The sequence below is a fragment of the Stenotrophomonas sp. SKA14 genome, from assembly GCF_000158575.1.
Lineage (GTDB): Bacteria > Pseudomonadota > Gammaproteobacteria > Xanthomonadales > Xanthomonadaceae > Stenotrophomonas > Stenotrophomonas forensis.
On sequence record NZ_DS999412.1, the window covers coordinates 803,290 to 851,805 of the forward strand.

Annotated in this window: 46 protein-coding genes and 2 tRNA genes; 23 read left to right on the forward strand and 25 right to left on the reverse strand. The window is 67.3% G+C overall.

Annotated elements, in window-relative coordinates; translation table 11 throughout:
* Positions 1–43 precede the first annotated feature (43 nt).
* The 8 genes from SSKA14_RS03640 to SSKA14_RS03675 form a co-directional block, all read right to left on the reverse strand.
* On the reverse strand, positions 44–433 hold the full coding sequence (locus tag SSKA14_RS03640) for a Na+/H+ antiporter subunit G (protein WP_008266226.1): 390 nt from the start codon (positions 431–433) through the stop codon (positions 44–46).
* Positions 430–714, reverse strand: coding sequence for a K+/H+ antiporter subunit F (locus SSKA14_RS03645; protein WP_006399171.1), 285 nt, complete (start codon positions 712–714; stop codon positions 430–432). The genes SSKA14_RS03640 and SSKA14_RS03645 overlap by 4 nt, the downstream gene beginning before the upstream one ends.
* Positions 711–1,217, reverse strand: coding sequence for a Na+/H+ antiporter subunit E (locus SSKA14_RS03650; protein WP_008268238.1), 507 nt, complete (start codon positions 1,215–1,217; stop codon positions 711–713). The genes SSKA14_RS03645 and SSKA14_RS03650 overlap by 4 nt, the downstream gene beginning before the upstream one ends.
* Positions 1,214–2,749, reverse strand: a complete 1,536-nt coding sequence (locus tag SSKA14_RS03655) for a monovalent cation/H+ antiporter subunit D (protein WP_008266484.1) — start codon at positions 2,747–2,749, stop codon at positions 1,214–1,216. The genes SSKA14_RS03650 and SSKA14_RS03655 overlap by 4 nt, the downstream gene beginning before the upstream one ends.
* Positions 2,746–3,138, reverse strand: coding sequence for a Na+/H+ antiporter subunit C (locus SSKA14_RS03660; protein ID WP_008266861.1), 393 nt, complete (start codon positions 3,136–3,138; stop codon positions 2,746–2,748). Before SSKA14_RS03660 ends, SSKA14_RS03655 begins: the two co-directional genes overlap by 4 nt.
* On the reverse strand, positions 3,138–5,966 hold the full coding sequence (locus SSKA14_RS03665) for a monovalent cation/H+ antiporter subunit A (protein ID WP_008264592.1): 2,829 nt from the start codon (positions 5,964–5,966) through the stop codon (positions 3,138–3,140). Before SSKA14_RS03665 ends, SSKA14_RS03660 begins: the two co-directional genes overlap by 1 nt.
* A gap of 333 nt (positions 5,967–6,299) precedes the next feature.
* Positions 6,300–6,785, reverse strand: a complete 486-nt coding sequence (locus tag SSKA14_RS03670) for an Mpo1-like protein (protein WP_008265608.1) — start codon at positions 6,783–6,785, stop codon at positions 6,300–6,302.
* A 219-nt stretch (positions 6,786–7,004) separates the two neighbouring features.
* Entirely contained in the window at positions 7,005–7,931 is a 927-nt protein-coding gene (locus SSKA14_RS03675; protein ID WP_008266180.1) for a phosphoribosylaminoimidazolesuccinocarboxamide synthase, read from the reverse strand.
* 141 nt (positions 7,932–8,072) lie between these two features.
* Between SSKA14_RS03675 and SSKA14_RS03680 the strand changes: the two genes are divergently transcribed.
* The 10 genes from SSKA14_RS03680 (at position 8,073) to SSKA14_RS03725 (ending at position 16,594) form a co-directional block, all read left to right on the forward strand.
* Positions 8,073–8,402, forward strand: a complete 330-nt coding sequence (locus tag SSKA14_RS03680; protein WP_008265098.1) for a DnaJ domain-containing protein — start codon at positions 8,073–8,075, stop codon at positions 8,400–8,402.
* Positions 8,403–8,432: 30 nt separating this feature from the next.
* Positions 8,433–9,107: a ribulose-phosphate 3-epimerase gene (gene rpe / locus SSKA14_RS03685; RefSeq protein WP_040006972.1), complete on the forward strand. Its 675-nt coding sequence runs from the start codon at positions 8,433–8,435 to the stop codon at positions 9,105–9,107.
* 60 nt (positions 9,108–9,167) lie between these two features.
* Positions 9,168–9,650, forward strand: coding sequence for a GNAT family N-acetyltransferase (locus SSKA14_RS03690; RefSeq protein WP_008267507.1), 483 nt, complete (start codon positions 9,168–9,170; stop codon positions 9,648–9,650).
* Between the two features lie 248 nt (positions 9,651–9,898).
* A complete protein-coding gene (yegS, locus tag SSKA14_RS03695; RefSeq protein ID WP_008266759.1) occupies positions 9,899–10,852 on the forward strand; it encodes a lipid kinase YegS in 954 nt (317 codons plus the stop codon).
* Between the two features lie 197 nt (positions 10,853–11,049).
* Entirely contained in the window at positions 11,050–12,525 is a 1,476-nt protein-coding gene (trpE, locus tag SSKA14_RS03700) for an anthranilate synthase component I (RefSeq protein WP_008267401.1), read from the forward strand.
* 66 nt (positions 12,526–12,591) lie between these two features.
* Positions 12,592–13,371 (forward strand): SIMPL domain-containing protein, encoded by a 780-nt coding sequence (locus SSKA14_RS03705; protein WP_008265469.1) that lies wholly within the window; start codon positions 12,592–12,594, stop codon positions 13,369–13,371.
* A gap of 2 nt (positions 13,372–13,373) precedes the next feature.
* Positions 13,374–13,961: an aminodeoxychorismate/anthranilate synthase component II gene (locus tag SSKA14_RS03710; protein ID WP_008267909.1), complete on the forward strand. Its 588-nt coding sequence runs from the start codon at positions 13,374–13,376 to the stop codon at positions 13,959–13,961.
* Between the two features lie 16 nt (positions 13,962–13,977).
* Positions 13,978–15,009, forward strand: coding sequence for an anthranilate phosphoribosyltransferase (trpD, locus tag SSKA14_RS03715; protein ID WP_006474036.1), 1,032 nt, complete (start codon positions 13,978–13,980; stop codon positions 15,007–15,009).
* A gap of 77 nt (positions 15,010–15,086) precedes the next feature.
* On the forward strand, positions 15,087–15,881 hold the full coding sequence (trpC, locus tag SSKA14_RS03720) for an indole-3-glycerol phosphate synthase TrpC (protein WP_008264665.1): 795 nt from the start codon (positions 15,087–15,089) through the stop codon (positions 15,879–15,881).
* Positions 15,878–16,594, forward strand: a complete 717-nt coding sequence (locus SSKA14_RS03725) for a haloacid dehalogenase-like hydrolase (protein ID WP_008267607.1) — start codon at positions 15,878–15,880, stop codon at positions 16,592–16,594. Before trpC ends, SSKA14_RS03725 begins: the two co-directional genes overlap by 4 nt.
* Before the next feature lie 41 nt (positions 16,595–16,635).
* Here SSKA14_RS03725 and SSKA14_RS03730 read toward each other — a convergent pair whose 3' ends face one another.
* The gene (locus tag SSKA14_RS03730; RefSeq protein WP_006473912.1) at positions 16,636–17,397 is read right to left on the reverse strand and encodes a sulfite exporter TauE/SafE family protein; all 762 of its coding nucleotides are present in this window, start codon (positions 17,395–17,397) and stop codon (positions 16,636–16,638) included.
* A 62-nt stretch (positions 17,398–17,459) separates the two neighbouring features.
* Positions 17,460–18,149 carry a cAMP-activated global transcriptional regulator CRP gene (gene crp / locus SSKA14_RS03735; protein WP_010482649.1) on the reverse strand — a complete coding sequence of 230 codons (690 nt, stop codon included), beginning with the start codon at positions 18,147–18,149 and terminating at the stop codon, positions 17,460–17,462.
* A gap of 149 nt (positions 18,150–18,298) precedes the next feature.
* Here crp and speD point away from each other — a divergent pair, with 149 nt between their 5' ends.
* Positions 18,299–19,093, forward strand: coding sequence for an adenosylmethionine decarboxylase (gene speD, locus SSKA14_RS03740; RefSeq protein ID WP_006473908.1), 795 nt, complete (start codon positions 18,299–18,301; stop codon positions 19,091–19,093).
* A 167-nt stretch (positions 19,094–19,260) separates the two neighbouring features.
* Positions 19,261–19,581, forward strand: coding sequence for a quaternary ammonium compound efflux SMR transporter SugE (gene sugE, locus SSKA14_RS03745; RefSeq protein WP_005411314.1), 321 nt, complete (start codon positions 19,261–19,263; stop codon positions 19,579–19,581).
* 87 nt (positions 19,582–19,668) lie between these two features.
* On the opposite strand, the gene coq7 is transcribed toward sugE, so the two are convergent.
* On the reverse strand, positions 19,669–20,313 hold the full coding sequence (coq7, locus tag SSKA14_RS03750) for a 2-polyprenyl-3-methyl-6-methoxy-1,4-benzoquinone monooxygenase (RefSeq protein ID WP_008264892.1): 645 nt from the start codon (positions 20,311–20,313) through the stop codon (positions 19,669–19,671).
* Between the two features lie 196 nt (positions 20,314–20,509).
* On the opposite strand from coq7, the gene rplM reads away from it, so the two are divergent.
* Both rplM and rpsI read left to right on the forward strand, forming a co-directional pair.
* Positions 20,510–20,938 (forward strand): 50S ribosomal protein L13, encoded by a 429-nt coding sequence (gene rplM, locus SSKA14_RS03755; protein ID WP_005414692.1) that lies wholly within the window; start codon positions 20,510–20,512, stop codon positions 20,936–20,938.
* A gap of 2 nt (positions 20,939–20,940) precedes the next feature.
* Positions 20,941–21,333 (forward strand): 30S ribosomal protein S9, encoded by a 393-nt coding sequence (gene rpsI, locus SSKA14_RS03760; protein ID WP_005411311.1) that lies wholly within the window; start codon positions 20,941–20,943, stop codon positions 21,331–21,333.
* A gap of 282 nt (positions 21,334–21,615) precedes the next feature.
* Here rpsI and SSKA14_RS03765 read toward each other — a convergent pair.
* Both SSKA14_RS03765 and SSKA14_RS03770 read right to left on the reverse strand, forming a co-directional pair.
* Positions 21,616–21,690 (reverse strand) — tRNA-Gln (locus SSKA14_RS03765).
* 55 nt (positions 21,691–21,745) lie between these two features.
* Positions 21,746–21,822, reverse strand: a tRNA-Met gene (locus SSKA14_RS03770).
* Between the two features lie 121 nt (positions 21,823–21,943).
* Between SSKA14_RS03770 and SSKA14_RS03775 the strand changes: the two genes are divergently transcribed.
* The 3 genes from SSKA14_RS03775 to bfr all read left to right on the forward strand — a co-directional run bounded on the left by SSKA14_RS03775 (position 21,944) and on the right by bfr (position 23,496).
* Positions 21,944–22,564, forward strand: a complete 621-nt coding sequence (locus SSKA14_RS03775) for an RNA pyrophosphohydrolase (RefSeq protein ID WP_008265361.1) — start codon at positions 21,944–21,946, stop codon at positions 22,562–22,564.
* 108 nt (positions 22,565–22,672) lie between these two features.
* On the forward strand, positions 22,673–22,882 hold the full coding sequence (locus SSKA14_RS03780) for a bacterioferritin-associated ferredoxin (RefSeq protein WP_006473776.1): 210 nt from the start codon (positions 22,673–22,675) through the stop codon (positions 22,880–22,882).
* A gap of 143 nt (positions 22,883–23,025) precedes the next feature.
* Positions 23,026–23,496, forward strand: coding sequence for a bacterioferritin (gene bfr / locus SSKA14_RS03785; protein ID WP_005419804.1), 471 nt, complete (start codon positions 23,026–23,028; stop codon positions 23,494–23,496).
* Positions 23,497–23,519: 23 nt separating this feature from the next.
* On the opposite strand, the gene SSKA14_RS03790 is transcribed toward bfr, so the two are convergent.
* Genes SSKA14_RS03790 through SSKA14_RS03800 form a run of 3 tightly spaced genes read right to left on the reverse strand, consistent with a single transcriptional unit; the run spans position 23,520 to position 28,271 of the window.
* Complete coding sequence (locus SSKA14_RS03790) at positions 23,520–25,721, reverse strand: ATP-binding protein (RefSeq protein WP_008265462.1); 2,202 nt, start codon at positions 25,719–25,721, stop codon at positions 23,520–23,522.
* 1 nt (position 25,722) lies between these two features.
* Positions 25,723–27,609 (reverse strand): EAL domain-containing protein, encoded by a 1,887-nt coding sequence (locus SSKA14_RS03795; protein ID WP_008266833.1) that lies wholly within the window; start codon positions 27,607–27,609, stop codon positions 25,723–25,725.
* 44 nt (positions 27,610–27,653) lie between these two features.
* A complete protein-coding gene (locus tag SSKA14_RS03800) occupies positions 27,654–28,271 on the reverse strand; it encodes a DUF4126 domain-containing protein (RefSeq protein ID WP_008268141.1) in 618 nt (205 codons plus the stop codon).
* A gap of 179 nt (positions 28,272–28,450) precedes the next feature.
* Between SSKA14_RS03800 and SSKA14_RS03805 the strand changes: the two genes are divergently transcribed.
* From SSKA14_RS03805 to ampE, 5 genes are all read left to right on the forward strand, one after another.
* On the forward strand, positions 28,451–29,194 hold the full coding sequence (locus tag SSKA14_RS03805) for a DUF6776 family protein (protein ID WP_040006973.1): 744 nt from the start codon (positions 28,451–28,453) through the stop codon (positions 29,192–29,194).
* Positions 29,195–29,198: 4 nt separating this feature from the next.
* The gene (locus SSKA14_RS03810) at positions 29,199–29,663 is read left to right on the forward strand and encodes a polymer-forming cytoskeletal protein (RefSeq protein ID WP_008268410.1); all 465 of its coding nucleotides are present in this window, start codon (positions 29,199–29,201) and stop codon (positions 29,661–29,663) included.
* 31 nt (positions 29,664–29,694) lie between these two features.
* The gene (gene erpA, locus SSKA14_RS03815) at positions 29,695–30,087 is read left to right on the forward strand and encodes an iron-sulfur cluster insertion protein ErpA (RefSeq protein WP_005411302.1); all 393 of its coding nucleotides are present in this window, start codon (positions 29,695–29,697) and stop codon (positions 30,085–30,087) included.
* 137 nt (positions 30,088–30,224) lie between these two features.
* Positions 30,225–31,130, forward strand: a complete 906-nt coding sequence (gene nudC, locus SSKA14_RS03820) for an NAD(+) diphosphatase (RefSeq protein WP_008267882.1) — start codon at positions 30,225–30,227, stop codon at positions 31,128–31,130.
* 133 nt (positions 31,131–31,263) lie between these two features.
* Positions 31,264–32,151 (forward strand): regulatory signaling modulator protein AmpE, encoded by an 888-nt coding sequence (gene ampE / locus SSKA14_RS03825; RefSeq protein ID WP_006473684.1) that lies wholly within the window; start codon positions 31,264–31,266, stop codon positions 32,149–32,151.
* Between the two features lie 591 nt (positions 32,152–32,742).
* Here ampE and SSKA14_RS03830 read toward each other — a convergent pair.
* The 9 genes from SSKA14_RS03830 to SSKA14_RS03870 all read right to left on the reverse strand — a co-directional run bounded on the left by SSKA14_RS03830 (position 32,743) and on the right by SSKA14_RS03870 (position 46,998).
* Complete coding sequence (locus SSKA14_RS03830; protein ID WP_006473646.1) at positions 32,743–33,168, reverse strand: DUF2752 domain-containing protein; 426 nt, start codon at positions 33,166–33,168, stop codon at positions 32,743–32,745.
* A 43-nt stretch (positions 33,169–33,211) separates the two neighbouring features.
* Positions 33,212–33,490 (reverse strand): CD225/dispanin family protein, encoded by a 279-nt coding sequence (locus SSKA14_RS03835; protein WP_006473644.1) that lies wholly within the window; start codon positions 33,488–33,490, stop codon positions 33,212–33,214.
* A 34-nt stretch (positions 33,491–33,524) separates the two neighbouring features.
* On the reverse strand, positions 33,525–33,812 hold the full coding sequence (locus tag SSKA14_RS03840) for a CD225/dispanin family protein (protein ID WP_008265497.1): 288 nt from the start codon (positions 33,810–33,812) through the stop codon (positions 33,525–33,527).
* A gap of 181 nt (positions 33,813–33,993) precedes the next feature.
* A complete protein-coding gene (locus SSKA14_RS03845) occupies positions 33,994–35,883 on the reverse strand; it encodes an MFS transporter (protein ID WP_008266884.1) in 1,890 nt (629 codons plus the stop codon).
* A 153-nt stretch (positions 35,884–36,036) separates the two neighbouring features.
* Entirely contained in the window at positions 36,037–36,831 is a 795-nt protein-coding gene (locus SSKA14_RS03850; protein WP_008265849.1) for an SDR family oxidoreductase, read from the reverse strand.
* Positions 36,832–36,974: 143 nt separating this feature from the next.
* Positions 36,975–39,152, reverse strand: a complete 2,178-nt coding sequence (yccS, locus tag SSKA14_RS03855) for a YccS family putative transporter (RefSeq protein ID WP_008266926.1) — start codon at positions 39,150–39,152, stop codon at positions 36,975–36,977.
* Positions 39,153–39,291: 139 nt separating this feature from the next.
* Positions 39,292–42,414 (reverse strand): efflux RND transporter permease subunit, encoded by a 3,123-nt coding sequence (locus SSKA14_RS03860; RefSeq protein ID WP_008268331.1) that lies wholly within the window; start codon positions 42,412–42,414, stop codon positions 39,292–39,294.
* Between the two features lie 31 nt (positions 42,415–42,445).
* Positions 42,446–45,679, reverse strand: coding sequence for an efflux RND transporter permease subunit (locus SSKA14_RS03865; protein WP_008266749.1), 3,234 nt, complete (start codon positions 45,677–45,679; stop codon positions 42,446–42,448).
* 74 nt (positions 45,680–45,753) lie between these two features.
* On the reverse strand, positions 45,754–46,998 hold the full coding sequence (locus SSKA14_RS03870) for an efflux RND transporter periplasmic adaptor subunit (RefSeq protein ID WP_008268529.1): 1,245 nt from the start codon (positions 46,996–46,998) through the stop codon (positions 45,754–45,756).
* A gap of 186 nt (positions 46,999–47,184) precedes the next feature.
* Here SSKA14_RS03870 and SSKA14_RS03875 point away from each other — a divergent pair, with 186 nt between their 5' ends.
* A complete protein-coding gene (locus SSKA14_RS03875; protein WP_040009323.1) occupies positions 47,185–48,504 on the forward strand; it encodes a M20 family metallopeptidase in 1,320 nt (439 codons plus the stop codon).
* The last annotated feature ends 12 nt before the right edge of the window (positions 48,505–48,516 follow it).

A 48,516-nucleotide genomic window follows, 5' to 3' on the forward strand; every position in this document is an offset into this window, starting at 1 on the left:
CGTTGCCTTACGGAACCTTGCGGTTGCCGGTCAGCGGCCGGCACTACCGTTTCTGTGTGGTTTCTTCTTCCCGCACCGGTTCCGGCGGCGGCAGCTGCTCCTCGGCGGCCGGTTCGTTGCCCGGCAGGCTGGGACGCTTCTCCATCAGCAGCGACAGCGCGGCCTTGGCCATCATGTGTGCGCTGATCGGCGCGGTGATGAACAGGAACACGGTGATCAGCAGCTCACGTGGCTGCGGGTCCTGGCCGAGGAAGATGTGGTAGCACACCGAACACACCAGCACGCAGCCCACGCCCAGCGTGCTGGCCTTGGTGGGGGCATGCAGGCGCTTGAAGAACGTGGACAGCTTCACCAGGCCCAGTGCCCCGACCAGGATGAAGAAGCAGCCGAACAGCAGCAGGATCGACAGGCCGATCTGGATCGCGGTGATCATTCGACGATGTCCCGGCGCAGCACGAACTTGCTCAGCACCACGGTGCTGCCGAAGCCGAGCATGGCGATGACCAGCGCGGCTTCGAAGTAGATCGCGGAGTTCAGGTACATGCCGAACAGCATCAGCTCGGCGATGGCGGTCACCGACAGGGTGTCCAGCGCCAGGATGCGGTCGGGCACGGTCGGGCCGCGCAGCAGGCGCCAGGTGGCCAGCAGCATGGCCAGGCCGACCACGTGCATGCACACCACCAGCGTGGTCTGGATGATCTGGAATCCAGTCATGGGAAGATCTCCATCAACGGGGCTTCGTAACGTCGCTTGATCGTGTCTATCAGGTCCTGCGGGTCCTCCAGGTGCAGCACATGCACCATCAGGAACCTGCGGTCGTCGCTGAGCACGGCCGAGACCGTGCCGGGGGTCAGCGTGATCATGCTGGTCAGTGCGGCGATACCGTGGATGTTGGCGATGTCCAGCGGCAGCCAGATGAAGCCTGGGCGGATGTTCTTCTCCGGGCCCAGCACCTGGATGGCCACGCGGATGTTGGACATCAGGATGTCCCACAGGGTCACGCACAGCAGTTTCGGCAGCGGTCGCAACGTGCCGATGCGGGCGAACTCGCGGTCCAGGCGTGCGGCGAACAGGGGCACCACCACGCCCAGCACCAGCCCCAGCACGATCTGGCCGAGGGTGAAGCTGTCGGACATCAGCAGCCAGAACGCCACCACCATGATGCTGAGCATCGGCGAGGGAATGATGCGGCGGAACAGGGAGCGCTGGGCGGTCATGGCTGGCGGATCTCCGGCGTGGTCGCGCGCAGCTGCTGCACGTACTCGCTGGGGTGCAGCAGCTGTGCGGCGGTGGCGTCGGTGTAGCGCATCAACGGCGCGGCGGCCAGGGTCATGCCGATGCCGTAGGCCAGCAGGATGCAGGCGGCATACAGCTCGACCCGGCGCAGCCGTGCCTTGCGTGGCGGCGGCGCCTCCGGATCGACCGGCGGCACGCGCCAGAACAGGCGGATGCCGCCACGGGTCAGGCCCATGATCACCAGCAGGCTGCTGACCAGCACCGCGGTCCACACCGGACCGGTGTACTGCGCCGGCATGCCGGCCAGCAGGGCGGCCTTGGCCAGGAAGCCGGACAGCGGCGGCAGGCCGGCCACCGACACCGCGCCGATCAGGAACAGCACCGCCGGCGTTTCCTTGCCCGGCATCGGCGCGACCACTTCCTTGCGGTCGCTGGCGCCACCGCGGCGACGGCGGATCAGGTCGGCAATCAGGAACAGCGCGGCGGCCACGAAGCTGCTGTGCGGCAGGTAGTACAGGCCGGCGGAGAGCACCTGTGGCGTACCCACGGCGAAGGCGATGAACAGCGTGGCCGCCGAGACGATCACCAGGTACGAGATCAGCACGCGCAGGCGGGTCGCGGCCAATGCACCGAGGCCACCGAGCACCAGCGTCGCCACGCCGGCCCACAGCAGCCAGTCGCGGCCGTAGCCGGCCATCGCACCGGCGTCGTCGCCGAACCACAGCATCTGGATGCGCAGCACCGCGTAGAGGCCGACCTTGGTCATGATCGCGAACAGCGCGGCCACCGCCGCTGGTGCACGTGAATAGGCTTCCGGCAGCCACAGGTAGAGCGGCATCAGCGCGGCCTTGGCGCAGAACACCAGCAGCAACAAGCCCATCGTCGCCTTGACCAGGGTCAGCTGCGCCGGCGGCACCTCGGCGATGCGCTGCGACAGCTCGGCCATGTTCAACGAGCCCAGCGAGGCATACAGCAGGCCCAGCGCGATCAGGAACAGGGTCGAGGCGGTGACGTTGAACACCACGTAGTGCAGGCCGATGCGCATGCGCAGGCCACGGCCGCCGCTGAGCAGCAGGCCGTAGGAGGCGATCAGCATCACCTCGAAGAACACGAACAGGTTGAAGATGTCGCCGGTCAGGAAGGCGCCGTTGAGGCCGACCAGCTGGAACTGGAACAGCGCATGGAAGTGCGGCGCGCGGCGGTCCCAGCCCGAGCAGGCATGCAGCAGGCAGGGGATGGCCAGCAGCAGGGTGGTCAGCAGCATCCACGCCGACAGCCGGTCGGCCACCAGTGCGATGCCCAGCCGTGACGGCCAGTCGCCCAGCAGGTAGACGTTGATCTCACCGCTGGCGGTGGTGGCGAACAGCAGGCCCACCGCCAGGGCCAGCGCCGACAGCGAGGTCCAGGCCACCGCGCGCTGCACCCTGGGGCCATAGCGGCGGTGTTCGACGAACAGCGACAGCGCAGCACCCAACAGCGGAATCAGGATCGGCAGGATCACCAGATGGTTCATGCGCGGTCCTCACCCTGGCGCGGCGAAATGCCCTCATCCTGCAGATCGTCATCCGGCTCGTAGGCGTCCACGTGGTCGCTGTGGTTGTCGCTGCGGCTGCGCATGGCCAGCACGATGCTCACCGCGGTCATCGCAAACGCGATGACGATGGCAGTGAGCACCAGTGCCTGCGGCAGCGGGTCGGTGTAGTTGCCGAGGTGGCTGTCCACGCCCTCCTGCAGTACCGGCGCCTTGCCCAGCACCACGCGGCCACCGGCGAAGATCAGCAGGTTGGTCGCGTAGGACAGGAAGGTCATGCCGAGAATCACATCGAAGCTGCGCGCACGCAGCAGCAGGTAGATGCCGATCGCGGTCAGCACGCCGATCGCGGTAGCCAGGGCCAGTTCCATCAGTGCATCTCCCCGGTGCGTGCCGAACGGCGTTGCAGGTCGATCTCGCCCTTGCGGGCGGTACGGGTGCGCGATGGCTTGATCGTGCCCATCATCGACAGCATCAGCATGGCGCCGCCGAACACCACCAGGTAGACGCCGATGTCGAAGCCGATCGCGCTGGCCAGCGGTACGTCGCCGATCAGCGGCAGGTGCAGATCGAGGTGGCCGCTGGTCAGGAACGGCACGCCGAACAGCATCGAGGCGCTGCCGCTGAGCAGGGCGATCAGCAGGCCCATGCCGATGCAGCGGATGTAATCGAAGCCGAAGCGCGATTCCACCGACGCGGTGCCCTGGATCACGTACTGGATCAGCAGCGGCACCGCCAGCACCAGGCCGGCGATGAAGCCACCACCCGGCGCGTTGTGGCCGCGCAGGAACAGGAAGATCGACACGGTCAGGGTCAGCGGGAACATGATCTGCGCCAGGTCGGCCGGCACCGGCAGCTTGATCGGCGGGCCGGGCATGATCTGCTCCGGTGCCATCCGCGTGCGCCGCAGCAGCGCATGCACCACCAGTGCGGCGATGCCGAACACGGTGATCTCGCCGAAGGTATCGAAGCCGCGGAAGTCGACCAGGATCACGTTGACCACGTTCTGGCCATACGCCTCGGGCAGCGCCCGGCCCAGCAGTTCGCCGGCCATGGTGTTCGGCGGCAGGGTCATCGCCGAATAGGCCAGCGCGCCGAGGCCGCCACCGGCGAGGATGGCGATCACCGCATCGCGGCGCTTGCGCCAGCGCGGTCGCTCCGGCCCGGATTGCGCAGGCAGGTAGTTCATGCCCAGCAGCATCAGCACCAGGGTGACCATCTCCACCAGCAGCTGGGTCAGGGCCAGGTCGGGCGCGGACAGGAACACGAAGGTCAGCGCCACCATCAGGCCGACGCCGCCGACCAGCAGCACCGCCAGCAGGCGTTGCTTGTAGACGCGCAGGGTGGCCACCGCACAGGCCATCATCACCAGCCACAGCGCCCAGCCCAGCAGCGGGATCGGCTGCGGTGCGGTCCAGTTCGGCGAGGCCGGGTTGGCCACGAACGGCGCCGCAGCGACCACGATCGCCACCAGCACCAGGCCCAGCAGCATGCGCTGCAGGCTGCCGTTGGCGATGCCGTTGGTCAGGCGCATGGCCAGCGCGGACACCGCATCCAGCTGTGCATGGAACACGTTGCGACCGGTGCTGACGTTGGTCACGCCGTGCAGGTTGATCAGTTTGCGCAGGCCGAAGTACAGCGCCACGCCACCAACCACGCCGATCGCGCTCATCGCCAGCGGCAGGTTGAAGCCGTGCCACACCGCCAGGCTGTACTCGGGCATCGCCGGGCCGAGGATCGACGCGGCGGCGGCATGCAGTACCGGTGCCACGGTCAGCGCCGGGGCCACGCCTACCGCGATGCAGATCACCACCAGCAGTTCCACCGGCACCTTCATCCAGCGCGGCGGCTCGTGCGGCACCCGGTCCAGGTCGTGCGGGCCGGGGCCGAAGAAGGTGTCGTGCACGAAGCGCAGGCTGTAGGCCACGCCGAACACACCGGCCAGCAGCGCGGCGATCGACACCGCCGTACGCATGGTGCCCGGGCCGCCCGCAGTGATCGCTTCGGCGAACAGCATTTCCTTGGACAGGAAGCCGTTGAGCAGCGGAATGCCGGCCATCGCCAGCGAAGCGATGATCGCCAGCGCACTGGTGAACGGCATCAGCCTGCGCAGCCCGCCCAGCTTGCGCATGTCACGGGTGCCGGTCTCGTGGTCGATGATGCCGGCGGCCATGAACAGCGAGGCCTTGAAGGTGGCGTGGTTGAGGATGTGGAACACGCCGGCCACCACCGCCATCGGCGTGGACAGGCCGAACAGCAGGGTGATCAGGCCCAGGTGCGAGATCGTCGAATAGGCCAGCAGGCCCTTCAGGTCGTGCTGGAAGATCGCGTTCCAGGCGCCGATCAGCAGGGTCAGCGCGCCGATGCCGCTGACCGTGTAGAAGAACAGATCGCTGCCGGCCAGCGCCGGGTGCAGGCGCGCCAGCAGGAACACGCCGGCCTTCACCATGGTGGCCGAGTGCAGGTAGGCCGAGACCGGGGTCGGCGCCGCCATCGCGTGCGGCAGCCAGAAGTGGAACGGGAACTGCGCACTCTTGGTGAAGATGCCGGCCAGCACCAGGAACAGCGCGTAGGGGTACAGCGCGCTGGCGCGGATCTGCTCGCCGGCAGCCAGCACTACGTCCAGGTCGAAGCTGCCGACGATGCGGCCGATCAGCAGCACGCCACCGAGCAGGGCAAGGCCGCCGCCGCCGGTGATCACCAGCGCCATGCGCGCGCCTTCGCGGGCATCCTGGCGGTGCGACCAGAAACCGATCAGCAGGAACGAGCTGATGCTGGTCATTTCCCAGAAGATCATCAGCAACAGCAGGTTGCCCGACAGCACCATGCCCAGCATGGCGCCCATGAACAGCAGCAGGTAGCAGTAGAAGCGGTGCGCGCTGTCCTGCTGGCTCAGGTAGTAGCGCGCATACAGCACCACCAGCGCGCCGATGCCCAGCACCAGCCCGGCGAACATCCAGGCCAGCCCGTCCAGGCGCAGGGTGAAGTCCAGCCCGATCTGCGGCAGCCAGGGCACCATCGTGCGCACCACCTGGCCATCGAGTACGGACGGGGTCAGCCAGCCGAGGATGGCCAGCCCGCCCAACGGTGCCAGCGCCGCCAGCCAGGCAGCAGTCGAGCGCGAACTACGGGGGAAGGCCGCAACGGCCGCTGCCATCAGGAAGGGCAGGGCCAGCAGCAGGGGCAGGCTGGGGAGCATGCAGGGAATCCATGATTCACGAGCAGGTCAGGGAGGATAACAGGCTGCGAAATGTCGCCGAAACCCATCGAACAGCGATCAATTGCATGTAACGTTCGCTGATTCATTTTTTCTGCGGCGCAACATTGCGTTCCTGCCTCTCCTCCCGGGCTGCCCTCGGGGGACACCCTACGCCCACGCAGGGAGACCGCAGGCCCTGTCGCACAGGGGCTGCCGTCGACGGGCGGGAAGTGGGGAGCGGGTCACCGGCGCAGGCTGGCAGGGCCGCCGTCGAGTGCGGGTGACGGGATCTGCCCGTTCAGGAAACGACGGCCGCCGCCGGCCACCGGCACCTCAGTAGCGCCAGTCGAGCTTGCGGTAGAACTTGGCCATCACCCAGGCCGGGCCGATCAGCAGGTAGGTCAGGTCGGTCAGGAAGCTGGGCTTGCGGCCCTCGAACTTGTGACCGATGAACTGCGCGACCCACGCCACCACGAACACGCCCACGGCCAGCCAGAACAGGTTGTGCAGGCCGATCTCGGCCTCCAGCAGGCGGCACAGGCAGCCGAACACGAAGAACTGGATGAGCATGCCGATACCCAGCGGGCGCGACAGCTTGTTGTAGAAGCACCAGGCGCTGAACATCGCGAACGCCGACCAGATGCCGTACTGGAACCAGGTGATCAGTGGCGGCAGGCACCACAGCAGGGCCACCACCGACCAGAGGATGGCCGGTACTGCCACTACGTGGATGCGCTGGTTGATCACATTGCGGTGGTCGTCGGAGTAGCTGGCGAAGTAGCGGTCGATCGGCCGCGCAAGCTGGGTGGTGGTCTGCATGCTGCGTTGCTTCCTCGGACAACGGTAGTGCCGGCCGCTGGCCGGCAATCCAGAGCATAGCCGAGTTCGCGAGGTTGCCGGCCAGCGGCCGGCACTACCCCAGGCAACCGGCAGTAGAGCCAGGCCATGCCTGGCTGCAGGCTCGCGAGGTTGCCGCCCAGCGGCCGGCACTACCGCATTCAGAACGCCCCCGGCCTTTCCGGCCGGGGCGCAGGGGGATCAGTCGACGCTGATCCCGGCCAGGCGCTGCAGCGCCTCGGCGTACTTGGCGCGGGTGCGCTCGATGATTTCGGCCGGGATGCTAGGGCCCGGGGCGGTCTTGCCCCAGTCCAGCGTCTCCAGGTAATCGCGCACGAACTGCTTGTCGTAGCTCGGCGGGCTGGTGCCCACTTCGTACTCGTCGGCCGGCCAGTAACGCGAGGAATCCGGCGTCAGCATCTCGTCCATGATGTACAGGCGGCCATCGGCGTCGGTACCGAACTCGAACTTGGTGTCGGCCAGGATGATGCCGCGCTCGCGGGCGTAATCGGCGGCGAACTTGTAGATGCGCAGGGTGGCGTCGCGCACGCGCTCGGCCAGGTCCGCACCCACCTGCTTCACCATCGCATCGAAATCGATGTTCTCGTCATGGTCGCCGACGGCGGCCTTGGTCGAGGGGGTGAAGATCGGCTCGGGCAGCTGCTCGGCCTGGCGCAGGCCATCGGGCAGGTCGATGCCGCTGACCTTGCCGGTGCGCTGGTAGTCCTTCCAGCCGCTGCCGATCAGGTAGCCGCGGGCGATCGCTTCCACCGGCACCGGCTTCAGCTTGCGGGTGACCACCGCGCGCTTGGCGTACAGGGCCGGGTCCACGCCCTCGGGCAGCACGCTGGCCACGTCGATGCCGGTCAGGTGGTTGGGCATCAGGTGCGCGGTCTTGGCGAACCAGAAGTTGGAGACCTGGCAGAGCATCTCGCCCTTGCCCGGGATCGGATCGGGCAGCACCACATCGAACGCCGAGAGGCGATCGGTGGCGACCATCAACAAGTAGTCGCCCGGCGGGGTCCCGGCAGGCAGCCGCTCGCGCGGGATATCGAACACATCACGCACCTTGCCGCGATGGCGCAAGGGCAGGCCGGGGAGATCGGATTGCAACAGCGTGGTTGGCACGGGCACTCCTGGGGCGTTGTCGATACGGCTGCCCAGCGGACCCGGCGGGCCCGCTGGCCAGCGGGCGGCCTAGTGTAAAGCCGTCCGGGCCCGCTGTGACGTAAAATGAGCGTCCATTTCGTCGGTCGACCCCGGAGCGCCATGCGCTGGTACGGAAAACTGCTCGGATTCATCGCCGGCGCCCTGCTGTTCCGGCCCAATCCGCTGTTCGGCGCGGTGGTCGGCCTGTTGATCGGCCACGCCTTCGATTCGGACTGGTTCCGCCTGAACAAGGAGAACCCGTACCGGGAGCTGGGGCTGACCTCCGAGGCCACCGATGCCGAGATCGAGCGTGCCTACCGCAAGCTGATCTCCCAGTACCACCCCGACAAGCTTGGCGGCGCCGCCCCCGAGCTGCAGCAGCAGGCCGAACAGAAGTCGCGGCGGATCAATGCCGCCTACGACCGCATCAAGACCCTGCGCAAGCGCTGACCCTCTTTCCCCTCGTTGCAAGGCCCGGCCATGTCCAACTGCCTCATCGCCCCCTCCATCCTGTCCGCCAACTTCGCCCGCCTCGGCGAGGAAGTCGACAACGTCCTTGCCGCGGGCGCTGACTGGGTCCACTTCGACGTGATGGACAACCATTACGTGCCGAACCTGACGATCGGCCCGATGGTCTGCCAGGCCCTGCGCAAGCATGGCGTGACCGCGCCGATCGACGTGCACCTGATGGTCGAGCCGGTGGACCGCATCATTCCGGATTTCGCCGAGGCCGGTGCCACCTACATCAGCTTCCATCCGGAGGCCAGCCGCCACGTGCATCGCACCATCCAGCTGATCCGCTCGCTGGGCTGCAAGCCGGGCATCGTGCTCAATCCGGCCACCCCGGTGGACATCCTCGACTGGGTGCTGGATGACCTGGACCTGGTGCTGCTGATGTCGGTCAACCCGGGCTTTGGCGGCCAGGCCTTCATCCCCTCGGCGCTGGACAAGCTGCGCGTGGTGCGCAAGATGATCGATGCCAGCGGCAAGGACATCCGCCTGGAGATCGACGGTGGCGTGAAGGCCGACAACATCGGCGAGATCGCCGCCGCCGGCGCCGACACCTTCGTGGCCGGCTCGGCCATCTTCAACGCCAGGACCAGCTACCAGGACGTGATCGCGCAGATGCGCGCGAATGTCGCTGCAGCGCGCTGACAAAAAGGGGACGGAGGGGATTAAGCTCGCTTAATTCCCTCCGTCCCCTTTTTTCCGCTCATGGCACTGTTGAACATCCGCCCGGCCACCGTCGCCGATGCGGGCCTGATCCTGCATTTCATCCGCGAGCTGGCCATCTACGAGAAGGCCGAGCATTCGGTGCAGACCGATGAGATCGGCATCGCCGAGAGCCTGTTCGGTGCTGATGCGACGGCCCGCGCGCTGATCTGCGAAGCCGACGGCGAAGCGATCGGCTACGCGGTGTATTTCTACAACTATTCCACCTGGCTGGGCCGCAAGGGCATCTACCTGGAAGACCTGTACGTCAGCCAGGAAAAGCGCGGCGCCGGCGCCGGCAAGGCGCTGCTGAAGTACATCGCACGCCAGGCCGTGGCCGAAGGTTGCGGTCGTTTCGAATGGTCAGTGCTGGACTGGAATACCCCGGCCATCGAGTTCTACACCGCCGCTGGCGCCACGCCGCAGGACGAGTGGACCGTGTACCGGTTGCAGGGCGAGGCGCTGCACGATTTCGCCAACGGCTGAGGCTCGTGGGGGCAAACCCCAGTTGGGTGGGTGCGAACCTTGGTTCGCACTCCCTGAGAACTCCAAAAAAAAGACCACGCCAATCACTGGCGTGGCCCTGCTGCATGCGTGGGAGGCTGATCCTGCCTCCATCCGTCGTCCCTGCTATGGCCTTCCATTCTCCGGTAGCTGAATGACATCTGCGTGACATTCACTGCGGACAAACAGCGCATTGCTAGCCTGTGCCACCCCCGCACCGGAAGCACTGCATGACCATCCCGCGCTGGCGCCTGATCCTCAACGGAAAATCCGCAGGCAACGACGAGCTGCGCGATGCGGTCGGGCATTGGCGTGGGCAGGGCGTGCAGCTGGACGTGCGGGTGACCTGGGAGGACGGTGACGCCGAACGCTACGTGGCCGAAGCGATCGACCACGGCGTGGACGTGATCGTTGCCGCCGGTGGCGACGGCACGCTCAGCGCGGTGGCGGAAACGCTGGCGCATCGCGAGGAACCTGCCGATGCGCTGCCCTCGCTGGCGCTGATCCCGATGGGAACCGCCAACGATTTCGCCACATCGGCCGGTATCCCGACCGAACCGAAGGATGCCTTCGCGTTGATCGGGCAGGCGCCGCCGCACGCCATCGATCTGCTGCGCGTGGACGCCGATGGCACGCCCTGGTGGTGCGCCAATCTCGCCAGCGGGGGCTTCGGTACGCAGGTCACCGTGGAAACCGATGCTGGCCTGAAGAAGATGCTGGGTGGGCTGGCCTATGTGATCACCGGCATCGCCAAGCTCGGGCGGATCGAGCCGATCAGGGCGCGCCTGTCGGGCCCCGATTTCGCCTGGGAAGGCGATTTCATCGCACTGGGCATCGGCAACGGTCGGCAGGCCGGTGGCGGCCAGCAGCTGTGCCCGCAGGCTCTGATCGATGACGGGTTGCTGGATGTGACGGTGCTGCCGGAGCTGGAAGGCGAGGTGACCACCACGTTGGGCCAGATGCTGAAGTCGGGCACCCAGGCCGCGCTGGAACAGCTGGCCACGCGCGCGCGATTGCCGTGGCTGCAGATCGCATCCGAGCGTCCGTTGACGCTCAACCTGGACGGTGAACCGGTGCAGGCCCGCCAGTTCCGCATCGAGTGCGTGCCGGGCAGGGTACGGATGCATCTGCCGGCCGGCTGCCCGTTGCTGGGCGGAGTCTCCGGCCTCGACGTCGGGCCGTAGCGCCGGTCTCCCTGGCCGACCCGGGCATCGCGTGGTTCAGTTTCGCAGGGTTCCCCTCCCGCCCTTGCTGCGATACAGTCAAGGGGTGTCCAGCCTGACGACCCCGCATACCCTTTCTTCCGCACGCCGTTGGTGGCGATGGTGGCCCGTTGCCGTCGTCCGCCCCCATAACGCTGTGTCCCGGAAGGAAAGTCGTCTTGAACTCGCACGCTCAGTTTCAGCTGCAGGCCGCTGAAGGCCACACCCACATCCCCGTTGTCCGCGAAGTGCTGTCCGACCTGGACACGCCGCTTTCGGTCTATCTGAAGCTCGCCGACGGCCCCAATACCTACCTGTTTGAATCCGTCGAAGGCGGCGAGCGCTTTGGTCGTTACTCGATCATCGGCCTGCCGGCGCGCCGCGTGTACGCCTTCCACGGCCACACGCTGACCGTGCGCGAGGACGGCCAGGTGGTTGAAACCCGCGAAGTGGCCGACCCATTCGCCGAGGTCGAGGCGCTGCGCAGCGCCCACTCGGTGCCCAAGCTGGACGGCCTGCCGGGCTTCACCGGTGGCCTGGTCGGCTGGTTTGGCTTCGAGTGCATCGGCTACATCGAACCGCGCCTGGCACCGCCGGCCGGCCGCGATGAGCTGGGCACCCCGGACATCCTGCTGCTCGATTCCAACGAACTGGCGGTGTTCGACAACCTCAAGGGCCGCCTGTACCTGATCGTGCATGCCGACCCGCGCGTCGACGGCGCCTTCGAGCAGGCACAGGCGCGCCTGGATGCACTGACCGCGAAGCTGCGCGCGCCGGGCGCGGGCTATCCGGCACCGCTCAACAGCGACGTGCTGGACGAATCCGATTTCGTTTCCGGTTTCACCCGCGAGGGCTTCGTCGATGCGGTCCAGCGCAGCAAGGAATACATCCGTGCCGGCGACATCTTCCAGGTGGTGCTCAGCCAGCGCCTGAGCGTGCCGTTCAAGGCGCGCCCGGTGGATGTGTACCGCGCGCTGCGTGCACTGAATCCTTCGCCGTACATGTATTTCCTCGATGTCGGCGACCTGCAGGTGGTCGGTTCTTCGCCGGAAATCCTGGTACGCCTGCAGGACGGCGAAGTCACCGTGCGTCCGATCGCCGGTACCCGTCCGCGCGGTGCCACCGTCGAGCAGGACCTGGCGCTGGAAGCCGAGCTGCTGGCAGATCCGAAGGAGCGCGCCGAGCACCTGATGCTGATCGACCTCGGCCGCAACGACGCCGGTCGCGTATCGAAGGCCGGCACCGTGGAAGTGGGCGAGCAGTTCGTGATCGAACGCTACAGCCACGTCATGCACATCGTCAGCGAAGTGACCGGGCAGCTGCAGCCGGGCCTGAGCTATGCCGACGTGCTGCGTGCCACCTTCCCGGCCGGTACGGTCAGCGGCGCGCCGAAGATCCGTGCGCTGGAAGTGATCCGCGAGCTGGAACCGATCAAGCGCAATGTCTATGCCGGCAGCATCGGCTACATCGGCTGGCATGGCGATGCCGATACCGCGATTGCGATCCGCACCGCGGTGATCAAGGACGGCCGCCTGTACGTGCAGGCCGGCGCCGGCATCGTCTACGACTCGGACCCGGACAAGGAATGGGACGAGACGATGAACAAGGGCCGCGCACTGTTCCGCGCCGTCGCCCAGGCCGCCAAGGGCCTGTGAGCCTTCCCGTGCCGTGGCCTGCGCCGCGGCACTCTCGCTGTTCCCCGTCAAGACAAGGAGTACCGCATGAAGCTGCTGAGCGCATTGCTGTGGTCGTCACTGCTGGCCACGATGGCCCCGTCTGCGTGGGCGCAGGCCAACACCCTTCCCTCGCAGCCGCACCTGCTGGTGAAGGGCGAGGCGCGCCGTGTGGTGATGCCGGACCGGTTCGGCCTGCAGTTGAACATTGAAGAGACCGACATGGACGCCGATGCGGCGCGGCGCCGCGTGCAGGACAACGTCGCCCGCGTGCTGGGGCTGTTCAAGCAGTACAAGGCGGTGGACGGCAGCGTGCGTGCGGACAACCTGCGCATTGGTCCTGCGACGCGCTATGAACAGAGCCGGCAGGTGTTCATGGGCACTCGCGTGTCGCGCCAGCTGCGTGCCAGCTTCGCCAGCGTGAAGGCGATGCAGGACGTGCTGGGCGCGCTGAAGGCCAACGAGAACGTGCAGGTCAGCAGCGTGGCCCCGACCTACTCGGGCGAAGTAGCGCTGCGACGCGAGCTCAAGGGCGAGGCCGCAGCGCAGACGCGCGAGTCCGCGCAGGGCCTGGCCAAGGCCTACGGCACCAAGCTGCGCGGCCTGTACAGCATCTCCGATGTGGCGCCGAACTTTGCCTATGGCATCCAGGCCGGGCAATGGCCACAGCCGGGCGAGGATGGCGAGTATCTCGACCGTGTCGCGGTGACCGGCAGCTACGCACCGGCCTCGGCACCTGCGCCCGGTGCGCCGGAATCCATTGAAGCCGGCCCCATCACCTACACCGAAAACGTGTACGCCATTTTCCTGATAAGCGACGGAACCTGACCATGTTGTGGATGATCGACAACTACGACAGCTTCACCTACAACCTCGTGCAGTACCTGCAGACGCTGGGCGCCGAAGTGAAGGTGGTGCGCAACGATGCGATGAGCGTGGATGAGATTGCCGCGCAGAAACCCGAGCGCATCGTCATCTCGCCCGGCCCGTGCACGCCCAACGAAGCGGGCGTGTCGCTGGAACTGATCGAGCGCCTGGGCCCGACCACGCCGATCCTCGGCGTGTGCCTGGGCCACCAGGGCATCGGCCAGGTCTACGGCGGTACGGTCATCCGCGCCGGCAACATCATGCACGGCAAGACCTCGCCGATCCGCCACCAGGGCAAGGGCGTGTTCGCCGGCCTGCCGGACCGCTACCAGGCCACCCGCTACCACTCGCTGGTGGTGGACAAGAACCGCCTGCCGGATTGCCTGGAAGTGACCGCCTGGACCGAGAACGACGACGGCTCGATTGAAGAGATCATGGGCCTGCGCCACCGCCAGTTCCCGGTGGAAGGCGTGCAGTTCCATCCCGAATCCATCCTCACCGAACACGGCCACGCCCTGCTGCGCAATTTCCTGCAGCGCCCGGCGGCCTGATCCAAGGAGCATTCCCATGAGCTTCTCCCCCCAGGAAGCCCTGCAACGCACCATCGAACACCGCGAAATCTTCTTCGACGAAATGGTCGACCTGATGCGGCAGATCATGCGCGGCGATGTCTCGCCGATGATGACGGCCGCCATCCTCACCGGCCTGCGGGTTAAGAAGGAAACCATCGACGAGATCGCCGCAGCGGCCACCGTGATGCGCGAGTTCGCGCTGGCGGTGCCGGTGGCCGATCCCACCCACCTGGTCGACATCGTCGGCACCGGTGGCGATGGCTCGCACACCTTCAACATCTCCACCTGCGCGATGTTCGTCGCCGCTGCCGCCGGTGCGCGCGTGGCCAAGCACGGCAACCGCAGCGTGTCGTCCAAGTCCGGCAGCGCCGATGCGGTGGAAGCGCTGGGCGCGGCCATCGAGCTGCAGCCGGCGCAGGTGGCCGCGGCGATCGAACAGACCGGCATCGGCTTCATGTTCGCGCCGATCCATCATCCGTCGATGAAGGTCGTGGCGCCGGTACGCCGCGAGATGGGCGTGCGCACCATCTTCAACATCCTCGGCCCGCTGACCAACCCGGCCAGTGCACCGTCGGTGCTGATGGGCGTGTTCCATCCTGATCTGGTGGGTATCCAGGCGCGCGTGCTGCGCGAACTGGGCACCGAGCGCGCCATGGTGGTCTGGGGCCGCGACAACATGGACGAAATTTCGCTGGGTGCCGGCACCCTGGTCGGTGAGCTGCGCGACGGCAAGGTGCGCGAGTACGAGATCCATCCGGAGGACTTCGGCATCGCCATGTCGGCCAGCCGCAACCTGCGCGTGGACAGCCCGGAGCAGTCCATCGCGATGCTGCGCGCGGTGCTCGACAACACGCCGGGTCCGGCGCTGGACATCGTTGCCCTGAACGCCGGTGCCGCGCTGTACGTCGCCGGCGTGGCCAGCGACATCGGCGACGGCCTGGCCCGCGCCCGTGCCGCCATCGCCAACGGCAGCGCCCGCCAGCGCCTGCAGCAGTACGTTGACACCACCCGCGCGCTGGTTGCCTGAGCGCGCGGTTCAGCCTGACCCACCCGATGGCCGATAATGGCCGTCCTCACCGCCCCCGCACCGAACCGACGACGACGATGAGCGACATCCTGCAGACGATCCTGGCCCGCAAGGCCGAAGAAGTGGCCCAGCGCCGCGCCCAGCGCCCGCTCGAGGCGCTGCAGGCTGCCGTGGCCAGCGCCCCGCCGGTCCGCGGCTTCGTGCGCGCCCTGCAAGCCGCCGTGGCCAATGGCGACCCGGCGGTGATCGCCGAGGTGAAGAAGGCCAGCCCGTCCAAGGGCGTGATCCGGCCGGACTTCCGCCCGGCCGACATCGCCGTCAGCTACGAGTTCGGTGGCGCCAGCTGCCTGTCGGTGCTGACCGACGTGGACTTCTTCCAGGGCGCCGACGCCTACCTGCAGCAGGCCCGCGAGGCCTGCACGCTGCCGGTGCTGCGCAAGGACTTCGTGATCGACGCCTACCAGGTGTACGAGGCACGCGTGCTGGGCGCCGACTGCATCCTGCTGATCGTCGCCGCGCTGGACGACACCCAGCTGGCCACCCTGTCCGAACTGGCGCTGTCGCTGGGCATGGACGTGCTGGTGGAAGTGCACGACATCGACGAACTGGAGCGCGCGCTGCAGGTGCCGGCGCCGATGATCGGCATCAACAACCGCAACCTGCGCACCTTCGAGGTCTCGCTGCAGACCACGCTGGACATGCAGAACGCCGTGCCGCGCGACCGCCTGCTGGTGACCGAGAGCGGCATCCTCGGCCCGCAGGACGTGGCGCTGATGCGCGACGCCGGCATCCACGCATTCCTGGTCGGCGAGGCCTTCATGCGTGTGGAAGAGCCGGGCGAGGGCCTGCGTCAGCTATTCTTCGCGGCATGACAACGCACTATCCAACGCCGCGCGGGGATGCGCCGCTGGTGGTCTTCGACTTCGACCACACCCTCTACGACGGCGATTCGGGCACCCACCTGTTCGCCTCGCTGATCAAGCGCAATCCGCTGCGCATGCTGGCCGCGCTGCTGGTCACGCCGATCGCCGGGCCGATGGTGGCGATGCTGCCGACCCGTCGTGCCGGCATTTCGGTCTATGTATGGATCGGCAGCTTCGGCCTGCACCGCGCGCGCGATTTCAACAAGGTGATTGATGCCTATGTGCTGCGCAATGAGGCGCAGATGCGCGCCAAGCTGCTGCCGCAGGCGCTGGACGTCTTTGCGGCGCATCGCGCCAAGGGCGACCGCGTGGTGGTCGCCACCGGCGCGCCCCCAGAGCTGGCGCGCGCGATCCTGGCCTTTGTCGCCCACCAGGACGTGCCGGTGATCGGCACCGAGGTCGGCCCGCGACTGGGCGGGGTCGGCCCGACCCGTCACTGCCACAACGAAGAGAAGATGCGCATGCTGCGCGAGCGCGGCTATGGCGATATCGACATTGCCTATTCCGACAGCACTGCCGACCTGCCGCTGTTGCTGGCCGCCAGGGCGCCAGTGGTGGTGAACCCGAAGCCGGGCAAGGTGGACTTCTTCCGCCGCGTGCTGCCGGCCGGCACCCGCATCCTCAACTGGGGCTGCGTCGACCGCGGCGGCGACAAGGCGTAATGCGGTAGTGCCGGCCGCTGGCCGGCAGACGGTCCTGCGGCTCAGCGCGCCAGGTACCCGCTCAGCGCGTGGCCGATCTGGAACAGGCTGATGCCCAGCACCAGCACGCCGACGGCCACCAGCACCCAGCGCTCCTTCAGGCGCTTGACCAGCAGCGCGGCCACCGGGGCGGCCATCATGCCGCCGATCAGCAGGCCGGCCACGATCTGCAGGTGATGCAGCCCCATCGACAGCAGGAACGTTGCTGAAACCGTCAGGGTGACCACGAACTCGGCGGCGTTCACCGTGCCGATGGTGGTGCGCGCCTGGCCGCCGCGGGCGAGCAGGGTGGAGGTGGCCACTGGCCCCCAGCCTCCACCGCCGCTGGCATCCAGGAAGCCGGCCACGAAGCCCAGCACGGGTACCCGCTTGACCTCGCCCTTGGGCATCAGGCGGCCGGCGGCGCGGGCCAGGATGATGATGGCCAGCACCAGCAGGTAGAGATAGATGAGCGGGCGGATCACCTCGCCGGGCAATTGGGTCAGGCCGTAGGCGCCCACCGCGCCGCCCACCGCGCCGGGCAGCGCCAGGCGCAGGAACAGGCGCTTATCGACATTGCCGGCGACCAGATGCGACACGCCGGAGGCGCCAGTGGTGAATACCTCGGCAGTGTGGATGGCGGCGCTGGCCTGCGCGGGCGGAATGCCCATGGCCAGCATCACCGACGACGACACCAGGCCGAACGCCATGCCCAGCGCGCCGTCGACCAGCTGGGCGCCGAGGCCGATGAGGATGAACCACCAGAATGCGCTGCTCAGTTCCATGGAACGAGCCTAGCGCGCAAAGGAGTGCGGACCAAGGTCCGCACCCACCGGGTGCTCAACGGTCAACGGGTGCCGTACAGCACCACGGTCTTGCCGCGTGCATGCAGCAGGCCGTCGGTCTGCAGCTTCTTCAGCACGCGGCCGGCCATCTCACGCGAGCAGCCGACCAGGCGGGCCAGCTCCTGGCGCGAGACGCGCAGCTGGCTGCCCTGGGGATGGCTCATTGCCTCCGGCTCCTGCGCCAGGTCGTGCAGGGTGCGCACGATCCGGTCGGTAACGTCCAGGAACGCCAGCCGGCTGGCCTTGCGGCTGGTGTCGAGCAGGCGCTTGGAGATCTGCTGGCCCAGCGCATACAGCAGGCGCGGGGCGTCGGCCGAGAGCGGGCCGAGGAACAGCTGGTGCAGGCGTTCGTAGCTGATCTCGGCCAGTTCGCAGGCGGTACGGGTCCGCAGGATCACCTCACGGCGGTCCGATTCGACGAACAGGCCCATCTCGCCCACGAACTCGCCGGCACCGAAGTAGCCCAGCACAAGCTCGCGATCGTCATCTTCCTCGGCCATGATCGAAACCGAGCCGCTGATGACGTAATACAGGGTTCCCGCCGGGTCACCGGGTCGGAAGACATCGGTACGGGTGGGATATCGCCGCCTGTGGCTGTGCGCCAGGAAACGATCGATGGTGGCGATATCCAGGGCCAGTGGACTGCTAGCTAGGCGCACGGTTGACACGATAGGGGCGCTCCCTCTGCGCATGAACGGATTCACGGGGTCGATAGCGGAGCTTAACCAGCGCAATTGTTAAGGGCAAACAGTGTGCCAGAACTCTTGCGTCTTCACGTTCCCCCCGGGGGCAGTTTGCCCCATAATTCCCCCTTTCCCTTCTTACACAGGAATCGACCGCCGTGGTCAAGCCGTTGCCTCGCCTGAGGCTGCAGGGTTTCAACAACCTCACCAAGGCGCTGAGCTTCAACATCTATGACGTGTGTTACGCGCGCACCGAAGAGGAGCGTCAGCGTTACATTGAATACATCGATGAAGAGTACAACGCCGACAGGCTGACTCAAATCTTGACCGATGTCGCCGAGATCATCGGCGCCAACATCCTGAACGTGGCCCGCCAGGACTACGATCCGCAGGGTGCCTCGGTGACCATCCTGATCTCCGAAGAACCGGTGATCGACAAGAAGCAGGCCGGCAAGGAGCTCATCTCCGATGCCGTGGTCGCGCACATGGACAAGTCGCACATCACCGTGCACACCTATCCGGAAACGCACCCGCAGGAAGGCATTGCCACCTTCCGCGCCGACATCGACGTGGCTACCTGCGGCGTGATTTCGCCGTTGAAGGCGCTGAACTACCTGATCGAGAGTCTGGAATCGGACATCGTGATCATGGATTACCGCGTGCGTGGCTTCACCCGTGACGTGAAGGGCAAGAAGCACTACATCGATCACAAGATCAATTCGATCCAGAACTTCCTGGCAAAGAACATCAAGTCGCGTTACGAGATGTTCGACGTCAATGTCTACCAGGAAAACATCTTCCACACGAAGATGCACCTGAAGGACTTCGACCTGGACCAGTACCTGTTCGAGGAAAAGGCCAAGAACCTGTCGTTCAAGGAACGCATGAAGATCGAAGCGCTGCTCAAGCGCGAGATCGAAGAGCTGTTCCACGGCCGCAACCTGTCCGAGTGAGCCCCATGCGCGATGCCCGCAGGCATCGCCGCCCAGGCGGGACGACCCGCCCTGTGGAACCCCTGTACTGCGCAAGCGTCATGGCTCCACGGTGATGTACCGACCCACGGCCCGGTGTGAAAACACCGGGCCGTTTCGTTTTTTCAAAAGGTAAGGAGCCCCCACCCATGCCCTGGATCTACCTGCTGCTGGCCGGCCTGTTCGAGATCGGTTTCGCCCTTGGAATGAAGTACTCCGAAGGCTTCAGCAAACCCCTGCCCACCGCTGCCACGGTGGTGTCCGCCCTGATCAGCCTGTACCTGATGAGCCAGGCGATGAAGAGCATCCCGGTCGGCACGGCCTACGCGATCTGGACCGGTATCGGTGCCATGGGCGTGGCGGTGCTGGGTATCTACCTGTTCAACGACAGCGCGTCGCCGGCCCGCCTGGCCTGCGTCGGCCTGATCGTGGCCGGGGTGATCGGCCTGAAGCTGGTCTCGCCCAATTGATCGGTAGTACCGTCCGCTGGCCGGCAACCCCGTAGGCACCGCCGAAGGTCAGGAGGTTGCCGGCCAGCGGCCGGCACTACCCGGTGCTTACAGCCGGTAGGCGATGGTCTTCATGACCTTGGAGGCCAGCGCCATCGCCCCCGGAATCGGGAACGGCAGGCGGCGGGCGCCGGCCTGTTCGGCGTGTTCCGCATGGCGGGCCTCGTCGTCCTTCATCACCTGGATGACGGCGCGGCTGCGCAGGTCACCGGCCGGCAGATCGACCAGGTGCTCGTCCAGATGGGCCTCGACCTGCCGCTCGGTCTCGACCACGAAGCCCAGGTTCCAGCCGTCACCGCGCAGCCCGGCCAGGGTGCCGATGGTGTAGCTGCCGGCGTACCACAGCGGGTTGAACAGGCTGGGACGGCTGTCCAGCTCGCCCAGCCGGGTGGCGCACCAGGCCAGGTGGTCGGTCTCTTCCTGGGCGGCTTCCAGCAGGTGTTCGCGCGTGGCCGGGTCGCGGGCCACGGCCGCCTGGCCGAAGTAAAGGCCCTGCGCGCAGACCTCGCCGACGTGGTTGATCCGCATCAGGCCCGCCGCGTGGCGGCGCTCGGCACCGTCCATGCCCGGCTCGTCGGTGTCCGCGGCCGGGTAGGGGCGGGCCGCCGGCGGGTTGCCGAACACCGTGTCCAGGGCGCGCTGCGCCTCGGTCAGCAGGTGGTCCAGCGGGGTGGTCTGGCGGAGTGCGGTCATGGCGGTACGGGTGGGGCGGGGAGGGCCCGATTCTCGCCCGGCCCTGCCGCCGTGCCAACCCGGGGACGAGGGCGACTTGCGCCAGGCGGGCAGGGTGCGTACAATCCCGCCTCTTACGCTTCACCTTTTCACAACGCGTGGCAGAGTTCCGGTGAGCCTTTCGCCGCAATGAGCCCGACCTAACCTAGAGTTCTTCATGAGCACTTTCACTGCCAAGAACGAGACCGTCCAGCGCGACTGGTACCTCGTCGACGCCGAGGGCAAGACCCTGGGCCGTCTCGCCACCGAGCTGGCCCGCCGTCTGCGTGGCAAGCACAAGCCGGTCTACACCCCGCACGTTGATACCGGCGACTACCTGGTCGTCATCAATGCAGAAAAGATTGCCGTCACCGGCAAGAAGCTGCAGGACAAGATGTATCACCGTTTCACCGGTTACATCGGCAACCTGAAGACCGAATCCCTGGCCCAGGCGCTGGAGCGCCACCCGGAGCGCGTGATCGAGATCGCCGTGAAGGGCATGCTGCCGAAGGGCCCGCTGGGTCGCCAGATGTACCGCAAGCTCAAGGTCTACGCCGGCACTGAGCATCCGCACGCCGCACAGCAGCCGCAGGTTCTGGATATCTAATCATGGCTATCACTCAAAACTACGGCACTGGCCGCCGCAAGTCCTCCACCGCTCGCGTGTTCCTGCGCAAGGGTTCGGGCAACATCACCGTCAATGGCCGTCCGCTGGACGAGTTCTTCGGTCGTGAGACCGCGCGCATGATCGTGCGCCAGCCGCTCGAGCTGACCAAGAACACCGAAAGCTTCGACATCCTGGTTACCGCCGCTGGCGGCGGCACCACCGGCCAGGCCGGTGCGATCCGTCTGGGCATCGCCCGTGCTCTGGTCGAGTACGACGAAACCCTGAAGTCCGAGCTGCGCAAGGCCGGCTTCATGACCCGTGACGCCCGTGAAGTCGAGCGTAAGAAGGTCGGTCTGCACAAGGCCCGCCGCGCCACCCAGTTCTCCAAGCGCTGATTTACCGCGCCTGGTTGGGCTCCTTTGGGAGCCCGCTGGTTGGAAAAGCAAAAGCCCGGCTTCGGCCGGGCTTTTGTCGTTTTGGGGTCATGCATTTCGAGGTTGCCGGCCAGCGGCCGGCACTACCCGTGGTCCGCATACCTGGCTCCGGTCTCTGTCTGGAGGAGAGCCCCCTTGTTGTTCAAGGGGGCGCGCCGACAGGCGCGGGGATAAGGTGGGATGCGTGACCAAACAAAAAAGAAAAAAGCCTGATCTTTCGATCAGGCTTTTTTCTTTTTTGTTTGGCTGCCCCGGATGGATTCGAACCACCGAATGCCTGAGTCAGAGTCAGGTGCCTTACCGCTTGGCGACGGGGCAAAACGTGCAACTATTTTCTCACTTTTCACACTGGAAAACAACTTGATTTTCAGTGTGGTGGCTATGGGTGGACTCGAACCACCGACCCCAGCATTATGAGTGCTGTGCTCTAACCGGCTGAGCTACATAGCCTTGGTGAGCCAGCTATTCTGCGGATGTGTATCGCCCCTGTCAACACTTTTGTATCGTGCTTGTGGGCCGACAGAGGGCATGGGATAGTCCCGGCCAGTAGATTTTTTTAGGAGTCCGCATCGTGATCGATCCGGACGGCTATCGACCGAACGTCGGCATCGTGCTGATGCGGCAGGATGGTCAGGTGTTCTGGGCACGACGCGTGCGCCGGGATGGCTGGCAGTTCCCGCAGGGTGGCATGAATACCGACGAGACGCCTGTCGAGGCCATGTATCGTGAACTGCAGGAAGAGACCGGCCTGCTGCCTGAGCATGTGGAAGTGCTCGGGGCGACACCCGGCTGGCTGCGCTACAAGCTGCCGGCCCGGGCCATCCGCCGCAACGAGCGGCAGGTCTGCATCGGCCAGAAGCAGGTCTGGTTCCTGCTGCGCCTGACCGGCGACGAATCCCATGTGAAGCTGGACCATACCGACTCGCCCGAGTTCGATCACTGGCGCTGGGTGGACTTCTGGTACCCGGTGGAGCATGTGGTGATGTTCAAGCGCGGCGTCTATGCGCGTGCCCTGCGACACTTGGCGCCACTGGCGCGTGGCGTGGCCGGGCAGGGCGTCACCGCCATGCCCAAGAGCGCCGCCGAGGCCTGGATGCCAGGCCATACGGCCGGGCACGAGCGGCCGCGCAAGCGCCCGCGCACCCGCGGCTACTGGCCGAAGAAGGCGCAGGGCGACGGCCCGGCCAGCTGACGGGCTGAACGGTATCGAGAATGGTTCAGGTCTCTGATTGACAACCATTCTCGTTTCCATTGGAATAGCCAGCAGGCCGCTTCTGGCCTGTCAGCCCGGTTCCCGCCTGTGTACGTCTGCATCTGCAACGGAGTCACCGACCACCAGATCCGCGAAGCCGCCGGCAACGGCGTCAGCACGGTGGCCGAACTGACCATGCGTACCGGCTGTGGTGCCACCTGCGGTTCCTGCCTGGACATGGCCGGCGAGCTGCTGGCCAAGGCGCGTGCCACCCACGATCTGCCGCTGCCGGTATTGGGCCTGGCCCAGGTCGCCTGACCGTTTCTTTCGCGGCGCGTTGACGCCGCGCTTTCGCATCCTTCACTGCTGGCCGCACAGGCCAATGCGCACGATTCGCGTTCCTTCACGAGGCTGCGCAAGGCGCTAAAGTGCCTGCGTTTTCAGCGTGCAGGAGCACCCCCATGAAGGGCGACACCAAGGTCATCGAATTCCTCAACAAGGTCCTCTACAACGAGCTGACCGCGATCAACCAGTACTTCCTGCACGCCAAGATGCTGAAGAACTGGGGCATCAAGGAACTGGCCGAACACGAGTACAAGGAATCGATCGACGAGATGAAGCACGCCGACATGCTCGCCGACCGCATTCTGTTCCTCGAAGGCCTGCCGAACTTCCAGGCGCTGGGCAAGCTGCGCATCGGCGAGAACCCGACCGAGATCCTGCAGTGCGATCTGTCGCTGGAACGCGACGGCGTGGTCACCCTGCGCGAGGCCGTGGCCTATTCCGATTCGGTCGGTGACTACGTCAGCCGCCAGCTGTTCGTGAAGATCCTCGACTCGGAAGAAGAGCACATCGACTGGCTGGAAACCCAGCTGGACCTGATCGAGCGCATCGGCGAGCCGAAGTATCTGCTGAGCAAGCTGGAAGAGTGACGTAGCGTCAAGCTTGCTCGACGCTATCGATGCTGTGCCAGGTAACCCGTCAGCGCGACGCGCGCGCGGGCGAATTCGGCGACCAGCAGCGCCACTGCCACGGCAGGGCGCTGCAGGCTGTCACTGCGGGCTTCATGCTCGATCCTCTGCGCGACCGCAGACAGCGACAACGCGCCGACGTTCGCACTCGATGACTTGAGGCTGTGTGCGATCGCCTGCATGCGCGGCGCGTCGCCATTCTGCGCGGCCTGCTGCAGTTGCTGCACCATTGCCGGAGCATCGTCCAGGAACACGGAGACGATCTGACTGGCGCTCTCGCCGATCACCGCGTGCAGTTCGTCCAGTACATCGCGATCCAGCACCGGCTGCGGCGCCGCCTGGCTCTTCGTACCTGGCAGGGCCGCGCCATGCTCGGCCGGCAGGATTCGACCGATGGCAGGCGCATCGCCGCCGAGCGGGTTCGACGCTGCCGCATTGCCCGAGCGCTGTCCCCAGCGCTTCAGCAGCGCATGCAGCGTGGCGCGAGCGATCGGCTTGGACAGGTAGTCGTCCATGCCGGCCTGCAGGCAGCGTTCGCGGTCACCGGCCATCGCATTGGCGGTCATCGCGATGATCGGCAGCCGCAGCCGCCCGGATGTGGTTTCCTCGGCGCGCCAATGACGGGTGGCGGCGTAGCCATCCAGCACCGGCATCTGGCAGTCCATCAACACCACGTCCACGCCGCCTTCGCGCAGGGCGAGCAATGCCTGCTCGCCATCGGCGGCGTTGCGCACCTCGCACTGGAACACGCGCAGCAGCTGCTCGGCCACCATCCGGTTGACCGTGTTGTCTTCCACCAGCAGCACGCGCAGGTGCAACGGCGGCAACGTCGGCGCGGGCAATCCGTCTTCAGCATTGGCCAGCAATGCGGCGGGCCGCGCGTGCGCGACCGGCACCGCCAGCAGCGCATGCAGGGCGGCATCATCGAAACGTGTGGGCAGCCGCTGCTGCCGCGGGCGCGCCGCAACGGCGTCGTCCTGCAGCCACAGCACCTGCAGCATGTCTTCCTCGCCCCGTTCGGCCAGGGCCTGCTGCAACGTGGCTTCACCCGCGCGGCGTGCCTGCGCGTCGACCAGCAGCCAGGCCGGCGCCGGCTGCCCGGGGCGTGGTGGCGCGCGCAGGCGCTCGACCACCGCGCCGGGCTGAGCCAGCACCTGCACCTGCAGCCCATGGTGGGCGGCGATGCGTTCGACGCGCGCCTGCAGGATCGCATCGGCGCTGCACAGCAGCAGTGCAGCGGGCGGACGTGCCATGGCCGGCAGGTCGCCGGGTACTTTCAGCAGCGGAATCTCGAACCAGAACGTGGCGCCCTGGCCGGGCGTGGACTGCACGCCGATGCGGCCCTGCATGAGGTCGATGATGCGCTTGCAGATGGCCAGGCCCAGGCCGGTACCCCCGTAGATGCGGGTGGTGGAGGCGTCGGCCTGGCTGAAGGACTGGAACAACCGCGCCTGCAGCACCTCATCGATGCCGATGCCGGTGTCGATGATCTCGAAGCGCAGCTGGTGCTGCGCCGCGCCTTCGCCCAACCGCTGTACCCGCAGCAGCACCTGGCCGCGTGCCGTGAACTTGATCGCGTTGGCCAGCAGGTTGCTCAACACCTGGCGCAGGCGTACCGGGTCGCCGCGTACCGGCAGGCGCACCGCCGGGTCCAGCTGCAGAGTGAGCGACAGGCCTTTGGCGTCGGCGGCACGCTGCATCAGCTGCACCACGCCATCGAGCAGGTCACGCAGGTTGAAGCTGGTGATCTCCAGTTCCAGCGCCTGTGCTTCCAGCCGCGAATAGTCGAGGATGTCGTCGACGATGCGCAGCAGCTGCTGCGAGCTGGCCGAGGCGGTGGCCAGCATCTGACGCTGGTCTTCGCCGAGCGGTCCACGCGCGATCAGCTCCAGCATCGGCAGGATGCCGTTGAGCGGGGTGCGGATCTCATGGCTCATCGTCGCCAGGAACTCACCCTTGGCCAGCACCGCGGCCTCGGCGGCCTGCTTGGCCTGCAGCAGCTGCTGCTCCAGTTGGCCCTGGCGTTCGGTGGTGTGGCGCAGCTGGTCGCGTTCGGCGGCCAGTACGCTGCGTTCGCGTTGCAGCAGCTCCAACGCACGACCGCGCGTACGCAGGCGCAGGCCCAACAGCAGCAGTGCGATGGCGGCCGCACCAAGGGCAACCAGCAGCACGCTCCACAGCGGCACGTCAGAGCACCGCGTTGTGGAAGTCGAAGTTCAGGTCGCTGCCGGCCGACTGCACCATGTTGCCCTGGATGTAGTCGACGCCGCCCACCCACATCGCGGCCGCCGCCTGCGGATCTTCGATCTGCTGGCCGATGATCTGCAGCCCGGCCGCATGCGCCTGCTCGATCGCCCTGCGCAGTTCTTCGCGGGTGGCAGGGTTGGCGTGGCTGCTGGAGAAGCGTGCCGCCATGCGCACGAACGACAGCGGGAGGTGGGTCAGCAACGCATCGGCTTCCCCACCCGGCTCGAACTGGCTGAGGCAGAAGCGCACGCCAGCACTGGCCATGCGCTGGCAGAACTGCAGCAGCGGCACGGTGTGGATCAGCGCGTCGGGCAGGCGCACATCGATGACCAGTGCGCTGCCGGGCAGGTCGCGCTGGTGCAGCGACTCCAGCAGCCAGTCGGCGAAGGCATCGCGCTGCAGGGTACGCAGCGACTGCGAGACGAACAGGTTCAACGGCTGCGTCGCGTGCCGGTACAGGTCGAGCAGGCCCAGCGCGTGGTCCATCACCTGCTGGTCGAGGTCGGCGATGCGCCCGGCCGCTTCCGCTGCAGGAATCACCTGGCCGGCCGCCAGCACCGTGCCATCGGCCTGGCGCAGGCGCAGCAGCAGCTGGTACTGCGCGGTGTTGCCGCCGGCGACGGCGACGATCGGCTGGTAGGCCAGCTCCAGCTGGCCTTCCAGCAACGCCAGGTGCTCCTGTTCGCTGATCGCCTCGCGGTGCACGTGGCCGGCCACGCCGGCGCTCAGCAGGCGCGCCTGCAGGGTGGTGCGTTCGACGGCTTCCAGGGCACTGTTGGCATCGTCGAAACCCGAGGACAGCGGGGCATAGCCGACCACGCCGCGCAGATGCACGGATTCGTCGTCGCGGATCACGAACGCGCGCGCCGACAGCTGTTCGCGCAGGGCCGCGGCGATGCCTTCCAGGCTGTCCTCATCGGTGTTGCGCGCCAGCAGCAGGAAGCTGTTGTCGTTCAGGCGTGCCAGCAGGTGCGGATGGCCTGCCTCGGCCAGGCGTTGGCCGGCCTGCACCATCAGGCGTTCGAAGGCGGCATACCCGTAGCGCTCGCGCAGGCCCAGCGCGCTGGAGACTTCGACGAACAACACGCCACCCGGGTCGCGGTGGGCAAGCGCGGCGTTGAGCTGCTGCAATACGTGGTGTCGTGTCGGCAGGCCGGTTTCCGGATTGCTGGTGGCCGGCGCACCGGACGCTCCTGGCAGGGTCGCGGCCTGCGCACGCGCGCGGCGGATGCGGTTGGCCACGGCGGCGATCAGGTGGCGCGGGCGGATCGGTTTGCTCAGGTAGTCATCGGCGCCACTGTCGAGCACTTCGAACTGGCGCTCCGGGTCCGGGTCACCGCTGAGGAATACGATCGGCAGCAACTGCAGGCCGGGTTGCTGGCGGATCAGCGCGGTCAGGCGCATGCCGTCCAGCCCGGGCAGGTGCAGGTCCATCAGGATCAGGTCCGGGCGGTGGTCCTTGATCGCCTGCAGCGCGCCGTCGGCATCGCTGTGCACGATCGCCTGCATGCCGGCACCGTGCAGCACGCTCTGCGCGAACAGGGCCTGGGCGCGATCGTCCTCGACGATCAGCACGCGATAGGGCGAATCGGATGCCGGCGGCGCCTGGTCGTTGTTGCCGGCTTCTGCCAGCGCTGAAGGGCCGGGAAGCGGTGGCGGCGCGCTGTTGATCGACGGTGCATCGGCCGTGCCGCCCTGTGCCATGACCTCTGCCGGTGCGGCGGGAGTGTGGGTGACCGCCTCGACGGCCCAGCGTTGCCAATGATCGGCCGGAGGGGTTTCAGCGCGTCCCGGGCGGGCGCCCGCGGGGGATTCGATTGCGGCCATCGGTGCTCCTGGTGTTCGCCTTCATTATGCGGCAAGCCCGGCGATCAACCGGTGCCGGGTTGCCGCGGGCTGTCCGTCGCCGCGCCGCGCGCCAGCCAACGCACGCCTTTCCACAAGGTGCGCCAGACCAGCCAGACCAGCAGCGCGCCAGCGAGGCTGCAGGCCAGCACCACCACCAGCGCGATCCAGGGATGGGCCAGGGCCAGCGCCAGGCCGCCGATCACCACGGTGTCTTCGGCGGCGGAGGCGACCCAGTTGCTGGCCGGTTCCGGTGAGGTATTGAGCAGGGCGCGGGTGCCGGCCTTCAGGCCATGGCTGGCCAGCGCGACACCGGCACCGGCGGCGAGTGCGCCGGTCCCCAGCTGGCCGTCCGGCGACAACGTGGCGGCGGCAAGGAAGGCACCGGCGGGCACGCGTGCCAGGGTCTGCACCAGATCCCACACCGAGTCCACGCCGGGGATCTTGTCGGCGAAGAATTCGGTCACTGCCAGCGCCGCCGAAGTACCCAGCACCCACCACGACTCGGTGGCCTGCAGGGCCGGTGGCAGGTCGACCCAGCCGAGCAGGCCGGCCAGGCCGACGCCGAACACGGTGAGATAGACGCGGATGCCGGCCAGCCAGGCCAGCAGGATGCCGATCACGAACAGGTGGGCTTCGGTCATGGCGATGCTCCGGCGACGGAACTGTGCGGGGGGCCTCACTATCGGCGATGGCGTGCCTGAACGCCACAGACCGCGGCCGGCCAGTGCGCAGGAAACCCACCCGTCCTGTCATACACTAGCCCGTCGTTTGCCACAGGGGCCGTACCGGTGTCGCTCTTGCGATGCCCCGGAAACCACCCATGAACAACCGCCCTCCCATGCGCGTGCAGGTTCGCCTGCCCGGCGCGCCGCAACCGCCGGTCGATCGTCGCCGCCTGCTGGTGATCGGCGGCATCTGGCTGCTCAGCCTGGTGCTGGCGGTGCTCGGCGGCTGCTGGATGGCCACCCCGCGCGATGCGCAGGGCCAGCGCCTGCAGGCCGCCGAGAAGCGCGCCGAGACGCTGCAGGCGCAGCTGACCGAGCTGCGCCAGAAGCAGGCCACGCTGGAAGCCTCCGACCGCATCAGCCGTGCCGCCAACACCGAGGTGCAGTCCTCGCTGGCCGAGCGTGATGAGGAAATCGCCGGCCTGCGTGCCGACGTCGCCTTCTATGAGCGCCTGGTCGGTTCAACCAGCCAGCGCAAGGGCCTGAACACCCATTCGATCGAATTCAGCCCGGAAGCGGCCGGCACCTGGCAGTACACCGCCGTGCTGACCCAGAACCTCAACCGCGGTGCCATCAGCCAGGGGCAGATGCGTTTCACCGTGGAAGGCGTGAAGAACGGCAAGCTGGCCACGATCAGCTGGGATGATCTGCACCAGCGCAGCAAGGTGCCGGGACAGGATTACTCGTTCCGGTACTTCCAGCAGATCACCGGCAGCGTGATGCTGCCGGCTGACTTCACCCCGCAACGCGTGCGGGTGACATTGGGGAGTGGTACGGGGGGTACCACCCAGGTATTCGACTGGAAACAGGCCGGCGCGCCGGCCAGCAAAGGGGAGTAGGCAGATGTTCGGAAACAGCAAATCCAACCGTGACGGCCAGCTGGTGGTGGATGCCCTGATCGGCAACCAGGTGGTGATCCGCGGTGATGTGGAATTCAGTGGTGGCCTGTACGTGGAAGGCCGCATCCACGGCAAGGTGATTGCCGCCGAAGGCGCCAGTGGTGCCACCCTGACGGTCGCCGAGCATGGCGTGATCGAGGGCGAGATCCGTGCCCAGGTGGTGGTCATCAGCGGCCGCCTGGACGGTGACGTGCACGCCACCGAGAAGGTCGAACTGACCCCGAGCGCGCGGGTCAATGGCAATGTCCATTACCAGGTGGTGGAGATGAATGCGGGCGCCCAGCTGAACGGCCGCCTGATCCATGCCAGCGCCCCGATGGCGGCCCTGCCGGCCCCGGAGGCCGACGATGCCAATGGCGGCAAGGGCGACACCGCCGCGCGTCGCAAGCTGGCCGAGGCGATGGCTTGAAAGCCATCCTCGGCACCCCCATGCTGACGGCATGAGCACGCTAGTCTCCCTGCCCGGCGCCACCCCGGCCGCCGCGCCCGATTACCAGTCGCTGGAGCGCCCGCTGAACTTCACCGAGTCGGCGGCCGCCAAGGTCAAATCCCTGATCCAGGAAGAGGGCAACCCCGACCTGGCATTGCGCGTGTACATCGAAGGCGGCGGCTGTTCCGGTTTCCAGTACGGGTTCGAGTTCGACGAAAACCGTGCCGAGGACGATCTTGCGGTACAGACCAGCGGGGTGACCCTGCTGGTCGACCCGCTGAGCCTGCAGTACCTGATGGGTGCCGAGGTGGACTACACCGAAAGCCTGACCGGTGCCCAGTTCGTGATCCGCAACCCGAACGCGAAGACCACCTGCGGCTGCGGCAGCAGTTTCAGCATGTAGTAGATCCACGCCATGCGTGGATGCGCGGGGCCCGCCCCCCTGCGCGACAAGGTGTGTGGAGCAAGCTCCACACCCACCGCTGGTTTCCGCAAAGCCTGCGGCTTGCCACCTGCATCGATTGGCGGCACGCTTGCCGGATGCCCAATACTTCTTCGCCGCTTTCCGGTTTCGCCTTCGTGGGCGAACCGTTGGAGCGCGCCGATGCCCTGCGCGACGATGCCGATGCACTGGCGCGCCTGTGGCCGGGCGCGCGCATCCTCGTGCTTGATCAGGACGGCAGCGCCTTCACCGGCGATGACGATCAGCCACTAGCGCTGACTGGCGCCGACATCGGCGGTGGCCCCGGTGCCGCGATCTTCCTCGGCCTGCGTGGCGACCAGGCGTGGTTTTCAGTTGAAGCCGCCAGCGTGACCATTACCGCGCCACGCCGCCTCGACCTGCGCCAGGCCGCGCTGCTGTGGTCGATGGCCGATGCGACCGCCTTCAGCTATGCCCGCGGCATGTCCTACTGGCACACGCGTACCCGCTTCTGCGGCGTGTGCGGCGGTGCCGTGGCGTTCGCCCGCGGCGGCTTCGTCGGTCGCTGCGCGCAGTGCTCCACCGAGCATTACCCGCGGGTGGACCCGGCGGTGATCGTGGCGGTGGAGAACCAGGGCCGGCTGCTGCTGGGCCGGCAGTCGAACTGGGCGCCGCGCCGCTACTCGGTGCTGGCCGGCTTCGTCGAGCCCGGCGAGACCTTCGAGCAGACCGTGGTGCGCGAGGTGCACGAGGAGAGCAAGGTGCGGGTGACCGCCTGCCAGTACCTCGGCTCGCAGCCCTGGCCGTTCCCGGGCGCGCTGATGATCGGTTTCCGTGCACAGGCGCAGGATGATCTGCCGACCGTGGACGGTGAACTGGAAGATGCGCGCTGGTTCAGTGCCGACGAGGTTGGCGCGGCGCTGGCACGCGATGTCGAGGACGATGGCCTGGGTATCCGCCTGTCGCCGCCGATCTCGATTTCGCGTGGCCTGATCGAGCACTGGTACCGCCAGCAGATGGGCTGAACCGGGTCGGGCGCGGCGGCTGTATTGCCGCCACCTGAACACGGCCCGGGTTAGAGTCCGGTTCACCGCTGAGGGCGCCGCTGCGACAGGTAAGGTAGCGGCGCGAGCGTTCTGTTTCGTAGGGAGACCCGCCATGTTCACCACTCTGGCTGCCGTGCTGGTGGCGCTGGCCCTGGGCCATGTCGCCCCGGCCGCTGCTGCCTCGCTGCGCCGTTTCGACGGCTTCCGGCGCTGGCTGGGCTGGCTGGATGCGCGGGGTGGCAAGGCCTGGCAGAGCCCCGCAGGCGTGGCCCTGGCCCTGCTGCCGCCGCTGCTGCTGATGGCCCTGCTGGCCTGGCTGCTGCGCGGGGTGCTGTTCGGCCTGCCGTCGCTGCTGCTGGGCGTGGTGGTGCTGGCGTGGTGCTGGGGGCCGCGTGACCTGGATCGTGATATCGAAGCGATCATCGACGCTGACGATGCCGCGACGCGGCAGGCGGCGGTGCGCAACCTGCAGGCGGCCGGTGGCAGCCTGCGCGAGGACGTGCCGTCGCTGGTCGAAGCAACGGTGCTCAATGCGCTGCGGCGCTGGTTCGCGGTGCTGTTCTGGTTCCTGCTGCTGGGCCCGGCCGGTGCGCTGGGTTACCGGCTGTTGGCGCTGATGGCCGAAAGCCCGATGCGCGCCCGCGTGCCGGTGGAACCGCTGGCGCTGGCGCAGCGCCTGCTGGGTTGGATCGAATGGCCGGTGGCGCAGCTGATGGCGTTCTCGATGGCGCTGGTGGGCAACTTCGATACGGCGTGGAAGGCCTGGCGCCAGGCCCACGGCGAGCGCCTGGCCGGGAACATCGGTTTCCTGGGGGCGGTAGCGCGCGCCAGCGTCAATGCCGAGCTGCGCGAGGATGCGCACGACTACACCGAGGCGGGGCTGCTGCCGGTGTGGCAACGGCTGCCGGACCTGCGTGATGCGATGAGCCTGGTGTGGCGAATGCTGCTGCTGTGGCTGGCGATCCTGGCCCTGCTGGTGATTGCAGGCTGGGTGACGTAGTTGTTTTGCAGGGCTTGCAGCCCTGCACCTGCAGAGGCAACAGCAACAGCAGCCCTGGATTGCTGAGGCTTGGGCGGGGCGCTGTGGGGCTGCAGGACACGCCGTAAACCCGTCCCTGGGGGCTCGATGGCGCCTTGCTCGTGTGCGCTGTCCTGCGCACACGGCAAGACCGGGGTTGGGCGTCCTGCCCAACTCGCCCGAGGCATGCCTCGGGCCCATGGCGCCAACGGTCCTGCAGCCCCACACCGCCCCACCCCCGACAGATTCCCGGTGACGGTGGGTCAACTGCGACTGCCGGTGGTGGGTGTCGACCTTGGTCGACACGGTAGATCCACGCCATGCGTGGATGCGCAGCGAAGCGATCCGCTTCCGCTCTTGATCTTCTCTTTCTTTTCCGTGGTGGACGCACACGGAAACTGTCCGTGGCCGGGCGGGATGGGTTTGCGGGGGTGTCCGCGGCATGGATGCCGCGGCCAAGCCTCCAAGGACGGATTCACGGCGTCCCCCGCAAACCCATCCCACCCGGCCAACCCCAGGCTTCTGCCTTCGGATATCGGCCCACCACGAGGGGCTGCGCCGTTGGCTGGAAACCTAGATCGGTGCCAGCGCGGTGAACGGCGCCCACGGCAGGTTGCGCAGCAGCGCATACCCGGGCAGCACCCAGAGCCAGAACACGGGATTGGCCAGCACCCGCATCAGCGGGTCGAGCACACGCGGGCGAATGCCGGCGATGTTCAGCAGCATCAGCAACAGGAACGGCAGGCTGATGACCAGCAGCGGGTTCATTGCCATCGCGCCCGGAAGGTCGAAATGCACCAGCGAATACAGGCAGCGCGTGCTGCCACAGCCCGGGCAGTACAGGCCGGTCAGCGCGTACAGCGGGCAGCTCGGCAAGGGATTGCCGGCGACATACGGATTGACGTTGCGCAGCACCACCGTGGCACCCACGGCCAGGCCGGCGGAGACCAGCAGCGGCGCCCAGCGGGCGAGTCGGGAACGGGCGGGTAGCGCGGACATGCAACAACGGATCCGGCGCAGGCGCCGGATCCGTCCAGGCGTATCAGTAGCCGCTGTTGCTCATCGCGCCCATGCCGCCGAGCACAACGAAGAACAGCACGTACAGCACGACCACCACGACCCAGGCGATGGCCGACCAGATGGCCCACTTCTTGGCCTTGGCGGCCGAATCCTGGGCGCCAGCGATGTCGCCCGCAGCCAGCTTGCCGTTGACCTGTGCGGCGTAGACGATCGAGACGATGCCGGCCGGCAGACAGCAGAACAGGGTGGTCAGGATGGCCCAGACCAGGTTGTTCGGGACCTGCGGAGTAGCGGTGTTCATGGGTTCAAGCTCCTTGATGGGTGGTGGTTGTGAATCATTGGTCGGAAAGAGCGCCCAGTACGGCCAAGCCGCCGAACAGCCCGAACCACAACAGCAACAGGACCGGCAGGGTCACGGCCGAAGCCACCGCCCACCAGCCCGCCTTGCGCGACGCGCTATACGCCCCCGGCAGGTCGCCGGCCGCGCGGCGGCCATCGACCTGGGAAGCGTAGACGATCGACACCACGCCCAACGGCAGGCAGCAGAACAGCGTCGTCAGGATCGCCCAGACCAGATGGTTGGGGATGTAGACCGGACGGCTGAGCGGTGGTGGTTGATTCAAAGCGAGACTCCATTCCTTGGTGGCCGGCCATGATGCATCGGCCGGGCCTCCCCCCTGTGGGTGCGTAATCTACCGCAACCGGCGTTGCATGTATGCGTTTACATGCACGGCATGACGTGTTCTCCACTGGACGGTGGCGTATGCGGGGAGGTCGCCGGGCCGGCCTGGCGGGCCGGTTACGTCAGGCGTGATCCCCGCGCAGGGCGCGCACCTGGGCCTCCAGCGCAGGTGCGTCGGTGCTGCGGCCGTCCACGGCCGGTGCCGCCACGACCTCGATGGTGGCGCGGAAGCGGCGCGGGACGCGCATGCGCCCGAGGCGGCTGTCGCGGCGGCTCCACATGCTCGACCACATGCCACGCAGCGCCATCGGCACCACCGGCACCGGCCGTCGTTCGAGGATCTTCTCGACGCCGGACTTGAATTGCGCCATGGTGCCGTCCTTGGTCAGTGCGCCTTCCGGGAAGATGCAGACCAGCTCGCCCTCGGCCAACGCGGCATCGATCTCGTCGAACGCGCGCTGCATCAATGCCGGATCTTCGCGCGCACCGGCGATCGGGATGGCCTTGGCGGTCCGGAAGATCCAGCGCATCACCGGGATGTTGAAGATCCTGTAGTACATGACGAAGCGAACCGGGCGCGGGATCGTCGCCGACAGGATCAGCGCGTCCATGTAGCTGACATGGTTGCAGACCAGCAGCGCGGCGCCTTCGTCGGGCACGTTGGCCTCGATGCCGTGCGGGCGCAGCCGGTACAGGGTGCGCACCATCACCCAGCTGAGGAAGCGCATCAGGAATTCGGGGACGATGGTGAAGATGTAGATCGCCACCAGCGCATTGGCGATGGCCAGCGCCAGGAACTGTTGCGGGATGGTCCAGTGCAGCAGCTTGTGCGCGGCCAGTGACAGCAGGGCGGCGGCCACGATGAAGCCGGAGTTCTGGATGTTCAGCGCGGCGAACACGCGTGACATCTGTGCCTTGGGCGTGCGGCTCTGGATCAGCGCGAACAGCGGCACCACGAAGATGCCGGTGAACAGGCCGATGCCGATCAGGTCGATGACGATGCGGAGGTTGCCGGGCTGCTGCAGGAAGGTGCCGACGGTCAGCCCGTGCACGGTGGCCTCGCCGCTGCGGGCGAAGTACAGATCAAGCAGGAACGCGGTCATGCCGAACGCACCCAGCGGCACCAGGCCGATCTCCACCGTGCGCGCCGACAGCTTCTCGCACAGCAGTGAGCCGACGCCGGTGCCGACCGAGAACAGGGCGAGCGCGAAGATGTACAGGATCGGCTCGCCGCCGAGGTTGGCCACCGCGTAGGCCGGCAGCTGCGAGGTCAGCACGGTACCGACGAACCAGAACCAGGACACGCCCAGGATCGCGTTGCGCACCGCTTTCTGCTGGCGCGCCATGCGCAGCACCGCCAGCGATTCCGGCAGCGGGTTCCAGTTGATCTTCAGGTTCGGGTCTCCGGCGTCGACCTTGGGAATCAGCCGCGCGGCGATGTTGCCGCAGATGGCCAGGCCGATGATCGCGCATGCCGCCACCACCGTGCCGTGGCTGCCGGCCACGGTGAACACCAGACCGCCGACGATCATGCCGGACAGGATCGACATCGACGTGCCCATCTCGACCAGACCGTTGCCACCGGTCAATTCCTCGGGCTTGAGCACCGACGGCAGCACCGAGTACTTCACCGGGCCGAACAGGGTCGACTGCATGCCGGTGCAGAACAGTGCGATCAGCAGTACCGGCAGGCTCTGGGTGAGGAAGCCGGTGGCGGCCAGCGACATGATCACGATCTCCATGGTGGTGGTGATCACGATCAGCCGCGATTTTTCCAGCTTGTCGGCGATCTGCCCGGCCAGTGCCGAGAACAGGAAGTACGGCAGGATGAAGATGGCTGGCGCCAGGGTGGCGTACAGCCCCAGTTCTTCCTCCGGCACGGCCATGAACAGCAACATGCTGATGATCGCCTGCCGGTAGACGTTGTCATTGAATGCACCGAGCGCCTGGACCACGAAGAACGGCAGGAAACGGCGCTGGCGCAGCAGGGCGAACTGGTTGTGACCGGACATGGAGCCTCCTTGACCGGCGCAGCCTAGCATTCCTGCCTATCCGCCGGGACCATGGCCGGATGCATCCACGCATGGCGTGGATCTACTGAAGCCCCGCGACGGTGGGTGCGGACCTGTGGTTGCGGACCGTTGGTCCGCACACCTCCAGCGCTCTCAGACGATATCGTCGACCACGCCGCCATCCACGCGCAGCGCCGCGCCGGAGGTGGCCGAGGCCTGTGGCGAGGCCAGGTACACCACCATGTTGGCCACTTCCTCGACTGTGGCAGTGCGCTGGATCACCGAGGACGGCCGGTGCGCCATCACGAACTCACGACCGATCTGCTCCAGCGTCTTGCCGCTGCGCTGGCGTTCATCCTCGAACATCGCCGCGAAACCATCGGAGAGGGTCGGGCCGGGCAGCACCGCGTTGACGGTGACGCCACTGCCGGCCACGCGCTTGGCCAGGCCGCGCGACAACGACAGCTGCGCGGTCTTGCTGACCCCGTAATGGATCATGTCGGCCGGGATGTTGCGCGCCGATTCGGAGGAAATGAACAGCACGCGGCCCCAGCCGGCATCGACCATCGCCGGCAGCAGCGCACGCGACAGGCGCACGCCGGACATCACGTTGGTCTGCCAGTAGCGCTCCCAGGTGGCGTCGTCGGTCTCGAAGAAGTCCTCGGGGCCGAAGATGCCGGCATTGTTGACCAGGATGTCGACCTTGGGCAGGCCGGCGAGCAGCGTTTCGACGCCGCTGGCATCGGACAGATCGGCGGCGACACCGTGCAGGTCGGCGCCCGGCACGGCGCTGATCAGCCGCTGGCGTGCGCGTTCGATACTGTCGGTGCTGCGGCCGTTGAGAACCACCGTGGCACCGGCCGCGGACAGGCCCTGTGCGATGGCGAGGCCGATGCCGGCGGTGGAGGCGGTGACCAGTGCGGTGCGGCCGCCGAGTTCGATCTTCATGGGGACATCCAGGGCAAGGGGAATGCCCCAGTATCGATCCGGCGGCGTGATCGGGATGCAGCGCAGGGCGCAACGCGCTGTTGCACGCGGCGCGGTGGATCCACGCCATGCGTGGATGGCATGCCCGATTCGGCGGTGAGGGATCAGGTCAGGCTGGTCACCGCTTCATTGGCCGCCGCCCGTACCTTCGGCAGCAGGCGCAGCACCAGCGCCATCTGTGTGCGGATCAGCTGCAGCTTCGGTGGCATCGCCTCGTCGATCTGCTCAAGCTCGGCGGCGACCGCGCGATCCGCATCGTTGTCGTCCTCCGCGACCGGCTGCCGCGCGTTCAGCGCCGTCGCCAGCTGCTGTAGCGCCTTGCGCACGCGGTCACCGGCGGCCAATGCCAGCGGATCGCCGGCGTAGCTGTCCACCTGGTCGCGATGCGCACCCAGGGCCGAAAGGTGGCCGAGCAGGGTGTTGGACAGGGCCAGGAAGTGGAAGCCGGCGTCCAGGTTGCGGCGCACGTGGCCGGGCTCGCGCAGCATGTTCGACAGTGCGGTGGACAGCGCCGCGTCGGCGTTGTGCATGTCGCGGCGGGCGATGCGGTAGGCCAGGTCGTCGCGCATGCCGCTGCGGTACTGGCCCAGCACCGAGTCCAGATAACGTGCAGCGGTGTCCAGCACGCGCGCCAGCACCAGGTGCAGCTGGCGGCCCTGCCAGTCGGGCAGGATCAGGAACGCCGCCGCCGCTGCGATCGCGCAGCCCAGTACGGTGTCGACCATGCGCGGCACGATCAGCACGAAGCCATCGCCGATCAGGTTGAAGCAGGTCAGTGCCATCACCGTGATCGCCGCCGACGCCACAAGGTAGCGGTCGGTGCGGGTGAAGAAGAACAGCAGCGCCGAAAGCAGGGCAATCAGCAGCTGCACGTGCAGCTGCGGGAACAGCTGCAGCAGTGCCCAGGTCAGCACCAGGCCGGCGAGCGTGCCGACGATGCGCTGGGCCAGGCGTTGGCGGGTGGCGCCGAAGTTGGGGCGGCACACGAACACGATGGTCAGCAGCACCCACGAACCGTTCTGCGCATTGAACAGGCGGATCGCTGCAAAGCCGGCGATCAGCGCCAGTGCCATGCGCAGCCCGTGGCGGAACAGCACCGAGCCGGGCGTGAGCTGCTGGCGGATGCGCACGCCCATCTCGCGCAGGGTGTGGGGGTTGCTGTCGCGCAGGCGGGTATCGACGTTGTCCAGGCTGGCTTCGGAGCGCTCGGCGTCGAGCAGGCGGCGCTCGATGCTGCGCAGGTTGTGCACCAGCAGGTCCAGCGAACCGAGCAGGCGCTGCCACTGTGGCCGCTGCTGGTCACGCAGGTAGGCCAGCGCATCGGCCAGGTCGCGCCCGGCCTGCTGGTTGTTCTCGCCATACACGAACGGGCGGCGCAGGCGGATCGCCTCGCCCAGCCGCGCGCAGGCCTGGCCCTGCAGATCGAGCAGGCGCTGGCAGCGGTACAGCACGTCGCTGTGGAAGAACGCGTCGACCAGCGCGCCATACGGGTAGTGCGAAGAACTGGCGCGCTCGTGGAAATCCTGCGCCATGTAGTACAGGCGCAGGTACAGGCCGGAATTCACGCCGGGCCGGCCGGACCGGCCGAAGCGGGCCAGGATCGCGGTCTTGGCCTCGTTCAGCGCGCCGACGACACGCCGGTTCTGCTCGGCCAGGTCGAGCTGGCGGCGTTGCAGGTCGGCCTCGCGCACCGGTTCGAACAGGGCGGCTTTCAACTGCAGGTAGCGGCCCAGTTCCTGGTACAGCCGTGCCACGCGCTCGCGCACCGGCCGATTGGCGAACAGCGCGGTCCACAGGATCGACAGCAGGCCGTACCAGACCGCACCGGCCAGCAGGTGGCTGACGGCGTCCAGTGCGCTGTGCAGGTCGCTGGCACCATGCTGCTCCAGGCCGATCATGGTGTAGATGGCCAGCGTCACCGTGGCCTGGGCAATGGACGCATAGCGCTCGCCGAGCGCACCGAGCAGGGTCAGGCCGAAGGTGGACAGCGCCAGCGCGCCGATGAAGACCCACGGCCATGGGAACAGCCAGATCACCGACGCCGCGGCGATGCAGAAGCACAGCAGCGACAGCAGCACGGCCTTGGTCCGGCCCCACCAGTTGTCATCGGTCTCGGCGATGGCGCTGGCGATGATGCCCAGGAACACGCCGGGCAGGGCGGTCAGCGCATCCAGCTGCCAGCATGCGGCCACCGCCGCCGTTAGGGCGATGAACACCCGCAGGCCGTAGCTGGCCTTCTCGTGGGCCCACAGGCGGCTGAGACGGGATTGTCGGGCGGACATGCAGGCTCGGTGGAAGGATCTGCCACCATTATTGCGGGTGCGGGGTGAAGGGGACAGTCTGCGCAGACATGCCCTGGTAGTGCCGGCCGCTGGCCGGCAGATGCGCCGGGGAAGCCGGCCAGCGGCCGGCTCTACCGAGCTACGCCCGTTGCGCGCGCTTGAGCAGCTTGGCCTCGCGCTTGCGTGCGCGACGCGCCCGCCAGCGTTCGGCCAGGCACGAGAAGATTACGTACAGCGCCGGCGTGCTGAGCAGGGTCAGGCTCTGCGAGAACAGCAGGCCGCCGATCATCGCGATGCCCAGCGGACGGCGCAGTTCGGAGCCTTCGCCGAGGCCGATCGCCAGCGGCACGGCGGCCAGGATCGCCACCATGGTGGTCATCATGATCGGGCGGAAGCGCACGATGCTGGCCTCGCGGGCGGCGTCGCGGGGCGCCAGCCCGTGCTCGCGCTGTGCTACCAGCGCGAAGTCGATCATCATGATCGCGTTCTTCTTGACGATGCCGATCAGCAGCACCAGCGCGATCATCGAGATCACCGACAGCTCGGTGTTGGTGCCGAACAAGGCCAGCAGCGCACCCACGCCCGCCGCCGGCAGCGTGGACAGGATGGTGACCGGGTGGATCAGGCTCTCGTAGAGCATGCCCAGCACCAGGTACACGGTCAGGATCGCCGCCAGCACCAGGATCAGCATGTCGCTGGGGTCGGAGTTGAAGCCGAAGCCTGCATCATCGGCCAGGCGGATGTCGCCGGGCATGCGCATGCCGGCCACGGTCGCGTCGATGATCGCCTTGGCCTCGCCCATGCTCACGTCCGGAGCCAGGTTGTAGCTGAGGTCCATCGTCGTGTACTGGTTTTCATGGGTGATCTGCGACGGTGCCAGGCCCGGAATCTGGGTGGCCACCGCGGTGATCGGCACCATGTCGCCGTTGCGCGCCCGCACGTACACCTCATCCAGCGCCGCCGGCGTGGCGGTCTGCGAGGGCAGGGCGTTGACCACCACGCTGTACTGGTTGATGTCCGAATAGATGGTGGAGATCTGGCGCTGGCCGAACGCACCGTACAGCGCGCCGTCGATGGCACCCACGGTGATGCCCAGGCGCGCGGCCTTGGCGCGGTCGATCTGGATGTTCTGGCGCAGGCCGGCGTTGTCGACATCGGTGCCGACGTCGCGCAGTTTCGGGTTCTTCTTCAGTTCCGCCTGCAGCTTGGGCAGCCATTCCTGCAGTGCGGCCAGGTCGTTGCCCTGCAGCGAAATGCGGTACTGTGCGCCCTGGCTGGAGCCACCCCCATCATTGCTGGGCAGGTCCTGGATCGCGCGCAGGCGCAGCTGCAGGTCCGGGTAGCGGTCGGCCTTGGCGCTCAACCGCGCAAGCGCATGCGCGGTGGTTTCGCGGCGGCCGTCGCTGCGCGATTTCAGCTCGATGTTGAACTGCGCGCTGGAGCCCTGGCGGCCGCTGCCCAGGCGCACACCCACGGTCTTCACTGCCGGGTCGGCCATCAGCATGTCGGTGATGCGGCGTTGGCGGGCGACCATGTCCTCGAAGGACACCGTGGCGCTGGAATTGGCGCGGCCCCAGATCAGGCCGGTGTCCTGCGGCGGGAACGCACCCTTCTTCACCGCACCGAACAGGAACACGGTGACGCCGATCAGGATCAACGGGGTCAACGACATCAGCAGCGCGTGGCGCAGCGAGAAGTCGAGGAACACGGTGTAGACACGCAGCATGCGCTCGTGGCCGGCATCCAGCCAGCGGCCGAAGCGTGACGGTGGCGCCGCGTGGTCGTGCGCGCTGAGGAAGCGGCTGCACAGCGCCGGGGTCAGCGTCAGCGAGACGATCATCGAGACCACGATGGCCGCCACCAGGGTGACGGTGAACTCGCGGAAGAACGCGCCCATCATGCCGCTGGCGAACAGCAGCGGGATGAACACCGCCACCAGCGAGGCGGTGATCGAGACGATGGTGAAGCCGATCTCGCGTGCACCGGTCAGCGCCGCCTGCATGCGCGGCATGCCTTCGTCGAGGTGGCGCATGATGTTCTCGATCACCACGATCGCATCGTCGACCACGAAGCCGATCGCGATCACCAGCGCCAGCAGGCTCAGGTTGTTCAGGGTGAAGCCCATCACGTACATCACCAGCGCGGCACCGGCCAGCGACAGCGGCACGGTCACCGCGGCGATCAGGGTCGGTGCCAGCCGGCGCAGGAACAGCGCCATGGTCAGCACCACCATCGCCAGGCTGATCAGCAGGGTGATCTGTACTTCATGCAGCGAGGAACGGATGGTCGGCGTACGGTCGAAGTACGGCGTCATCGTGGTGCCGGGCTGCAGGTAGTCGCGCAGGGTCGGGATCTGCGCCTTGACCCGGTCCACGGTCTCCACGATGTTGGCGCCGGCACGGGTGAACACGTACATCACCACCGCCGGCTTGTGGTCGAACCAGGCCGCCTGGTAGGCGTCCTGCTGGCCGTCGTAGACGTTGGCGATGTCCTTCAGGCGGATCACCCGGCCATCGCCCTGGGTCTTGACCACCAGGTCGGCGAAGTCGGCCGCACGCGCCACCGAATCGTTGGCGATGATCGCGGTGGTGGTGTTGCCATCGCTGAGGAAGCCGGTGGGCGAGGTCACATTGGCCGCGCGCACGGCGTTGCGCAGGTCGTCGGCGGTCAGGCCGAGGGCGTTCATCAGGCGCAGGTTGACGTCCACGCGCACGGCGGGCGTCGAAGCACCGGCGATGTCGACCGAGGCGACGCCGCCGATCTGGCGGATGCGCTGCGCCAGCAGCGAGTCGGCGACGTTGTACAGCTCGTCGGCCGACTGCGTCTGCGAGGTCAGCGCGATGGCGATCACCGGGTCATCGTTCGGATTCGCCTTCTGGTACATCGGCGAGCCCATGCCAGAGGGCAGGTCGGCCTGTGCCGAATTGATCGCGGTCTGTACGTCCAGCGCGGCCGAATCGATGTTGTGGCCGCTCTGGAAGATCATGAACACCAGCGAGCTGCCTTCCGAGCTGGACGAGCGCATGCGGTCGATGCCCGGCAGCTGGCCCAGGTGGCGCTCCAGCGGCGCGGTGACCGTGGTCGCCATGGTGGCCGCATCGGCGCCGGACTGGCTGGCGTGCACGAAGATCACCGGGATCTCGATGTTTGGCAGTGCCGACACGCCCAGGCGCAGGTAGCAGATCAGGCCGACCATGAACAGGCCGATGGCCAGCAGCGCGGTGCCGATCGGGCGGCGGATGAAGGGGCCGGACAGGTTCATCGTGCGGCCCCCCGCAGCAGCGGGGTGTGGATCATGCCTGCGGCTCCTGCAGCGAACCGTTGCGCAGCGCACGCTGTTCGCGGCGGCGGGCAAGCCACTCGGAGAAGCGCTCCATGTACAGGTAGATCACCGGTGTGGTGTAAAGCGTGACCAGCTGCGACAGCAGCAGGCCGCCGACGATGGCGATGCCGAGCGGGCGGCGCAGCTCCGAGCCGATGCCGGTGCCCAAGGCCAGTGGCAGCGCGCCCAGCATGGCCGCGGCGGTGGTCATCATGATCGGGCGGAAGCGCAGCAGGCAGGCACGGCGGATCGCCTCGTGCGCGTTGGCGCCGGCGCGGCGCGCCTCGATCGCGAAGTCGACCATCATGATGCCGTTCTTCTTGACGATGCCGATCAGCAGCACGATGCCGACGATGCCGTCCACCGACAGGCTCAGCCCGCACAGCATCAACGCCAGCAGTGCGCCGACGCCGGCCGGCGGCAGCGTGGAGATGATCGTGATCGGGTGGATGTAGCTCTCATAGAGCACGCCCAGCACGATGTAGATCACCACCAGCGAGGCCAGCAGCAGCCACACCACGTCGGTCTGGCTGCCGGTGAACTCGGCGGCCTTGCCGATGAACTCGGCATGCAGGTGGGTGGGCATGTCCAGGCTGTCCTTGGTCTCCTGGATCGCACGCACGGCTTCGGACAGCGAATAGCCCGGTGCCACGTTGAACGAGACCGTCACCGCCGGCAGCTGCTGCTGGTGGCTGACCACCAGCGGTGCGCTGCTCACCTTGCCCTCGGCCAAGGCCGACAGCGGGATGATGTTGCCGGCGCCGACGGTGATGCCGGTGTTCTGTGCGCCGATGCCGGTGGCGGTGGACGAATTGGACGAGGTGACCTGGCCGAAGCTGGTGGCATTGGTGCCGGTCAGCGCGCCGGCGCCGTTGGAGGCCACGGCCAGCTGTTCCATCAGCGCGGTGCTGGTGCGGAACTCCGGTGCCACTTCCAGCACCACGCGGTACTGGTTGAGCTCGGTGAAGATGGTCGAGATCTGGCGCTGGCCGAACGCATCGTAGAGCGTGTCATCGATGGTCTGCATCGGCACGCCCAGCACGCTGGCCTTGTCGCGGTCGATGTTCAGCTCAAGCGCGCGGCCCTGGTTGGACAGGTTGTTGTCGACGTCGGCCAGTTCCGGGCGCTGGCGCAGCGCTTCGGTCAGGCGCGTGGCCTGCTTGGCCACTTCGGCGCTGTCCACGTCCGACAGCGAATACTGGTACTCGGTGGCGGCCACGCGGGTATCCAGGGTCACGTCCTGCACCGGCTTCAGGTACAGCGCTACGCCCGGAATGCCGGCCACTGCCTTCTGCAGGCGTGGCAGGATCTCGTCCAGGCCGTCGCGCTGGCTGCGCTCCTTCAGCACGATCGACAGCTGGCCCTGGTTGAGCGTGGGGTTCATGCTGCCGGCACCGATGAACGCGGACACGCCGGTCACGTCCGGGTCCTGGCGCAGCGCTTCTGCGACCTGCTTGGTGCGCTGCTCCATCTGCGGGAAGGCGATGTTCTGGTCGGCCTGCACCACGCCGGTGATCAGGCCGGTGTCCTGCTCGGGCAGCAGGCCCTTGGGAATCAGTACGTACAGCAGCACGGTCAGCACCAGCGCACCGCCGGCCACGGCCAGGGTCAGGCGCTGGTGACCCAGCACCCAGTCCAGGCTGTGCTCGTACAGGCCGACGGTACGCGTCCACAGGTTCTGCTTGCCGGCCGCTGCCGCGCGCTCATGCGCGTCCTCGCCTTCGGGCAGGGCGTCGGGCTTGAGCAGGTAGGCGCACATCATCGGGGTGAGCGTCAGCGAGATCAGCATCGACAGCACCACGGCGATGCTCAGCACCCACGCGAACTCATGGAACAGGCGGCCGGTGACGCCAGGCATCAGCAGCAGCGGCAGGAACACCGCCACCAGCGAGACGGTCAGCGACAGCACGGTGAAGCCGATCTGGCGCGCACCGATTTCGGCCGCCTCCTTGCCACTCTTGCCCTGCTCGATGTAGCGCACGATGTTCTCGATCATCACGATCGCATCGTCGACCACGAAGCCGGTGGCCACCACCAGCGCCATCAGCGAAAGGTTGTCCAGCGACATGCCGGCAAACGCCATCACCGCGAAGGTGCCGGCCAGCGACAGCGGTACCGCCACCGACGGGATGATCGTGGCCCACAACCGGCGCAGGAACACGAAGATCACCGCCACCACCAGGCCGATGGTGAGGATCAGGGTGAACTGCACTTCATGCACCGAGGCGCGGATGGTCTCGGTGCGGTCGTTGAAGATCTCCAGGTGCACGTCGGCCGGCAGCACGCCCTGCAGCTGCGGCAGGATCGCGCGGATGCGCTCGACGGTCTGCACGATGTTGGCGCCGGGCTGGCGGCGCACTTCCAGCAGTACCGCGGGCTTGCCATCGGCCCACGCGGCCAGCTGGTCGTTCTCCACGCCATCGACCACGTCGGCCACGTCGGACAACCGCACCGGGCGGCCGTTCTTGTAGCTGATGATGGTGTCGCGGTACTCGGCGGCACTGGCCAGCTGGTCGTTGGTGCCGATGCTGTAGGACTGGGTCTTGCCGTTCAACGAGCCCTTGGGCGCATTGACATTGGCCTGGGTCAGCGCGCTGCGCAGCTGTTCCAGGGTCAGGCCCATGTTCGACAGCTGCGCCGGGTTGACCTGGATGCGTACCGCCGGGCGCACGTTGCCGGCGATCGAGACCAGGCCCACGCCCTGCACCTGCGACAGGCGCTGGGCCAGGATCGAGTCGGCGTAGTTGTTGACGTCGCGCAGCGGGCGCGTGTCAGACGTCAGCTTCAGGGTGACGATGGCCGCGTCGGCCGGGTTCACCCGGTTGTAGACCGGCTGGTAGGGCAGCGACGAGGGCAGGGTGGCCTGGCGGATCGCCGCCTGCACGTCCTGCGCCGCGATGTCGATGTCGCGGTCCATCGAGAACTGCAGGATGATCGTCGACAACCCGGCCGAGGAGTCGGAGGTCATCAGCTCCAGCCCGGAGATCTGCCCGAACTGGCGCTCCAGTGGCGTGGTGACCAGCGAGGCCATGGTGGTGGCGTTGGCGCCGGGGTACTGGGTGGTGACCACCAGGCTGGGTGCATCGATTTCCGGCAGCGCCGACACCGGCAGCTTGCGGTAACCGAGGATGCCCAGCAGCAACAGCCCCGCCATCAACAGCGAGGTGGCGATGGGGCGGCGGATGAAGATCGTCGAAAAGCCCACGGACTGATCCTTGCTGGCACTTCATTGGCAGCGCCGGCGGGGATGCCGGCGCGGGAGAGGTCAGTGGCCTGCGCTCAGCGCGGGCCACCACCGCGACGGCCACCGCCGCCACCGTTCTTCTGCTCGGCGGCCTTCAGTTCGGCCTCGGTCGGCGCGGCCGGCGTTTCGCCCGGCTTCAACGCGGTGACCTTGCTGCCCGGCTTCAGGCGGAACTGGCCTTCGCTGACCACGCGCTCGCCACCCTTCAGGCCTTCGGCGATCTGCACCTGGCTGTCGCCCACTTCCACGCCGCTGCGCACGGTCTGCATCTTTACCGTGTTGTCGCCCTGCACGATGTAGACGTACTCGCCATCCGGGCCACGCAGCACCGCCTGGGTGGGGATGACCACGCCGCCACCGATGGTGCGCAGCTGCATGCGCACGTTGACGAACTGGCCGGGCCACAGCCCGTTGTCGGTGTTGTCGAAGATCGCGCGGGCCTTGAACGTGCCGCTGTCGGCGCTGATCAGGTTGTCGACCACGTCCAGCTTGCCGTCGCCGGACAGCACGTGCGAATCGGCGCGGTCCAGCGCGGCCACCGGCACCGTGCCGGCTGCCTGCGCCTGGCGCACGTCGCCGAGCTGGCGCTCGGGCAGGTTGAACAGCACGTGGATCGGATGGATCTGGGTCAGCGTGACCAGCGCGGTACCGGCGTTGACCACGTTGCCGGCGTCGACCGCGCGGATGCCGGCAATGCCGGAGATCGGTGCGGTGACCTTGGTGTACTGCAGCTGCACCTGTGCCGAGCGCATGCTGGCCTCGTTGGCGGCCACCGCGCTTTCATACTGTGCCACTTGGTTTCGCTGTGTATCCAGATCGGTCTTGGCAACGTACTGGCGATACTCCGGTGCGTTCGAGCGCTGGAAGTTGGAGCGTGCGGTGGCCAGCAGGGCCTCGTTCTGGCGCTTGGCCGCCGCCGCCTGGTCATAGCTGGCCTGGGCGGTGCGCGGATCGATCACCGCCAGCACGTCACCCTGCTTCACTTCCTGGCCTTCGCGGAAATTGAGGCTCATCAGCTGGCCGCCCACCTGCGGGCTGACGGTGACCGTGTTCATCGCAGTCACCGTGCCCAGCGCGCTGGCATACACCGGCACGTCCTGGCGCGTGGCGTCGACCACAGTCACCGGCACCGGGCCGGCATCCGGGTCTTCGCCGCCCTGGCGTGCGCCCGCAGCGGGTTTTCCAGCCTTGTCCTTGCCTCCGCCGACGACGCGCAGGCCGACCACGGCCAGCACCAGTACCGCCACGACCAGCAGCACGATCTTCCAAACACGTGACATTACGAGGACTCCAAGAGGGCTGGACCGGGCGGGACCCCGGGGGCAATGCGCAAAGCATACCTGTGCCACATCACGTTTCCTGCATGACGGATGGGACGGGCGCTAAGACCGGATGCAGCCGCGGAGGTTCCCGTGGCTGCAGTGTTGCCCTACATTCAGCTGGAACCCCTTGCCGTGGAGATTGCGATGCGCCGTTCGCTGCTGTTGTCCGCCCTGTTGCTGGCCCTGCCGGCGCTTGCCCATGCCCAGGACGGGCAGCGCCCGGAAGTGACCGCCGCCGCGCAGCGGCTGCAGGCCCGGGTGGTTGAATGGCGCCGCGATTTCCACCAGCACCCGGAGCTGTCCAACCGCGAGGCGCGCACCTCGGCCGAGGTCGCCAAGCGCCTGCGTGCGATGGGCCTGAAGCCGAAGACCGGCATCGCCCATCACGGCGTGGTGGCGATCATCGAAGGCGGCAAGCCGGGCCCGAAGATCGCGCTGCGTGCGGACATGGATGCGTTGCCGGTGACCGAGCAGACCGGCCTGCCGTTCGCCTCCAAGGCCACCGACCAGTACCGCGGGCAGACCGTGGGTGTGATGCATGCCTGCGGCCATGATGCGCACACCGCCACCCTGCTCGGCGTGGCCGAAGCGCTGGTGTCGATGAAGAAGGACCTGCCGGGCCAGGTGATGCTGATCTTCCAGCCGGCCGAGGAAGGCGCACCGCCGCCGGAAGAGGGCGGTGCGGCATTGATGTTGAAGGAAGGATTGTTCGCCGACTTCAAGCCGGAGGCGGTGTTCGGCCTGCATGTGTTCTCCAGCGTGCAGGCAGGGCAGATCGCAGTGCGTGGTGGCCCGCTGATGGCCGCCTCGGACCGCTTCGGGATCAAGGTGATCGGCCGCCAGACGCACGGTTCGGCACCGTGGAATGGCGTGGACCCGATCGTGGCCACCGCCGATCTGGTCGGCACCGCGCAGACCATCGTCAGCCGCCGCGCCAACCTGTCCAAGCAGCCAGCGGTGCTGACCTTCGGCGCGATCAACGGTGGCATCCGCTACAACATCATTCCCGATGAAGTGGAGATGGTCGGCACCATCCGCACCTTCGACGAAGGCATGCGCCAGCAGATCTTCGCCGACCTGCGCAACGTGGCCGAGCACACCGCGGCCGCGCACGGCGCGAAGGCAGTGACCGACATCTACGAGTCGGAAGGCAACCCGGCGACGGTGAACGACCCGGCGCTGACCGCGAAGATGCTGCCGAGCCTGCAGGCGGTGGTCGGCAAGGACAACGTGTACGAGCCGCCGCTGCAGATGGGCGCGGAAGACTTCTCGCTGTACGCGAAGGAAGTACCGGGCATGTTCTTCTTCGTGGGTTCGACCAGCGTGGGCATCGACCCGGCGACGGCGCCGGCCAACCATTCGCCGAAGTTCCTGCTGGATGAGAAGGCGCTGGATGTCGGGCTGCGTGCATTGCTGCAGGTGAGCCTGGATTACCTGCACGGTGCGAGCACTCCTGCGGGCTGAGGGTTTCCGGCA

What these genes read in the sequence shown, in the direction of transcription:
- coq7 (WP_008264892.1), bottom strand. Translation starts at nt 20,313, where the DNA reads ATGACCGCACTCCGCCAGACCACCCCGCTGGACCACCTGCTGACCGAG.
- SSKA14_RS03655 (WP_008266484.1), bottom strand. Translation starts at nt 2,749, where the DNA reads ATGAACCATCTGGTGATCCTGCCGATCCTGATTCCGCTGTTGGGTGCT.
- nudC (WP_008267882.1), top strand. Translation starts at nt 30,225, where the DNA reads ATGCCCAATACTTCTTCGCCGCTTTCCGGTTTCGCCTTCGTGGGCGAA.
- SSKA14_RS03690 (WP_008267507.1), top strand. Translation starts at nt 9,168, where the DNA reads ATGGCACTGTTGAACATCCGCCCGGCCACCGTCGCCGATGCGGGCCTG.
- SSKA14_RS03875 (WP_040009323.1), top strand. Translation starts at nt 47,185, where the DNA reads ATGCGCCGTTCGCTGCTGTTGTCCGCCCTGTTGCTGGCCCTGCCGGCG.
- SSKA14_RS03650 (WP_008268238.1), bottom strand. Translation starts at nt 1,217, where the DNA reads ATGACCGCCCAGCGCTCCCTGTTCCGCCGCATCATTCCCTCGCCGATG.
- SSKA14_RS03660 (WP_008266861.1), bottom strand. Translation starts at nt 3,138, where the DNA reads ATGGAACTGGCCCTGGCTACCGCGATCGGCGTGCTGACCGCGATCGGC.
- SSKA14_RS03705 (WP_008265469.1), top strand. Translation starts at nt 12,592, where the DNA reads ATGAAGCTGCTGAGCGCATTGCTGTGGTCGTCACTGCTGGCCACGATG.
- trpC (WP_008264665.1), top strand. Translation starts at nt 15,087, where the DNA reads ATGAGCGACATCCTGCAGACGATCCTGGCCCGCAAGGCCGAAGAAGTG.
- bfr (WP_005419804.1), top strand. Translation starts at nt 23,026, where the DNA reads ATGAAGGGCGACACCAAGGTCATCGAATTCCTCAACAAGGTCCTCTAC.
- yccS (WP_008266926.1), bottom strand. Translation starts at nt 39,152, where the DNA reads ATGTCCGCCCGACAATCCCGTCTCAGCCGCCTGTGGGCCCACGAGAAG.
- SSKA14_RS03670 (WP_008265608.1), bottom strand. Translation starts at nt 6,785, where the DNA reads ATGCAGACCACCACCCAGCTTGCGCGGCCGATCGACCGCTACTTCGCC.
- SSKA14_RS03640 (WP_008266226.1), bottom strand. Translation starts at nt 433, where the DNA reads ATGATCACCGCGATCCAGATCGGCCTGTCGATCCTGCTGCTGTTCGGC.
- erpA (WP_005411302.1), top strand. Translation starts at nt 29,695, where the DNA reads ATGAGCACGCTAGTCTCCCTGCCCGGCGCCACCCCGGCCGCCGCGCCC.
- SSKA14_RS03800 (WP_008268141.1), bottom strand. Translation starts at nt 28,271, where the DNA reads ATGACCGAAGCCCACCTGTTCGTGATCGGCATCCTGCTGGCCTGGCTG.
- SSKA14_RS03680 (WP_008265098.1), top strand. Translation starts at nt 8,073, where the DNA reads ATGCGCTGGTACGGAAAACTGCTCGGATTCATCGCCGGCGCCCTGCTG.
- SSKA14_RS03870 (WP_008268529.1), bottom strand. Translation starts at nt 46,998, where the DNA reads ATGTCACGTGTTTGGAAGATCGTGCTGCTGGTCGTGGCGGTACTGGTG.
- SSKA14_RS03850 (WP_008265849.1), bottom strand. Translation starts at nt 36,831, where the DNA reads ATGAAGATCGAACTCGGCGGCCGCACCGCACTGGTCACCGCCTCCACC.
- SSKA14_RS03665 (WP_008264592.1), bottom strand. Translation starts at nt 5,966, where the DNA reads ATGCTCCCCAGCCTGCCCCTGCTGCTGGCCCTGCCCTTCCTGATGGCA.
- yegS (WP_008266759.1), top strand. Translation starts at nt 9,899, where the DNA reads ATGACCATCCCGCGCTGGCGCCTGATCCTCAACGGAAAATCCGCAGGC.
- SSKA14_RS03645 (WP_006399171.1), bottom strand. Translation starts at nt 714, where the DNA reads ATGACTGGATTCCAGATCATCCAGACCACGCTGGTGGTGTGCATGCAC.
- SSKA14_RS03860 (WP_008268331.1), bottom strand. Translation starts at nt 42,414, where the DNA reads ATGAACCTGTCCGGCCCCTTCATCCGCCGCCCGATCGGCACCGCGCTG.
- rpsI (WP_005411311.1), top strand. Translation starts at nt 20,941, where the DNA reads ATGGCTATCACTCAAAACTACGGCACTGGCCGCCGCAAGTCCTCCACC.
- rpe (WP_040006972.1), top strand. Translation starts at nt 8,433, where the DNA reads ATGTCCAACTGCCTCATCGCCCCCTCCATCCTGTCCGCCAACTTCGCC.
- SSKA14_RS03730 (WP_006473912.1), bottom strand. Translation starts at nt 17,397, where the DNA reads ATGGAACTGAGCAGCGCATTCTGGTGGTTCATCCTCATCGGCCTCGGC.
- sugE (WP_005411314.1), top strand. Translation starts at nt 19,261, where the DNA reads ATGCCCTGGATCTACCTGCTGCTGGCCGGCCTGTTCGAGATCGGTTTC.
- SSKA14_RS03805 (WP_040006973.1), top strand. Translation starts at nt 28,451, where the DNA reads ATGAACAACCGCCCTCCCATGCGCGTGCAGGTTCGCCTGCCCGGCGCG.
- SSKA14_RS03810 (WP_008268410.1), top strand. Translation starts at nt 29,199, where the DNA reads ATGTTCGGAAACAGCAAATCCAACCGTGACGGCCAGCTGGTGGTGGAT.
- ampE (WP_006473684.1), top strand. Translation starts at nt 31,264, where the DNA reads ATGTTCACCACTCTGGCTGCCGTGCTGGTGGCGCTGGCCCTGGGCCAT.
- SSKA14_RS03835 (WP_006473644.1), bottom strand. Translation starts at nt 33,490, where the DNA reads ATGAACACCGCTACTCCGCAGGTCCCGAACAACCTGGTCTGGGCCATC.
- SSKA14_RS03830 (WP_006473646.1), bottom strand. Translation starts at nt 33,168, where the DNA reads ATGTCCGCGCTACCCGCCCGTTCCCGACTCGCCCGCTGGGCGCCGCTG.
- SSKA14_RS03710 (WP_008267909.1), top strand. Translation starts at nt 13,374, where the DNA reads ATGTTGTGGATGATCGACAACTACGACAGCTTCACCTACAACCTCGTG.
- rplM (WP_005414692.1), top strand. Translation starts at nt 20,510, where the DNA reads ATGAGCACTTTCACTGCCAAGAACGAGACCGTCCAGCGCGACTGGTAC.
- trpD (WP_006474036.1), top strand. Translation starts at nt 13,978, where the DNA reads ATGAGCTTCTCCCCCCAGGAAGCCCTGCAACGCACCATCGAACACCGC.
- crp (WP_010482649.1), bottom strand. Translation starts at nt 18,149, where the DNA reads ATGCGCAGAGGGAGCGCCCCTATCGTGTCAACCGTGCGCCTAGCTAGC.
- SSKA14_RS03725 (WP_008267607.1), top strand. Translation starts at nt 15,878, where the DNA reads ATGACAACGCACTATCCAACGCCGCGCGGGGATGCGCCGCTGGTGGTC.
- SSKA14_RS03795 (WP_008266833.1), bottom strand. Translation starts at nt 27,609, where the DNA reads ATGGCCGCAATCGAATCCCCCGCGGGCGCCCGCCCGGGACGCGCTGAA.
- SSKA14_RS03845 (WP_008266884.1), bottom strand. Translation starts at nt 35,883, where the DNA reads ATGTCCGGTCACAACCAGTTCGCCCTGCTGCGCCAGCGCCGTTTCCTG.